The organism is Devosia ginsengisoli, from assembly GCF_024707105.1.
In the GTDB taxonomy this organism is placed as follows: Bacteria; Pseudomonadota; Alphaproteobacteria; order Rhizobiales; family Devosiaceae; genus Devosia; species Devosia ginsengisoli_A.
Map to the genome: position 1 here is coordinate 1 of NZ_JANQAJ010000004.1, position 57,671 is coordinate 57,671.

The 57,671-nt window shown below is 63.7% G+C and carries 43 protein-coding genes, 1 tRNA gene and 1 pseudogene (1 of these 45 running past the window's edge); 21 read left to right on the top strand and 24 right to left on the bottom strand.

Annotated elements, in window-relative coordinates; all coding sequences use genetic code 11:
* The 5 genes from glgC to NVV79_RS00960 all read right to left on the bottom strand — a co-directional run.
* The coding region (glgC, locus tag NVV79_RS00940) for a glucose-1-phosphate adenylyltransferase (RefSeq protein ID WP_303985335.1) at window positions 1–1,077 on the bottom strand (1,077 nt) is incomplete at its 3' end.
* Window positions 1,078–1,132: 55 nt separating this feature from the next.
* Window positions 1,133–3,328 carry a 1,4-alpha-glucan branching protein GlgB gene (gene glgB, locus NVV79_RS00945; protein WP_303985337.1) on the bottom strand — a complete coding sequence of 732 codons (2,196 nt, stop codon included), beginning with the start codon at window positions 3,326–3,328 and terminating at the stop codon, window positions 1,133–1,135.
* A gap of 106 nt (window positions 3,329–3,434) precedes the next feature.
* On the bottom strand, window positions 3,435–5,903 hold the full coding sequence (locus tag NVV79_RS00950) for a glycogen/starch/alpha-glucan phosphorylase (protein ID WP_303985339.1): 2,469 nt from the start codon (window positions 5,901–5,903) through the stop codon (window positions 3,435–3,437).
* Window positions 5,904–6,000: 97 nt separating this feature from the next.
* Window positions 6,001–7,863, bottom strand: a complete 1,863-nt coding sequence (locus NVV79_RS00955) for a monovalent cation:proton antiporter-2 (CPA2) family protein (RefSeq protein WP_303985341.1) — start codon at window positions 7,861–7,863, stop codon at window positions 6,001–6,003.
* A 79-nt stretch (window positions 7,864–7,942) separates the two neighbouring features.
* Entirely contained in the window at window positions 7,943–9,199 is a 1,257-nt protein-coding gene (locus NVV79_RS00960) for an AI-2E family transporter (RefSeq protein WP_303985343.1), read from the bottom strand.
* A gap of 143 nt (window positions 9,200–9,342) precedes the next feature.
* Here NVV79_RS00960 and NVV79_RS00965 point away from each other — a divergent pair, with 143 nt between their 5' ends.
* Together NVV79_RS00965 and NVV79_RS00970 are read left to right on the top strand one after the other, a co-directional pair.
* A complete protein-coding gene (locus NVV79_RS00965) occupies window positions 9,343–10,284 on the top strand; it encodes a nucleoside hydrolase (protein WP_303985344.1) in 942 nt (313 codons plus the stop codon).
* 253 nt (window positions 10,285–10,537) lie between these two features.
* Window positions 10,538–11,149 (top strand): LysE family translocator, encoded by a 612-nt coding sequence (locus NVV79_RS00970; RefSeq protein WP_303985346.1) that lies wholly within the window; start codon window positions 10,538–10,540, stop codon window positions 11,147–11,149.
* Between the two features lie 83 nt (window positions 11,150–11,232).
* Here the strand turns inward: NVV79_RS00970 and NVV79_RS00975 are convergent, their stop codons facing one another.
* Window positions 11,233–11,586 carry a YciI family protein gene (locus NVV79_RS00975; protein ID WP_303985348.1) on the bottom strand — a complete coding sequence of 118 codons (354 nt, stop codon included), beginning with the start codon at window positions 11,584–11,586 and terminating at the stop codon, window positions 11,233–11,235.
* A 429-nt stretch (window positions 11,587–12,015) separates the two neighbouring features.
* Between NVV79_RS00975 and nirB the strand changes: the two genes are divergently transcribed.
* The 5 genes from nirB to NVV79_RS01000 all read left to right on the top strand — a co-directional run bounded on the left by nirB (window position 12,016) and on the right by NVV79_RS01000 (window position 19,098).
* Window positions 12,016–14,463: a nitrite reductase large subunit NirB gene (nirB, locus tag NVV79_RS00980; protein ID WP_303985350.1), complete on the top strand. Its 2,448-nt coding sequence runs from the start codon at window positions 12,016–12,018 to the stop codon at window positions 14,461–14,463.
* An 11-nt stretch (window positions 14,464–14,474) separates the two neighbouring features.
* Window positions 14,475–14,807, top strand: a complete 333-nt coding sequence (nirD, locus tag NVV79_RS00985; protein ID WP_303985352.1) for a nitrite reductase small subunit NirD — start codon at window positions 14,475–14,477, stop codon at window positions 14,805–14,807.
* Window positions 14,808–14,847: 40 nt separating this feature from the next.
* On the top strand, window positions 14,848–15,681 hold the full coding sequence (locus NVV79_RS00990; RefSeq protein WP_303985354.1) for a formate/nitrite transporter family protein: 834 nt from the start codon (window positions 14,848–14,850) through the stop codon (window positions 15,679–15,681).
* Between the two features lie 50 nt (window positions 15,682–15,731).
* On the top strand, window positions 15,732–17,459 hold the full coding sequence (locus NVV79_RS00995; RefSeq protein ID WP_303985356.1) for a bifunctional protein-serine/threonine kinase/phosphatase: 1,728 nt from the start codon (window positions 15,732–15,734) through the stop codon (window positions 17,457–17,459).
* Between the two features lie 136 nt (window positions 17,460–17,595).
* Window positions 17,596–19,098: an FAD-dependent monooxygenase gene (locus NVV79_RS01000; protein ID WP_303985358.1), complete on the top strand. Its 1,503-nt coding sequence runs from the start codon at window positions 17,596–17,598 to the stop codon at window positions 19,096–19,098.
* Between the two features lie 33 nt (window positions 19,099–19,131).
* Here the strand turns inward: NVV79_RS01000 and NVV79_RS01005 are convergent, their stop codons facing one another.
* From NVV79_RS01005 to NVV79_RS01030, 6 genes and pseudogenes are all read right to left on the bottom strand, one after another.
* Entirely contained in the window at window positions 19,132–19,794 is a 663-nt protein-coding gene (locus NVV79_RS01005; RefSeq protein ID WP_303985360.1) for a response regulator transcription factor, read from the bottom strand.
* A 129-nt stretch (window positions 19,795–19,923) separates the two neighbouring features.
* The gene (locus NVV79_RS01010) at window positions 19,924–21,267 is read right to left on the bottom strand and encodes an HlyD family type I secretion periplasmic adaptor subunit (protein ID WP_303985362.1); all 1,344 of its coding nucleotides are present in this window, start codon (window positions 21,265–21,267) and stop codon (window positions 19,924–19,926) included.
* 17 nt (window positions 21,268–21,284) lie between these two features.
* The gene (locus NVV79_RS01015; protein WP_303985364.1) at window positions 21,285–23,051 is read right to left on the bottom strand and encodes a calcium-binding protein; all 1,767 of its coding nucleotides are present in this window, start codon (window positions 23,049–23,051) and stop codon (window positions 21,285–21,287) included.
* Between the two features lie 63 nt (window positions 23,052–23,114).
* Window positions 23,115–23,285, bottom strand: a complete 171-nt coding sequence (locus NVV79_RS01020) for a hypothetical protein (protein WP_303985366.1) — start codon at window positions 23,283–23,285, stop codon at window positions 23,115–23,117.
* Window positions 23,282–25,011: pseudogene (locus tag NVV79_RS01025) on the bottom strand (type I secretion system permease/ATPase). The gene NVV79_RS01020 and the pseudogene NVV79_RS01025 overlap by 4 nt, the downstream one beginning before the upstream one ends.
* A 93-nt stretch (window positions 25,012–25,104) precedes the next feature.
* On the bottom strand, window positions 25,105–31,473 hold the full coding sequence (locus NVV79_RS01030; RefSeq protein WP_303985368.1) for a peroxidase family protein: 6,369 nt from the start codon (window positions 31,471–31,473) through the stop codon (window positions 25,105–25,107).
* Window positions 31,474–31,849: 376 nt separating this feature from the next.
* Here NVV79_RS01030 and NVV79_RS01035 point away from each other — a divergent pair, with 376 nt between their 5' ends.
* Window positions 31,850–33,241 carry a sensor histidine kinase gene (locus tag NVV79_RS01035; protein ID WP_303985370.1) on the top strand — a complete coding sequence of 464 codons (1,392 nt, stop codon included), beginning with the start codon at window positions 31,850–31,852 and terminating at the stop codon, window positions 33,239–33,241.
* A complete protein-coding gene (locus tag NVV79_RS01040; protein WP_303985372.1) occupies window positions 33,234–33,911 on the top strand; it encodes a response regulator transcription factor in 678 nt (225 codons plus the stop codon). Before NVV79_RS01035 ends, NVV79_RS01040 begins: the two co-directional genes overlap by 8 nt.
* Before the next feature lie 17 nt (window positions 33,912–33,928).
* On the opposite strand, the gene NVV79_RS01045 is transcribed toward NVV79_RS01040, so the two are convergent.
* A tRNA-Ile gene (locus tag NVV79_RS01045) sits at window positions 33,929–34,004 on the bottom strand.
* Between the two features lie 355 nt (window positions 34,005–34,359).
* Between NVV79_RS01045 and NVV79_RS01050 the strand changes: the two genes are divergently transcribed.
* The 7 genes from NVV79_RS01050 (at window position 34,360) to phoB (ending at window position 41,670) form a co-directional block, all read left to right on the top strand.
* Entirely contained in the window at window positions 34,360–35,115 is a 756-nt protein-coding gene (locus tag NVV79_RS01050; protein WP_303985373.1) for an IclR family transcriptional regulator C-terminal domain-containing protein, read from the top strand.
* Window positions 35,116–35,427: 312 nt separating this feature from the next.
* Window positions 35,428–36,435 carry a substrate-binding domain-containing protein gene (locus NVV79_RS01055; RefSeq protein WP_303985375.1) on the top strand — a complete coding sequence of 336 codons (1,008 nt, stop codon included), beginning with the start codon at window positions 35,428–35,430 and terminating at the stop codon, window positions 36,433–36,435.
* 62 nt (window positions 36,436–36,497) lie between these two features.
* The gene (gene pstC, locus NVV79_RS01060; protein WP_303985377.1) at window positions 36,498–37,874 is read left to right on the top strand and encodes a phosphate ABC transporter permease subunit PstC; all 1,377 of its coding nucleotides are present in this window, start codon (window positions 36,498–36,500) and stop codon (window positions 37,872–37,874) included.
* 2 nt (window positions 37,875–37,876) lie between these two features.
* Window positions 37,877–39,241: a phosphate ABC transporter permease PstA gene (gene pstA / locus NVV79_RS01065; protein WP_303985379.1), complete on the top strand. Its 1,365-nt coding sequence runs from the start codon at window positions 37,877–37,879 to the stop codon at window positions 39,239–39,241.
* 70 nt (window positions 39,242–39,311) lie between these two features.
* Window positions 39,312–40,094, top strand: a complete 783-nt coding sequence (pstB, locus tag NVV79_RS01070; RefSeq protein WP_303985504.1) for a phosphate ABC transporter ATP-binding protein PstB — start codon at window positions 39,312–39,314, stop codon at window positions 40,092–40,094.
* Window positions 40,095–40,123: 29 nt separating this feature from the next.
* Window positions 40,124–40,831, top strand: a complete 708-nt coding sequence (gene phoU, locus NVV79_RS01075) for a phosphate signaling complex protein PhoU (RefSeq protein ID WP_303985382.1) — start codon at window positions 40,124–40,126, stop codon at window positions 40,829–40,831.
* A 137-nt stretch (window positions 40,832–40,968) separates the two neighbouring features.
* Window positions 40,969–41,670, top strand: a complete 702-nt coding sequence (phoB, locus tag NVV79_RS01080; RefSeq protein WP_146289809.1) for a phosphate regulon transcriptional regulator PhoB — start codon at window positions 40,969–40,971, stop codon at window positions 41,668–41,670.
* A gap of 261 nt (window positions 41,671–41,931) precedes the next feature.
* Here phoB and NVV79_RS01085 read toward each other — a convergent pair whose 3' ends face one another.
* The 3 genes from NVV79_RS01085 to NVV79_RS01095 all read right to left on the bottom strand — a co-directional run bounded on the left by NVV79_RS01085 (window position 41,932) and on the right by NVV79_RS01095 (window position 46,450).
* Complete coding sequence (locus NVV79_RS01085) at window positions 41,932–43,557, bottom strand: MFS transporter (protein WP_303985386.1); 1,626 nt, start codon at window positions 43,555–43,557, stop codon at window positions 41,932–41,934.
* 278 nt (window positions 43,558–43,835) lie between these two features.
* The gene (locus NVV79_RS01090; RefSeq protein ID WP_303985388.1) at window positions 43,836–45,275 is read right to left on the bottom strand and encodes an aldehyde dehydrogenase family protein; all 1,440 of its coding nucleotides are present in this window, start codon (window positions 45,273–45,275) and stop codon (window positions 43,836–43,838) included.
* Window positions 45,276–45,298: 23 nt separating this feature from the next.
* Complete coding sequence (locus tag NVV79_RS01095) at window positions 45,299–46,450, bottom strand: fumarylacetoacetate hydrolase family protein (RefSeq protein ID WP_303985390.1); 1,152 nt, start codon at window positions 46,448–46,450, stop codon at window positions 45,299–45,301.
* A gap of 182 nt (window positions 46,451–46,632) precedes the next feature.
* Between NVV79_RS01095 and NVV79_RS01100 the strand changes: the two genes are divergently transcribed.
* Window positions 46,633–47,346 (top strand): SIMPL domain-containing protein, encoded by a 714-nt coding sequence (locus NVV79_RS01100; protein WP_303985392.1) that lies wholly within the window; start codon window positions 46,633–46,635, stop codon window positions 47,344–47,346.
* Between the two features lie 175 nt (window positions 47,347–47,521).
* On the opposite strand, the gene NVV79_RS01105 is transcribed toward NVV79_RS01100, so the two are convergent.
* Window positions 47,522–48,352 (bottom strand): sulfite exporter TauE/SafE family protein, encoded by an 831-nt coding sequence (locus NVV79_RS01105; protein ID WP_303985394.1) that lies wholly within the window; start codon window positions 48,350–48,352, stop codon window positions 47,522–47,524.
* Window positions 48,352–48,774 carry a secondary thiamine-phosphate synthase enzyme YjbQ gene (locus tag NVV79_RS01110; RefSeq protein ID WP_303985396.1) on the bottom strand — a complete coding sequence of 141 codons (423 nt, stop codon included), beginning with the start codon at window positions 48,772–48,774 and terminating at the stop codon, window positions 48,352–48,354. Before NVV79_RS01110 ends, NVV79_RS01105 begins: the two co-directional genes overlap by 1 nt.
* 242 nt (window positions 48,775–49,016) lie before the next feature.
* Between NVV79_RS01110 and NVV79_RS01115 the strand changes: the two genes are divergently transcribed.
* From NVV79_RS01115 to NVV79_RS01130, 4 genes are all read left to right on the top strand, one after another.
* Window positions 49,017–51,227: an OmpA family protein gene (locus tag NVV79_RS01115; RefSeq protein ID WP_303985398.1), complete on the top strand. Its 2,211-nt coding sequence runs from the start codon at window positions 49,017–49,019 to the stop codon at window positions 51,225–51,227.
* 286 nt (window positions 51,228–51,513) lie between these two features.
* Window positions 51,514–51,909 carry a hypothetical protein gene (locus tag NVV79_RS01120; protein WP_303985400.1) on the top strand — a complete coding sequence of 132 codons (396 nt, stop codon included), beginning with the start codon at window positions 51,514–51,516 and terminating at the stop codon, window positions 51,907–51,909.
* A gap of 176 nt (window positions 51,910–52,085) precedes the next feature.
* Window positions 52,086–52,769 carry a tellurite resistance TerB family protein gene (locus tag NVV79_RS01125; RefSeq protein ID WP_303985402.1) on the top strand — a complete coding sequence of 228 codons (684 nt, stop codon included), beginning with the start codon at window positions 52,086–52,088 and terminating at the stop codon, window positions 52,767–52,769.
* A gap of 98 nt (window positions 52,770–52,867) precedes the next feature.
* Window positions 52,868–53,905, top strand: coding sequence for an LLM class flavin-dependent oxidoreductase (locus NVV79_RS01130; RefSeq protein ID WP_303985404.1), 1,038 nt, complete (start codon window positions 52,868–52,870; stop codon window positions 53,903–53,905).
* 8 nt (window positions 53,906–53,913) lie between these two features.
* Here the strand turns inward: NVV79_RS01130 and NVV79_RS01135 are convergent, their stop codons facing one another.
* From NVV79_RS01135 to dnaG, 6 genes are all read right to left on the bottom strand, one after another.
* The gene (locus tag NVV79_RS01135) at window positions 53,914–54,420 is read right to left on the bottom strand and encodes a hypothetical protein (protein ID WP_303985406.1); all 507 of its coding nucleotides are present in this window, start codon (window positions 54,418–54,420) and stop codon (window positions 53,914–53,916) included.
* Window positions 54,417–54,638, bottom strand: coding sequence for a hypothetical protein (locus NVV79_RS01140; RefSeq protein ID WP_303985408.1), 222 nt, complete (start codon window positions 54,636–54,638; stop codon window positions 54,417–54,419). Before NVV79_RS01140 ends, NVV79_RS01135 begins: the two co-directional genes overlap by 4 nt.
* A gap of 83 nt (window positions 54,639–54,721) precedes the next feature.
* Window positions 54,722–55,012 carry an HlyU family transcriptional regulator gene (locus NVV79_RS01145; RefSeq protein WP_303985410.1) on the bottom strand — a complete coding sequence of 97 codons (291 nt, stop codon included), beginning with the start codon at window positions 55,010–55,012 and terminating at the stop codon, window positions 54,722–54,724.
* Between the two features lie 21 nt (window positions 55,013–55,033).
* A complete protein-coding gene (locus NVV79_RS01150; RefSeq protein ID WP_303985412.1) occupies window positions 55,034–55,324 on the bottom strand; it encodes a DUF2442 domain-containing protein in 291 nt (96 codons plus the stop codon).
* Between the two features lie 12 nt (window positions 55,325–55,336).
* Window positions 55,337–57,406: an RNA polymerase sigma factor RpoD gene (gene rpoD, locus NVV79_RS01155; RefSeq protein WP_303985414.1), complete on the bottom strand. Its 2,070-nt coding sequence runs from the start codon at window positions 57,404–57,406 to the stop codon at window positions 55,337–55,339.
* A 189-nt stretch (window positions 57,407–57,595) separates the two neighbouring features.
* Window positions 57,596–57,671: the final stretch of a DNA primase gene (gene dnaG, locus NVV79_RS01160; RefSeq protein WP_303985416.1), read on the bottom strand. 1,859 nt of this gene lie beyond the right edge of the window; the window shows 76 of its 1,935 coding nt (coding positions 1,860–1,935); the start codon falls outside the window, past its right edge; the stop codon is at window positions 57,596–57,598.

Consider the following 57,671-nt stretch of genomic DNA (forward strand, 5'->3'; position numbering starts at 1 on the left):
CGCCTCTTCGAGCACCGAATAGGAATGCACCCGCGAGCCGGTCGAGAGCAGCGTGCGCTGCAAATGCCCGCCCGAGATGATGCAGTCGCCCGAAACCAGCGAGTTCACCGCCGAACCGCGCCGCCCGTCGAAGTCATGCACGAACTTGGCAGGCGGGGTGATTTCCGCATAGGTCCAGATCGGCCAGTCACGGTCATAGAGATCGAGCTGCGGCTCGATATCGGTCAGGTCGATCGAGGCCTTCCAATAGGCGTCGATCGTGCCCACGTCGCGCCAATAGGCCACGTCTTCCTTGGACGAGCGCACGCAGCTCCGCGTGAAGCGATGCGCCCAGGCCGTGCCATTCTTGACGATATAGGGAATGATGTCCTTGCCGAAATCGCGGCTCGAGCCTTCCGTCGCCGCGTCGCGCCGCAACTGCTCCATCAGGAACCGCGTCTCGAACACGTAGATGCCCATGCTGGCCAAGGCCGTGTCCGGCTTGTCCGGAATGGCCGGCGGATCCTTGGGCTTCTCGACGAAGTCGATCACCCGGTCGCGCCCGTCCACATGCATCACGCCAAAGCCCGTGGCTTCCATGCGCGGCACTTCCAGGCACCCGATGGTCACGTCCGCGCCCGTATCGACGTGCTGGCGCAGCATGATTTCGTAGTCCATCTTGTAGATGTGGTCGCCGGCCAGGATGACGATATAGCGCGCGCCGTAATCCTCGATGATGTCCATGTTCTGGAACACGGCATCGGCGGTCCCGGCATACCACATGTCCTCGGCCACCCGCTGGCTCGCAGGCAGCACGTCGAAGCTCTCGTTGCGTTCGGGCCGCAGGAAATTCCACCCACGCGACAAATGCCGGATCAGGCTATGCGCCTGATATTGCGTCGCCACCGAAATGCGGCGGATGCCCGAATTGATCGCATTGGAGAGCGCGAAGTCGATGATGCGCGACTTGCCCCCGAAATAGACGGCCGGCTTGGCGCGCCGGTCGGTCAGTTCCATCAGGCGCGTGCCGCGTCCTCCCGCCAGCACATAGGCCATGGCCTCGCGGGCCAGCGGCGATGGTGTTCTGTAGTCTGCCATTCTTCTAACCCTCCACTACTGCCCGTTTTCCGGGACGTATCTCACTCCATCCGGGTCACGCCGGCTCGTATTTCAGGAACAGTGTCGAGAGCGGCGGCAGGTAAACTTCTGCTTCCGCCGGCCAGTGCTTGCCCTCCACGGCATAGGCCTCGACCGCTCCCTGGTTTCCGGTATTGGACCCCGAATACCATCCCGCATCGGTATTGATGCGCTCCACCCATTTGCCGGCCACCGGCATGGGAATCTTGTAGCCACTGCGCGGCACCGGCGTGAAATTGGACACCACCAGCACGGGGTCGCTCCCTGGCGCCTTGCGCAACCAGGCAAACACCGAATTGGCGTGATCGTTGCCGATCACCCATTCGAACCCGTCCGGCTCGCAATCGCGCTCATGCAGGGCCGGCAATTCCCGATAGGCCAGGTTGAGGTCGGCGATCAGCCGCCGCATCCCCTCATGCATGCCCGCATCGAGCAGATACCAGTCCAGCGACTTGCCATCGGCCCATTCCTCGCGCTGCGCGAATTCCTGCCCCATGAACAGGAGCTTCTTGCCCGGATGCCCCCACATGAAGGCGTAATAGGCCCGCAGATTGGCGAATTGCTGCCAGTCGTCGCCCGGCATCTTGGTCAGCAGCGAGCCCTTGCCATGCACCACTTCGTCATGGCTCAGCGGCAGCACGAAATTCTCGCTGAAGGCATAGACCGTGCCGAAGGTCATGTCGTTGTGGTGGTATTTGCGGTGCACCGCCTCGCGGCTCATGAAGCGCAGCGTGTCGTTCATGAAGCCCATATTCCACTTGAAGCCGAAGCCCAGCCCGCCCGTATAGGCCGGATGGCTGACGCCGGGCCATGACGTGGATTCCTCGGCGATCATGAACGTGCCGGGATGCAGCCGATAGGCTTCCGAATTCACCCGGCGCAGGAATTCCACGGCCTCCAGGTTCTGGTTGCCGCCGAACTTGTTGGGCACCCACTGCCCCTGCTGGCGCGAATAATCGAGATAGAGCATCGACGCCACGGCATCGACGCGCAGCCCGTCGATATGGAATTTCTCCAGCCAGTAGAGCGCATTGTTGACGAGGAAGCTCACCACCTCGCGCCGGCCGAAATTGTAGATCGCCGTGTTCCAGTCGGGGTGATAGCCCTGCCGCGGATCGGCATGCTCGTAAAGCGCCGTGCCGTCAAAACGGGCCAACCCATGCGCATCGGTCGGGAAATGCGCCGGTACCCAGTCGAGGATCACGCCAAGCCCCGCCTCATGCGCCGCATTGACGAAGCGGGCAAACGCCGCCGGATCGCCATGGCGCGAAGTCGGCGCGTACATGCCCGTGGGCTGGTAACCCCAGCTCGGATCGAACGGATGCTCGGTGATCGGCAGCAGCTCGATATGGGTGTAGCCCATATCCGCCGCATAGGGCACGAGCTGCTCGGCCAGTTGGTCATAGCTCAAAAACCCGCCATCGGGCCGCCGCCGCCAGCTGCCCAGATGCACCTCGTAGATCGACATCGGCACCCGTCGCCAGTCGCGCATGGCGCGCTCTTCGATATATTTGGCGTCGGTCCAGGCGAATTCGGTCGGGTCGGGCACCACCGAGGCCGTGCGCGGCCGCAATTCCGATTGCCGGGCAAACGGGTCAGCCTTGAGCGGCTGCACCACGCCATCCGGCCCGACGATCTCGTATTTGTAGAGCGTGCCGGTGCCCAGCACGGGAATGAACACTTCCCAGATGCCGGTTTCCAGGCGGTTGCGCATCGGATTGCGCCGTCCGTCCCATTCGTTGAACGGGCCGACCACGCTCACGCGCTGCGCATTGGGAGCCCACACGGCAAAATGGGTGCCGTGAATGCCCTCGAATTCCATCTCATGGCTGCCGAGCTTGTCGAACAGCCGCAGGTGATTGCCTTCGCCGATATAGTAATCGTCCATCGGCCCCAGCACCGGCCCGAAGGAATAGGGGTCATAGACATCCCATTCCCCGCCGGCGTTTTTGGCGTGATAGCGGATCGGCTGGCGCCCGCTGATGCTGATCTTGCCCTCGAAAAAGCCCCCGCCGTGGCGCGGAATGAGCGGACCGAGCGCCACCCCGTCCAGCGCATAGGCCGATACGGTCTCGGCATGCGGGATGAAGGCCCGCAACACCCATTGCCCGCCAATCTCGTGCAGCCCCAGAAACGCGAACGGATTGGGATGCCGACCATTGACGATCGCCTCCACCTCCCGTGCATCGGCCTGCCAGTCTTCCTTGCTCACGCGCGCGCTCCTCCGACGGCGGTGCAAGCCATCCGGCCCTGCCCCCCGAACCATTCATTGGCAACAGGTCCGGTCCGCATTTCCGCTTGCCGCCCCCTGCCCATGCTCATGCCGGCACGCCCCAGATATCCTCGGCATATTGCCGTATCGTCCGATCCGACGAGAAGAAGCCGACATGGGCGGTGTTGCGGATCGCCATGGCGTTCCAGCGCCTCTTGTCCTGCCAGATTTCGTTCACCTTGGTCTGCGCTGCGGCATAGGCATCAAAATCGCGCGCCACCATGAACCAGTCATGGTCATAAATTCCGCCGATCAGGTCGCGATAGCGATGCGGATCGTCAGGCGAAAACACGCCCGAAGCGATCGTATCCAGCGCTTCCTTGAGCCGGGGCGAGGCATCGATCGCCCCACGCGGCACTTCGCTCTTGGCGCGCTTCTCGTTCACCTCCTGGGTGCTCAGCCCGAAGATGACGATATTGTCCGGCCCCACTTCCTTGTGCATCTCGACATTGGCGCCGTCCATCGTGCCGATGGTGATGGCGCCATTGGCCATGAACTTCATGTTGCCGGTGCCCGAGGCCTCCATGCCGGCCGTCGAAATCTGCTCGGAAAGGTCGGCCGCCGGCACGATCACCTCGGCAAGGCTCACATTGTAGTTCGGCAGAAACACCACCTTCAGCAGGCCGCGCACGGCCGGATCATTGTTGATGACCTTGGCGACATCGTTGATCAGCTTGATGATGAGTTTGGCATTCCAGTAGCCTGGCGCCGCCTTGCCCGCGAATATCTTGACGCGCGGCACCCAGTTCCGTTCCGGATGCGCCCTTATATCGTCATACAGTGCCACCGCCTGGATGATGTTGAGCAACTGCCTTTTGTATTCGTGGATGCGCTTGATCTGCACGTCGAACATGGCATCCGGCGACACCGTGATCCCCAGCCGGTCCTTGATCAGCTTGGCCAGCTTCTGCTTGTTGGCCTGCTTCACTGCGGCGAACTGCCCCTGGAAGGTCGGATCGTCCGCATGGGCGTCGAGCCCCCTAAGCAGGTCGATATCGTCGAGGAATTCCGGCCCGATCCGCTCGCTGATCAGCTTGGTCAGGCCAGGATTGCACTGCATCAGCCAGCGCCGCGGCGTGATGCCGTTGGTCTTGTTGTTGATGCGATCGGGATAGAGCTTGTGCAGGTCCGAAAACACCGTCTGCTTCATCAGCTCGGTATGCAGCGCCGAAACGCCGTTGATCGAATGCGATCCGACGAAGGCCAACTGCCCCATGCGCACGCGACGGCCACCGGCCTCGTCGATCAGCGACACATTGGCGATCTGCGCATCATTGAACTTGGCCCGCGTCCGCGCATCGGCCAGCACGTCGGCATTGATCTGGTAGATGATCTGCATATGCCGCGGCAGCAGCCGCTCCAGCAGCGCCACCGGCCAGCTTTCCAGCGCCTCGGGCAGTAGCGTGTGGTTGGTATAGCCGAACGTACCCTTGGTCAGCGTCCAGGCATCGGCCCATTTGACCCCGTTGTCGTCGACCAGGATGCGCATCAGTTCGGCAATGGAAATCGCCGGATGGGTGTCGTTGAGCTGGATCGCCACCTTGTCGGGCAGTGAGCCCAGGTCACCATATTGCTGCAGATGCCGCCGCACGATGTCCTGCAGCGAGGCCGACGAGAAGAAGAATTCCTGCCGCAGCCGCAATTCCTGCCCGGCTGCCGTCGAATCCGCCGGATAGAGCACGCGGGTAATGGCTTCCGCCCGCGCGCTTTCCTCGAGCGCGCCGATATGGTCGCCCGAATTGAACTTGTCGAGCAGGATCGGGTCGATCGGCTGCGCGCTCCACAGCCGCAGCGTATTCACCCGCGCCCCGCGCCAGCCCACGATCGGCGTATCATAGGCCACGGCCAGGACATGGTCGTTCGGCCGCCATTCCTGCCGCTCGGTGCCATCGGGGTCGGTGACCTTCTCGACATGCCCGCCAAAGCCGATCTCATAGGCGCTCTCGCGCCGCTCGAATTCCCAGGGATTGCCGTGCGCCAGCCATTCCTCGGGCAGCTCGACCTGCCAGCCCTCGCTCATTTCCTGGCGGAACAGGCCATGCACATAGCGGATGCCATAGCCATAGGCGGGAATTTTGATCGTCGACATGGATTCGAGAAAACACGCCGCCAGTCGCCCCAGCCCACCATTGCCCAGGGCCGCATCGGGCTCGAGATTGATCAGGTCGCCCAGGTCGACATTGAGATTGCTGAGTGCGTCGCGCACCGGTTCGATGAGCCCCACATTGCTCATCGCGTCGCGCATCAGCCGGCCGATCAGGAATTCGAGGCTGAGATAGTAGACCCGCTTGCGCGAGGTGCGCCACGTTTCGCGTGACGACTCCATCCAGCGGTCCATCACCCGGTCGCGTACCGCCAGGATCGTCGCCGCCAGCCAGTCATGCGGCCGGGCGACAATCGGGTCCTTGCCGACCGAATAGATCAATCTTTCGAGGATTTCGGCCTGGATGGCCTCAACGGTCTTGGCACGGGGCTCCGGCGTAGGGGCGTCGTAAACGATCGGCTGTTGCGGCATATCGCAATCCAGGTTTCATGACGATGTATTCCCCTCTAGAGACTTTAGTCTTGCACTTAATTTGGGCAGGCGGAAGCCCCCACGCGATACACCTGGATCAGACGGGTTGTTTCGGATGCGTGCTTTTGGCCACCGCATCCTCGGCCGCTTCCTCGGCTACGGTGACGCCGCCCTCGCGCGCCTGCTCCTGCGCATTGCTGAGCAGCAGGCGCCCCAGGCCCCGCCAGTCCTCGCCCGCCAGTTGCAGCTCGAACCGCTGGCGGTCGCGGTCGCGCACGCCTTCGACCACCTCGGCAGCCTCCTCCTCAGTCGCCCCCAGCGCCCTGACCGCCGCGCCACCGAATTCCAGCGCCGACTCGAACATCTCGCGCAACTGGTATTCCACCCCGGCCTTGACCAGTTCGATTGCATGACCACGGTCGAAGGCCCGCGCCATCACCCGCACCAGCGGAAACTCGTCGCGCATCAGTTCGGCGATACGCGTCGTCTGCTCCTTCCGGTCGGTACAGATCAGGATAAGGTCGGCCGTATCGGCGCCCGCCGCATGCAGGATATCGAGCCGCGTGCCATCGCCGTAATAGACCTTGAAGCCGATCTGCGCCGCCGCCCGTATCATCTCGGTGTCGTTGTCGATGATCGACACCGAGTGCCGCATCGCCAGCAGGGGCTGGCTGGCGATCTGGCCGAAACGCCCGAAGCCGATGATGAGAATGCGCCCGGACAGGCCATCGGCCGCCTCCACGCCCTCCATCGACTGCTCCGCCGCCTTGGGCGTCACGAAGCGCAGGCCGATGATGAAGAACGGCGTCAGCACCATCGAGACGATGACAGTCGCCGTGAAGATCGCATTGGTCGGCCCGTCGATGATCCCCGCCGAAACCGCTGTCGTATAGAGCACGAAGGCGAATTCACCGCCCTGCCCCATCAACACCGCCCGCTCCAGCGCCACGGCATGGCTTGCCTTGAGCAGCCGGGCAATGACGTAGATGCCGGCCGCCTTGACCGCCATATAGGCCACCACGCTAAGGGCGATGATCTGCCAGTTGTCGCCGACAATGCCGAGGTCGAGCGACATGCCCACGGCCAGGAAGAACAGGCCGAGCAGGATGCCGCGGAACGGTTCGACATCGGCTTCGAGTTGGTGCCGGAATGTCGAGGTCGACAGCAGCACCCCGGCCAGGAACGCCCCCATGGCCATGGACAGACCGCTCGCCTGGAACAGCAATGCGGCGCCGAAAATCACCAGCAGCGCGGCCGCCGTCATCACCTCGCGCAGCTTGCTGGAGGCCAATAGCGCGAAGAACGGATTCATGATGCGCTGGCCGATAAAGATCAGCAGCAGCACCGCCCCGATCGGCGCGGCGATGCTCAGGAGCCGCGTGACCATGTCGACCTCTTCGCCGCCGCCCGGCGCAAGGATGGCCACGATGGCCAGCAGCGGCACGATGGCCAGGTCCTCCAGCAGCAGGATCGACACCATGCGCTGGCCGCTATCGCTCGACAGTTCCCCGCGTTCTCCCAGGATCTGCATGACGATGGCCGTCGAGGTCATCACGAAGCCCATGCCGAAGATGAAGGCTACCACCGGCGCAAAGCCCAGCAGCACGCCCACCCCGGTCAACAGCGCCCCGCAACCGGCCACCTGGATCACGCCCAGCCCGAAGATCTGCTTGCGCAGCGCCCATAGCTTGGACGGCTCCATTTCGAGCCCGATGATGAAAAGAAACATCACCACGCCCAGTTCGGCCGTGGTCAAAATCGATTCCGGATCGTGGATCAGCCCGATCCCCGATGGTCCGAGCAGCAGCCCCGCCGCCAGATAGCCGAGCACCGAACCCAGCCCGATCCGCTTGAACAGCGGTACGGCGATGACCGCCGCGCCCAGCAGCGCCACCACTGGAATGAGGTCCACGCCATGCGCCGCGGCTTCCGCCGCATGTCCAACAACCTCACTCGCCACCGCAGACTCCGCACTTGGTCAGGAGCGGAGTTTTTCTGCCCCGCGCTATCGCGTCAAGCTTAACCGTCGCATGGCACGTCTACGTTGCCGGTTCTGCGCCGCTCGGCGCTGTGCCCTCGGGCGGCTGCAGCCGCTCTTCCTTGCGCTTTTCCGCCGGCTCCTGCTCCAGTTCGGCCTGTTCGCGAATGGCCTTGGCCGTATTGGCCAGCAATTCGTCGCGGTCGGTCATCCTGGCCGTGCGGCGCACCGGCCGGCTCGGTACCAGCGGCTTGCTCGGCAGCATATGCGCCAGCACCGATGTCGCGATCAGCAGCGTCGGCACCGCCACCAATCCGCCGACCGGCCCCCAGGCCCACAGCCAGAAGGTGATGGAGAGGAAGATCAGGAACGGATTGAGCGTCATCGTCCGCCCGATGAAATGCGGCGTCACGATCTGTCCCTCGACGAAATTGATGCCCACGTAACAGGCCACCGGCAGCAGGATCGCCGTCGGTTCCGTCTGCGTGCCCAGCCCCACGGCCAGCAGCACCAGGACCATCACGCCCTGCCCCACATAGGGAATGTAGTTGAGCACCGCCGCCAGAGCGCCCCACAGAACAGGCGAGGGCATGCCGATCGCCCACATGGCCAGCGACACCGCGCAACCGACGCAGAAATTGATGAAGGTGATCGACAGCAGAAACCGGCTGACCTTCTGCTCCACATCGCGGAACACATGCGCCGTGCGCCAGCGCATCCGCCGGCTGACGCAGAGCGACAGTACCGAGATGCGGATATGGTCGCGCGTCGCCACGAAGAAATAGAGGCTGGCAAGGAAGATCAGCATCTGCGCCAGGATGGCCGGGGCAAGCATGGCGACGCTGATCATCTGCCCGCCATCCTCCACCGTCACCGCCATGGCGCTGTCGCTGCCGAAGATAGACGAGATTTGCGCCTGGAACGCGCTCACCGCCTCCAGCGGCCCTTCGAGGCTCGCCAATTGCTGCTGCAGCTTGTTCCAGATCATCGGCGCCCGCGCCACCCATTCGGACAGCGGCACCGCAAACAGCGTCACCCCCGCCGCGATGACCCCGATCAGCATCAGCACCACGACACCGGCCGACAGCGCCGGCGGCACGCCGAAGCGCTCGACCCGGTCGGCCACCGGCCCGAACATCAGTCCGATCACGATGGCCAGCGTCACCGGCGCCAGAAACACCTGGCCCACCTGCAACGCGAACAGCAGGGCAAGAAATCCGACGAACATGATGGCAATGCGCGCGGCATTGGCAATGACGCGCTCGAACTGGCTTTCGCTCATGTCTTGTGGTGTCGCCGGCTTTGCTGCGCGTGCCATGTCTTTTTCCCGAAACCCCTCGCGGATCGGTAACGCCGCCCCGGTACAAACGTTCCGTGCGAAGGCCTGCGCAGGGCAGTCGACCCCGGCCCCATCAATCGCTAGTGTGCCGGCCGGATTCTCTCTCCTGCCAAGGCCCTGTCATGCCCCGCAAGATCATCATCGATACCGACCCCGGCCAGGACGATGCCGTTGCCATATTGCTGGCACTGGCCTCCCCCGAAGAGCTTGACGTGCTGGGCGTGGTCGCCGTGGCGGGTAATGTGGGCCTGCATCACAACGCCAACAATGCCCGCAAGGTGGTCGAATTGTCAGGCCGCCGCGAGGTGCCCGTCTATGCCGGCTGCGCCCGCCCCATGCGCCGGCATCTGGTGACCGCCGAGCATGTGCATGGCGAAACCGGCCTCAATGGCCCCGACCTGCCCGAGCCCACCATTCCGCTGCAGGCCCAGCACGGCGTCGACTATATCATCGACACGCTGATGGCTTCAGAGCCCGGTACCATCACCCTCTGCACCCTCGGCCCGCTGACCAATATCGCCATGGCCCTGGTCAAGCAGCCGGCCATTGCCGAACGCATCGCCGAAATCGTCATGATGGGCGGCGCCTATTTCGAGGTCGGCAACATCACCCCGGCGGCCGAGTTCAACATCTATGTCGATCCCGAAGCCGCCGATGTCGTGCTGCGCTGCGGCGCGCCCATCACCATGCTGCCGCTCGACGTCACCCACCAGATCCAGTCCACTCCGGAACGCCTCGCCGCCATTGCCGGCCTGGGCAACAAATCCGGCAAGGCCGTCTACGATATGCTGACCTTCTCGGAGAGTTTCGACCTCAAGAAATACGGCTGGTCCGGCGCTCCCCTGCACGACCCCACCGTCATCGCCTGGCTCCTCCGCCCCGACCTGTTCGCGGGCCGCCACTGCAATGTCACCATCGAAACCGCGAGCGACCTCACCGTCGGCATGACCGTCACCGACTACTGGCACGTCACTGGCAAGGTCCGGAACGTCAACTACCTCAGAACCGGCAATGCCGAAGGCTTTTACCAACTCCTGACCGAACGGCTCGCGCGGCTGCCTTAGCGCCGTCGCGCCATTCCCACCGGACCCACCCTCCCCCTTGTGGGGAGGGAAGCGAGATAGGACTTAGCTTCAGCTAAGTCCGTTGAATCGAGCAGGGTGGGGGTGTCGAACTCTCCAGGAACTCGGCACTTGCGGAACCCTCGATACCCCCACCCTCGATCCCTCCCCACAAGAGGGAGGGAGACGACTGCCACGGTCATTGGCAAATGACTGCAGGCGGCATAATCTCCGCCTCCCAACCGAGACCGCCCCCATGGACCTCTTCACCCTCACCGCCTTCACCATCGCTTATGCCATCGCCGTCCTGGTCCCCGGCCCCGGCGTCGCGGCCGTGGTGGCGCGCGCTCTGGGCGGCGGCTTCAGGGGCGCCTTTCCCATGGTACTGGGCATCCTGGCCGGCGATCTGGTCTATTTCGTCTTCGCCGTCTTCGGCCTTGCCGCCATCGCCACCTGGTTCGGTCCCATCTTCGTCATCGTCCGCTGGGCCGGCGCGGCCTATCTGCTCTATGTCGCCTACAAGTTCTGGACCGCCCGCCCCGGCTCCGAGCAGATGAAGCCGAAAAACGAAGACGGCTGGAAAACTTTCCTCGCCGGCTTCTCGCTGACCATGGGCAATCCCAAGACCATCGTCTTCTATCTCGCCATCCTGCCCACGGTGATCCCGCTCGACCAGATGACGCCCCTGGCCTTCGCCGAACTCACCGCCATCGTGGTCGTTGTCCTCCTCATCATCGGCTGTGGCTATGCCTGGCTGGCCTCAGCCGCCCGCGAAATGTTCAAGAGCCCGCGCGCCCTTGGCCGCCTCAACAAGACCGCCGGTGTCATGATGGCCACCGCCGCCGGCCTCGTCGTCTGGCAGCACTAGCTCCTCAGAGGCACATCCCACCCACGTCACGTCAGGGCTTGACCCGAGGGCACTGTACTTGGGGAGCCATTTGCAGCCCGGCCTCAGCCGAAAATGGGACGAACCTCGATTTCGCCCTCCCAGCCAGGCCAATGCTCGGTATGCAGGTTCGCGAACCGCACCGCCCAGTCCATCGCCGCTTCCATATCAGGCACCTCATAGACGGCATAGCCGCCCACCAGTTCCTTGCTCTCGGCAAACGGCCCGTCGGTGACGATCACCTTGCCACTGCGAATATTGATGAAGGCGCTCTGCTCCTTGCCCATCAGCCCGCCCTGCGTCACCAGCACCCCGGCCGCCTCGGCATCCACGCCCAGTTGCCCGATCGCCTGCATCAGTGCCATCGGTGGCGCACCGGCCCCGGCCTTGGTCGTCTTGACCAGCGTCATGACCTGCATCGTCTTTCTCCTTCTCTTCCAGGCCCATCCGGCCCTGCCTCCGCGACGAAGCACACTGTGCGGATTCGACAACGACACAAGATAACGCAACTGCGCAATTGGTGACCGAAAGCGCATACACGCCTATTTTTTGCGCAGTTTGACAATCGATTGAGCGCCCACCCCGCCTGCACGTCACCGGTTCGGTCGGCGAGGCACCCCCGTAAACCATTGCCCTATAAGCCTAATTCTTCCGTCCCTCGTTTTGGCACGCTTCCTGCTTTGTAGGATTTGCGGCACTCCGGTGCCATCGCATTCGGTGTCCAATGTCGGGCACCACACAGGCAAAGCTGCCAACTGACAAACGCTTCGGTCTTCGGACCAGGCGTGTCGGTTGGCAGCTTTTTTGTTTTCACGGCTGCCCGGCAGCGGAGTGGGAGAAATACATCGATGACCGAACGCCTCGTCATCATTGGTGCCGGCATGGCCTCTGGCCGCGCGCTCGAACATATCTTCGAAGACGCCCCCGGCCGGTTCGACGTCACCCTGTTCGGCGCCGAACCGCGCGGCAATTACAACCGGTTGATGCTCTCCCCGGTCCTGGCAGGCGAGAAGGACTACGAGCAGATCATCACCCACGATGCCGCCTGGTACGCGGAGCATGGTGTTCACACCCGCTTTGGCGAAACCGTCACCGCCATCGACCGCGAGCGCAAGCTGGTCATCTCCAGAAGCGGCGAAACGCCCTATGACAAGCTGATCGTCGCCACCGGCTCGGCCCCCTTCATCATCCCCCTGCCCGGCAAGGACCTGCCCGGCGTCATGGCCTTCCGCGACCTCGACGACGTGAACCGCATGGTCGATGTCTCCCGGCGTACCGGCGCGAAGGCCGTGGTCATCGGCGGAGGCCTGCTTGGCCTCGAAGCCGCCGCGGCCCTGCGCGCCCGCGGCATGGATGTGGTCGTGCTCCATCTCATGGGCCATGTCATGGAGCGCCAGCTCGATCCGGCTGCCGGCTACCTGCTGCAGCGCGACCTCGAAGCCCGCGGCATCAAGGTTCACTGCAAGGCGCAGACCAAGGCCATTCTCGGCGAGACCAGCGTCGAGGCCGTCGCCCTCGAGGACGGCACCGTCTACGGCGCCGATATCGTGGTCATGGCCGTGGGCATCCGCCCCGAAGTCCGCATCGCCGTGGATGCCGGCCTGCATGTCGAGCGCGGCATCGTGGTCAACGACCAGATGGTCACCTCCGACCCGGACATCCTGGCGCTGGGCGAATGCGTCGAGCATGAGCGCATTGTCTACGGCCTCGTCGCCCCGCTCTACGATCAGGCCAAGGTACTGGCCAAGACCCTGGCCAAGGTGGACGCCGCCTTCCGCCCGGTCCAGACCGCCACCCAGCTCAAGGTCACCGGCGTCTCCGTCTATTCGGCCGGCGATTTCGCCGAGGCCGAAGACCGCAACGAGATCGTGCTGCGCGACGCCACTTCGGGCGTCTACAAGCGCCTCGTGCTCAAGCAGGACAAGGTCATCGGCGCCGTCCTCTATGGCGAAACCGGCGACGGCCCGTGGTTCTTCGACATGATCCGCAAGGGCACCGACACCAGCGAAATGCGCGACACGCTGATCTTCGGCCAGGCCTATCAGGGCGGCTCTCCCCTCGACCCGATGGCTGCCATCGCCGCCCTGCCCGACGATGCCGAAATCTGCGGCTGCAATGGCGTCTGCAAGGGCACGATATCAGGCGCGATAGCGTCCAAGGGCCTCACCACGCTCGATGGCGTCCGCGCCCATACCAAGGCCTCCGCCTCCTGCGGCTCCTGCACCCATCTGGTCGAACAGCTCCTCCACGCCACCCTGGGCGACGCCTACAACCCCGCCGCCGTGCAGCCCATCTGCCCCTGCACCGAATATGGTCACGACGACGTCCGCCGCCTCATCATCGCCAAGGGCCTCAAATCCATTCCATCGGTCATGCAGGAACTGGAGTGGAAAACCTCCTGCGGCTGCGCCAAGTGCCGTCCGGCCCTCAATTACTACCTCGTCTCCGATTGGCCGGGCGAATACGAGGACGATGGCCAGTCCCGTTTCATCAACGAGCGCGTCCACGCCAATATCCAGAAGGACGGCACCTATTCCGTCGTGCCCCGCATGTGGGGCGGCATGACCAACCCCAAGGAATTGCGCGCCATCGCCGATGTCGCCGACAAGTTCCAGATTCCCGCCGTCAAGGTCACCGGCGGCCAGCGCATCGACCTGCTCGGCGTGAAAAAGGAAGACCTCCCCGCCGTCTGGGCCGATCTCAATGCCGCCGGCATGGTCTCGGGCGCCGCCTATGCCAAGGGCCTGCGCACGGTCAAGACCTGCGTCGGCTCCGACTGGTGTCGCTTCGGCACCCAGGATTCCACCGGCCTCGGCATCCGCCTCGAAAAATTCATGTGGGGTGCCTGGACTCCGGCCAAGGTCAAGCTCGCCGTCTCCGGCTGCCCGCGCAACTGCGCCGAAGCCACCTGCAAGGATATCGGCGTCGTCTGCGTGGATTCCGGCTACGACATCCATTTCGCCGGCGCCGCCGGCCTCGACATCAAACCCACCGAGCTCCTTTGCCACGCCGATACCGAGGATGAAGCCCTCGAGATCATCGTCGCCCTCACCCAGCTCTACCGCGAGCAGGGCCGCTATCTCGAGCGCATCTACAAATGGGCCAGGCGCGTGGGCAAGGAATCCATAACAGCCAATGTCGTTACCGACCGCGACAAGCGCCGCGCCTATTACGAGCGCTTCGTCTACGCGCAGACCTTCGCCCAGGTCGATCCCTGGCAGGAACGCGTCAACGGCAAGGACGCCCACGAATTCGCCGCCCTGGCCGACTTCGGCATGCCCGTAGCGGCAGAATAGGGAGATCACTCATGAGCGACTGGATCGAGATCGGCACTATTGACGCCATCCCCCGCCGCGGCGCCCGCTGCGTCAACACCCCGGCCGGAAGGATCGCGGTGTTCCGCACCCAGGAAGACCAGGTCTTCGCCATCGAAAACCGTTGCCCGCACAAGCACGGCCCCCTCAGCGAAGGCATCGTCCACGGCGCCTCCGTCACCTGCCCCTTGCATAATTGGGTCTTCGACCTCGCCACCGGCCAGGCGCTCGGCGCCGACGAAGGCCAGGTCCGGACTTACCCGATCGACCTCGTCGATGGCCGCATTTTCATGGCGTTCGAAAACGCCCTGGTCGCCGCCGAATAGTACCTCAACCCAGCAAGCCCCCTGCTCCCAAGGAGACGAAATGGCCTACGTCATACCAACCGAATTTGTGACCAAGATGATCGACGCCGGCGAGGCCAAGGTCTTCATGTCCACCCGCGACACACTGATCCGCGCCTATATGGCCGGCGCCATCCTGACATTGGCCGCAGCATTCGCCGTCACCGTCAACGTGCAGACCGGCCAGCCGCTCGCCGGCGCCATCCTCTTCCCGGTCGGCTTCTGCCTGCTCTATCTCATGGGCTTTGACCTGCTGACCGGCGTCATGACGCTGGTCCCCCTCGCTCTCATCGACAAGCGCCCCGGTGTCACCCTGGCCGGCCTGTTCCGCAATTGGGGCCTGGTCTTTCTGGGCAATTTCGGTGGTGCCTTCACCGTCGCGGTGCTGATGGCGATCACCTTCACCTTCGGCTTCAGCCAGGAGCCCAACGCCGTGGGCCAGGCCATCGGCCATATCGGCGAAGGCCGCACCGTCGGCTATGCCGAGCACGGCGCCGCCGGCATGCTGACCCTGTTCGTCCGTGGCGTGCTCTGCAACTGGATGGTCTCGACCGGTGTCGTCGCCGCCATGATGTCCACCTCGGTTTCCGGCAAGGTGATCGGCATGTGGATGCCCATCATGCTGTTCTTCTACATGGGCTTCGAGCATTCCATCGTGAACATGTACCTGTTCCCCTCGGGCCTCATGCTGGGCGGCCAGTTCTCCATCATGGACTACCTGATCTGGAACGAAATCCCCACCATCCTTGGCAACCTGGTCGGCGGTCTGGCCTTCGTTGGCCTGGCCCTCTATGCCACCCACAGCACCAGGGCCACTCAGCGGGCGGCCTCGCATAAGTTTGTCCCTGCCGAATAATACACATCGGGCGCTCCGCAATCGCGGGGCGCCTTCTTACCGGATCGTCCATGAGCGCCAGCCTCGCCATTTCCCTCGGCCAGCATTCCGACAAGGGTCTGAAGCCCACCAATCAGGATTTCCATGGTGCACTGATCCCCAGCCAGCCGGCGCTCGACCTCAAAGGCATCGCCATCGCTTTGGCCGATGGCATTTCCACCAGCGCCGTCGGCTCCATCGCCGCCCAGACGGCCATCAAGAGCTTCCTCACCGACTATTACGGCACCTCGGATACCTGGCCGGTCAAGACATCAGCCCATCGCGTCATCTCGGCCACCAATGCCTGGCTCCACGCCCAGACCCGCGCGCAAGGCGCCGACGACGTCGATAGCGGCTATGTCTGCACGCTCAGCATCCTCGTGCTCAAGTCACGCGCCGCGCATATCTTCCATATCGGGGATTCCCGCATCTATCGCTTGGCCGGCCGCTCTCTGGAGCAACTTACCACCGACCACCACGTCCCAGCCGCCCCCAACCGCTTCTATCTCGGCCGCGCTCTGGGCATCGGCAGCAATATTGAAGTGGACTACCGCAGCGTACCGGTCGGCGTGGGCGATGTCTTCGTGCTCACCACCGACGGCGTCCACGAATATGTCAATGGCGCCACCATCGCCAACGCTATCCAAGCCAGTCCCGACGATCTCGACGCCGCCGCCCGCCACATCGTCACCAGCGCTTTGCACAATGGCAGCCCTGACAATCTCACCATCCAGATCGCCCGCATCGATGCCCTGCCCGGCGGCGAACCCGCCGATTTCCTCGGCCAGTCCGCCGACCTGCCTCTGCCGCCACCCATCGAGCCGGGCATGGATTTCGACTTCTACCGCATCCTGCGCCCGCTCCATGCCAATGCCCGCAGCCAGGTCTTTCTCGCCCAGGACCATGCCGATGGCCGCCTCGCCGTCATCAAGGTCCCCGGGTTGGACATGCGCGACGACCCGGCCTTCCTCCGCCGCTTCATGATGGAAGAATGGATCGCCAGCCGCCTCAACAGCGCCCACACACTCCGCATCCACCGGCAGGACCGCAAGCGCCACTACCTCTATCTCGCCACCGAATATGTCGATGGCCAGACCCTGACCCAGTGGATGGCCGACAATCCCCGGCCCGATCTCAATACCGTCCGCGACCTCATCGAACAGATTGCCCGCGGCCTCAACGCCTTCCACCGCCAGGAAATGGTCCATCAGGACCTGCGTCCCGACAACATCATGATCGACAAAACAGGCACGGTGAAGATCATCGATTTCGGCTCCACCAAGGTCGCCGGCGTCATCGAGGCCCAGCCCATGGGCGACGATGCCGAGCTCGGAACCGTGCAATATGCCGCGCCCGAATATCGTATCGGCGATACCGGCACCGATCGGTCCGACCAGTTCTCCCTCGGCGTCATCGCCTACCAGATGCTGACCGGCCGGCTGCCCTACGGAGCCCACGCCGCCATGCTGCGTAGCCGCGCCGATCTCGCCCGCCTGCTCTACCACCCCGCCGCCACGCCGGATTTCGACATCCCCGACTGGGTCGACCGCGCCCTCGAAAAAGCCGTCCAGCCGGACCCCGTCAAGCGCTACGAAGCCCTCTCCGAATTCACCTACGACCTCCGCCACCCCAACCCGGAATTCGCCACGCTGCCACCGCGGCCGCTGCTGACGCGCAACCCGGTTCGCTTCTGGCAAATGCTGTCGCTAACCCTGGCCGGCACGGTCCTCGTGCTGCTGGGCTTGCTGATCGGGGGATAAGGGAAGAAGGTGGGGAGGCTCTGAGGCGCAGCCATACGCTCCCCTCCCATACTGATATGTAGCGCATAAGGGGCTTGCTTCAAGCCCCCGGTCATCCCGTAAAACACCGGCCCAGCCAGAGGATACGGAGCGACAGATGCGCAAATCCGAACATGCCGTGATCATTGCCGGTGGCGGCCCTGTCGGGCTGATGCTGGCCGGCGAACTCGCTTTGGCGGGCGTCGACGTCGCCATTGTCGAACGCCGCCCCAATCAGGACATCAACGGCTCGCGCGCCGGCGGCCTCCATGCCCGCACTATCGAAATCCTCGATCAGCGTGGCATTGCCGACCGCTTCATTGCCGAGGGACAGAAGGTCCAGACCACCGGCTTTGCCGGCGTCACCTTCGACATCAGCGCCTTTCCCACGCGCCACCCCTATACGCTCGGCCTGTGGCAGAAGCATATCGAGCGCATCATGGCGGCCTGGGTCGAGGAGCTCAGCGTGCCGACCTATCGCGGTCTCGCGGTGACCGACCTTACCCAGGACGTATCAGGCGTCACCGTCACGCTCGGCGACGGCCAGTCGCTGCACGCGCAATATCTCGTCGGCTGCGATGGCGGCCGCAGCCTCGTGCGCAAGGCGGCCGGCATTGATTTCCCCGGCGCCGAGCCGACGACCAGCAACATCATCGCCACAGCCGAACTGGCCGAGCTGCCGCCCGAATGGGGCATCCGCCGCGACGCCATCGGCATCCACTCTCTCGGCCGGGTGGACTACGAAATCCGCGACGGCAAGATCGTCTACGCCGATACCGGCCCGGTCGGCATCCTCGTCACCGAGCAAAACCCCGACGCCACCACCGAACCCACCCTGGACGATCTCCGCGCCGCCATGGTCGCCGCCTTCGGCACCGACTACGGCGTCCACTCCCCCAGTTCGATCGCCCGCTTCACCGATGCCGCCCGCCAGGCCGCCACTTATCGCAAGGACCGGGTCATGCTGGCCGGCGATGCCGCCCATACCCATCCGCCCGACGGCGGCCAGGGCCTGCAGACCGGGATGCAGGATGCGGTCAATCTCGGCTGGAAACTGGCACAGGTGGTCAAGGGCATTTCACCGCAAAGCCTGCTCGATACCTACCACGCCGAGCGTCATCCGGTGGGCGCCCGTGTGCTGCGCAACACGCTCGCCGCCAGCACCCTGCGCCGCGATGACGAGCGCACCAGGGCTCTGCGCGATACCGTGGCCGAACTTCTCGCCATGGACGAGCCGCGCACCCATTTCGCCGCCATGATGACGGGCCTCGACATCCACTACGATCTCGGCGAGGGCCACGCCCTGCTCGGTCGCCGCATGCCCGATCTCGACCTGCAAACCGCCAATGGCCCGCTGCGCCTCTTCACCCTGCTGCACGACGCAAACCCGGTCCTGCTCAATCTCGGCCGGCCCGGCGCCATCGACATCGCGCCCTGGGCCAACAGGGTGAAGCTGATCGACGCCGAATATGCCGGCCCCTGGACCCTCCCGGCTCTCGGCTCGGTCCCGGCACCCTCTGCCGTGCTGATCCGCCCGGACGGCTACGTTGCCTGGACGGACACCCAGCCAACCCTCGCCGACGCCCTGACCACATGGTTCGGGCCGCCAACCAGCGCTTGAGACGAGAAGGTGAGTCGAAGAACCGGCGCGGCCCTACCGGTGCAGGGCGCTTTCCTGATCCTGGCTCAACCGGGAGGCAATGACCACTTCCACCCGGTTGCGCGCCTTGAGCTTGAGCATCAGGCCGGTCATGTAGTGCTTGACCGTTTTCTCGCTGATATGCAGTGCCGCGGCGATCTCCCGATTGGTCCGGGCCTGCATGAGATGGCCGACGATCTGCTTCTCGCGCACATTGAGCTTGATCGCGTCATCGAGCGCCTGTCGCCGTGCGCGGTCCCGCAGCCCGTTCATCACCTGGCTGGCATATTGCCTGGTCACGAACATCTGGCCGGCCATGACCGTATCGATGGCTTCCAGCAGTTCCGATGATGGGCTGCCCTTGAGGGCGAAGCCGGTTGCCCCGGCATCCAGCGCCTTGAGCGCCGATTCGATGCTGCAAAAGGCGGTGAAAACCACCACTTTGGTCTCGGGCGCGGTGGCCACGATCTGGGCAATGGTCCGGAACACGTCTCCCGGCATGCTCAGGTCCATGATGATGACGTCGGGGCTGACCGCTTTCACCACCTCTAGGCTGGAATCGGCGCAAACGGCTTGTCCGACAATTTGGTGCCTGTCGCTGCCGGCAAACAAAGACACCATTCCAGCAAGCAAAACCGGGTGATCATCCGCGATAGCGACTGTCGTCAGTTTTCTCATGGTACGCCAACGGTACTAACCTGCCGCCCCAATAGTCTGTGGACGCCAATTGTACGACTAAATTAACGGTCGGTAAATTCCCTTTCGGCAAGCCATGGAATATTTAATTAACGCAAGCGTCAGCATTACTTACTCTTCCCGGAACGCTCGCACGATCTGGTCGGTGAAGGGTTTGACGAAATAAGCGATCGCCACCTGCTCATCGGTCTGGACGAAAACATCCACCGGCATGCCGGGAATAAGCCCGCGCTCGCCCAGTTGGGACAGGTCTCCCTTCACTTCGGCCTCGGCGAGATAATAGCTCTGCCCGCTCTGCGGGTCGCTGGTCGGGGCCGCCGATACCCGCGATACGATTGCCGGGATTTCCGGGGTCGTTCGCTGGTTGAACGCGCTGAAGCGAAGCTTGACCTCCTGCCCCAGCAGGATCTGGTCGATGTCATGCACCGCGACCTGGAACTCGATCTTGAGCTCCGCGTCTGCGGGAACGATAGTGAGCAGGCGTTCCGCCGGGCTGATGACCCCGCCTAGCGTGGTCACCGACAATTCGTTCACCGTCCCCGTCACCGGCGCACGGATGAGCGTCCGGTCCAGCCGGTCTTCAACCTCGGCCAGGCGATCGCGCAATTCCGTGATATTGGCGGCGACGGCACGCAATTCCCGCTGGGCATCGGTATAGGCCATGTCGTCGATGGCCAGGATTTGCAGCTTGACCTCACTGATCCGGGCATTGGACCGCGCGATATTGGCGGTCAGCTCGCCCTGCGAGCCGAGCATGCGTGCCAATTCGCGGTCCGCCACGTTGAGCCGGGTCGTTTCGATCAGCGCCTTCTCCGACAGGGCGCCAATGCGAACCCGCTCGTCGCGCGCCAGCGCCAGTTCATCGGCCAGTGCCGCGGCCTGGAATTGCAGTCCGCCCACCTCCTCCTCCAGTTGGGCCACCTGAAGCTCCAACTGTTCGCGTCGCGACTGCCGGTTGCGCGCCGTGCTGTCGAACAATTGCTGCTCGCCCTGCCGGATGAGATCGGCATTGGGATAGGCGGTCAGGAAATCGTCGGGAAACGCAATCGTCCCCGCCGCATCGCGCTCGGCGATCAGCCGCGCCTGGCGCGCCACCAGTTCGGCCAGTTGCCCCATCAGGATCGAGCGCTCCGTTCTGATGGGAATGTCTTCGAGCCGCAGCAGCACATCGCCGGCGACCACGTTCTGCCCCTTTTGCACATCGATCGCGGCAATCACCCCGCCATCCAGATGCTGCACGACCTTGACATTCTCCGCCACCAGCACCGTTCCGCTGGAAATGACGGCGCCGGACAGCTTGGCCGTCGCGGCCCATCCGCCTATGCCGCCCAGCAGCAGGATAGCGGCAATACTGCCCGTGACCACCCGGCCACGCAGCGAAAAATCCGACATCTTGACCTTGCTGCGCGAGCGCTCGGCGCGCGGATAGGGTGCCGTCATGTCCATGATACTCATCACCGTCTCCCCGCGCGTCAGGCCACCTGATGATCGATCATCATGGGCAACTGGACGCCCCTCAGCGTTATGGAAATCTCGTAGAAATCGTTGCGGTCGACATCCGCCTCGATGACGGTGTGGTCGGCATCGTCGTAATAGGCGTGGATGACGCGGACCGGCAGGTTGGCCTCGAAGCCCGCTTCCAGCTCGTCATAGATTTTGCCGAACCGCTCCTCTTCCAGTTGTTCGGCGCGCGACGAGAGTTGGTATTCGGCGACATGAACGCGGTCGCCCACCACGAAATCCAGTATCTCGAACATCAACTGCCGGCTGAGGAGCGGGGTTTCCTGGCTCACCGTGAAGATGAAGAGATCGTCGCCCGGCCCGCCCGTGATAATCGCCGTCGTGTCGCTGAATATGAGCGTATCGTTGCCCGACCCGCCGATCACCGCCTCGACATTTTCGTAGAGATCCTCGCCGATTTCCTCGCTCCAGGCCACGCCCGCTTCGAAGTCGAGATGGATGTCGGCCGAGAATTCCGAATAATCGAGCGTATCGTGGCCATCTCCGCCATCGATACGGTCATTGCCCGCATCGCCGGTAATCGTGTCGTCCCCGGCGCCGCCATTGAGCAGGTCGTCGCCCTCCGCTCCCGACAGGGTATCGTTGCCCGACCCGCCATCCACGGCATCATCGCCCGGCCCGCCTGCCAATTGATCGTCGCCGTCACCGCCCTCGATGACATCGTCACCCTCATCGCCGCTGATACTGTCATTGCCGGCGCCGCCAATGAGCACGTCATCGCCCTCATTGCCTTCGAGCACATCGTCGCCGTCCCCGCCATAGAGCGTGTCATTGCCCGCCTCGCCAAAAAGACGGTCATTGCCGGCACCGCCGCCGATCACATCATTGCCGCGCCCACCGAAGATCACATCGTCGCCCAGACCGCCGAACAGTTGGTCATTGCCATCGCCGCCGCGGATATGGTCGTCGCCATCGCCGCCGGTGACGATATCGTTGCCGGCACGGGCATCGATGATGTCGTCGCCTTCAAGCCCGTCGATATTGTCGTCCCAGGGCGTACCGACAAAGGCATCGTCCGATGGCGTCAGCAGCACGCTGTTCTGCACCACGTCCAGCATGGCCGTCTGCACGGCCGCAAGCAGGCCGTCGCTGATCGCGTAGCTGAAGGTGATGACCCCGAACATGCCGGGAAGCGTCACGAAGGACCAGCCGGCGCTGACCTGCACCAATGTGCCACCCGTGGCCGTGATGTTGTTGATGGTGAGGCTGTCGCCATCTGGATCGGAGGCACCCAGCAGCAGGTCGGAAAGCCCGATCAGCACCACCTGCCCCGCAAACACCTCGCGCAGCCGCACCGGCCCGACCGTGACCGGAACACGATTCCCTGGCGCGGTCTCGTCGTCATCATCGTCGTCCCCGTCCGGCGGCGCCGGCTCTTCCCCCTCGTCATCGCCGTCAGGCCCGGTTTCCGCGTCGACCACCGGCTGGGCGGATGCGACAATGGCCGGGCTGGACGACCCGGGCGCCCGGAAACCCGCGCCGCGCGGTAGCGGGACATTGTCGTTCTGCGGCTGATAGTTGAAGGCTGCGGGAAAGAAGGCCGCCACCTGCGGCCCCAGATAGTCGAAATGGGTCGCCGCATAGTGGAAGGACATCGGGTCGGTCAGCGACAATCCGCTGCTCCAGCCGGAGCGCGCACCGCCGGCCGCGGCATCACTCCCCTCATCGCCCATACCGCCCGCCATGGCCTCATCGATATCGGCTTCCCCGAGCTCCACGATGACGCCGGACGGCGCACCACCATCCTCGGCAGCTTCATCGCCCCCGGCGGGGGTGACCTGTCATGCGCCTGCGCCGTGAAGGCGCTTTTGAGAAAAAAACGCGATCCCGGTGACGATAAGCGCGAAATAAACCGGGAGGCGCGACGTCTTTTCCGGCGTGTTGAACTCCAGCCGCTTGCGGGAGTCTTCCGGTTCGGGCTGCTGACGATTGGCCTTGCCTTCGATGATCATGCCAATTCTCCCGTTTCGGCCAGAGGCTCCACCACCTTTGGCACGTTGGCATTGGCTTGCCGCTGGCCCGCAACGATTTCCTCTTTGGGCCCGAAGGCGGTCATGCGGCCATTCTGGATGACAGCCACCATATCCACCTCGGCCAGGATCGAAGGCCGGTGCGCCACGATCACCGCAATACCGCCGCGGGCGCGGATCTGCCTTATCGCCAGGTTCAGGGCCTGTTCGCCCTCGGCATCGAGAAAGGCATTGGGCTCATCCATGATGACCATGAACGGGTCGCCATAAAGCGCCCGCGCCAGGCCGATGCGTTGCCTTTGCCCCGCCGACAATGCCGTCCCCATCGGCCCAAGCTGGGTGTCGTAGCCATCAGGCAGCCGCACGATCATCTCATGCACCCCCGCCGCCTTGGTCGCGGCGACGATCGCCCGCGCATCGCGCTGCGGCGCCAGGCGGGTAATATTCTCCACGATCGTGCCGTCGAGCAGCGCCACGTCCTGCGGCAGGTAGCCGACATATTCGCCGATCTTTTCCTCGTCCCACTGCGTCAGGTCGGCGTCATCCAGCCTTATGGCGCCGCGCAGCGCCGGCCAGATACCGGTCAGTGCCCGCACCAGCGTCGTCTTGCCACCGCCGCTCGGCCCGATCACGCCAAGCCCCTGGCCCGCTTTGAGCTCGAATGCGACCTCGGTCAGCAGCACCCGTCCCGATGCGGGGGCCGCGACGGTGACCTTGTCGACCTTGAGCGAGTTGGTCGGCGCCGGCAAATCCAGCGGTTTGGTCATGCCGGCCAGGGCGACCATCGTATCGCGCAGGCGCTTGAACGCCTGCCGCGCCGCGACCACGCCCTTCCAGTTGCCGATGGCCATGTCGATGGGCGCCAGCGCGCGCGACGCCGCGACGGACACCGCGATAATGGCGCCCGCCGACATCTGCCCCTGAATGGTCAGGTAGGCCCCCGTCCCCAGCAGCGCCGATTGCAGCACCATGCGCAGCACGCGCGAAAAGGCGCCGAACGTGCCCACCACATCGCTGGCGCGCGTTTGCAGCGTCAGGTGATCCTGGTTTGCAGTGTTGAAGCGCGCCACGGCGCGCCCGGCAAAACCCATAGCCTTGAGAACATCGGCGTTGCGGGCATTGGAATCGGCAATGGCATTGCGGGTCAGGTGCGCCTGCTGCGCCGCCGAAGCCAGCTTGCGCGACTTGAGCTCGGTCCAGACCGTCAGCAGCGTGAGCACGATCGCCCCGCCCAGCGTCATCGCGCCCAGTACCGGATGCAAGAAATAGACGAAGAGGATATAGAGCGGCACCCAGGGCAGGTCGAACAGGGCCACCGGCCCCTGGCTGCCCATGAATGAGCGGATGGTATCGACATCGCGACCGCGTTCGAGGGCCTCCCCGTCGAAAAGCCGAAGCGGGGCATGTCGACGCTGACCCGATGGGCAATGGGCGCCAGCAGCCGGTCGAACCGGGCGCCGATGCGCACCAGCAACTGGCTGCGAATGATGTCGAACACGCCCTGGAACAGATAGAGCCCGATCACCAGAACGGAAAGAGCGGCCAGCGTTGGTACGCTGCCGCTGGTCAGGGCTCGATCGTAGATCTGCAGCATGTAGAAGGAGCCGGTCAGCGCCAGCACGTTGATGATGCCGGAAATCCAGAACAGGAAAACGGCAATGGCCTTGAATTCCTTGCGCAGCATCTCGTTGCCGCGGTGTTCGGCCATCGCCTTTGCGGTCAATGCCATGATGTCAGCCCCTCGTTGGATCGATAATGGGCACGAGACCCGGCTGGCAGGGCCAGCCGGGTCGGCTCGAGGCTAGAGAACGAAGTTGCTCTCGGTCAGCGCATGGTTGCCGGCGATGCTGATGCGGAATTCAGGGACGTTGTTTCCCGCCGTGTCGCCCGAGATGACGGTATATTCGCCGTCCTCGCGTGTTTCATGCGTCACCACGATCTGGCCGGGGGCCGTCGTCGCCTGGCCGCTTTCCAGGGTGAACGTGTCATTCCCTGCGCTTTCGCCATTGGCATCGATGCCGGACAGGTCGATCTTGTCACCCGGTTCGAACCCCCGGATCGTATCGCCATTCGCCGCCGCCGCCGATCCGAAGACGAACACATCCTCGCCCTGGCCGCCGTCCACCACGTTGACGGCATTGCTCATGGTGATCGTGTCGTTCCCCGCGCCCGTCGTGACGTTTTCAATGCCCCAGAGCGTGTCGGCGCCACTCTGGCTGCTGACCGCGCTACCGCGGCCGCCGACACCGGTTCCCAGGTCGACCGTGGCATCGACCGTCAGAAACCCCATATCGAGCACGTCGATGCCGTCATCGGCGGAGACGTCACCACCATAATAGGTGTCGTCGCCATCATTGAGCGAAGCCACGATCGTGTCATTGCCGGTGCCGCCGAAGACCAGGTCATTGCCTTCCCCGCCTTCGAGCAGGTCATTGCCATGCTGGCCGAACAGCCGATCCTCACCGGCGCCACCATCCAGCATGTCGTGATTGCCACCGCCGAACAGGTCATCATCGCCGTCTTCACCCAGCAGGATATCCCGCCCGGCCTGGCCATCGACCAGGTCGTCCCCGGCGCCGGCCCGGACCACGTCGGCCCCGGCACCCGTTACGATGAAGTCGGTCCCGGCATAGCCGAACACCAGATCCCCGGCCGACGTCCCGACCAGGACATCATGCTGCGGCGTGCCGACGATCTGGCCCAGCGCAGCCGGGGCATCGTCGTCATCGTCATCATCATAGTCGTGGTCGTCATCATCATCTTCTTCCTCGTCGTCATCATGGGCGAGGTAGCTGACGCTGCTGGCTCCCAGGGTGCGGGTGGTAACGCCATCGTCGCCGGTGGTCTCGGTATAGTCCGAGCCATCGGGCATTTCGATCACGTCCTGCGGCCGCAGGGTCCCGATAATGGTGTCATTGCCGCCATTGGACTTGAAGACGATCCGATGCGCCGATGACAGCGAGGATATGTCGACAATGTCGTCACCCGCGGTGCCCTCGATGGTGATGGTGTTGAAGTCCAGGCTCGTCGCGGTGAAGTCGCCGATCACGATGATCTGGTCGCCCCCACTATTCCCGCCGCCGGCGCCGCCGGGCGTGGTCACATCAAGGGCATTGACGCCGATCTCCTCGATATTGTCGAGTTCGGCAATGACCGACGCCAGGTTGGTGCCGTTCCGCGTGATCACGATCTCGGTATTGGCATTGAGGGCGGCGCCATTATTGCCGGCCACCGCATCCCAGGCAGCCCGCGTATAGATGCGGAAGACCTCGGCCTCAGCCACACCATTGAGCTGGTAAGTGTCAGTGTCGGCACCGCCATCAACGAAGTCGCGGCCACCGGAATCGCTTGTGTGATTGATCACATCATTGCCGGCCCCGCCATTGATGAAGTCGCGGTTTGCGCCACCATCGATTGTGTCGTCGCCAAGCCCACCATCCAGCGTGTCTCCACCGACATCACCATTCATGGTGTCGTTGCCGGCCCCACCGAGAATTTGGTCAGCCGCACCACCACCATTCAGCACGTCATCGCCGTCACCACCGTCGAGCGTATCGGCCCCGCCGCCGCCCGATAGCGTGTCCGCTCCGTCGTTGCCGTAGAGCTGATCCGATCCGTTGTTGCCCGCGCCGATATCGTCACCATCAGTGCCATTGAGGATGTTGTTGGCAGCATTGCCGACCCAGTTGACGCCGGTCGGTCCGGTCGCTCCGGACGTCACGGTTTCCACATTCCCGGCGCCGTCGGTGAAGGTCACCACCACCCGGAGCTGCAACCCGGCCTGGGCGCCGAAGAGCTGCCCGCCCGGGTTGGCCGGCGTGAACGTCGCCGCCGTTGCCCCGGCAATATTCGCCCATGTCGTGCCATCGGGCGATGACTGCCATTGATAGGAAAATGCACCCAGTCCGTTGCCATCGCCTATGGAACTGGTATCGGCGCTAAGTTGCTGGCCCTCGGTTGGAGTCAGATCGCTGACGACAGGGGCTCCCGTCGCGGCCACATTGCCGCCCAAGGTCACATCAGCGAACTTCAGCGCCTCGATATTCCACAGCGTATCGACGCCGTCGGATTCAAGACCGTCAGAGACATTCGTGTGGGCGACCGTTACCGAGCCATCGTCATTGTTGGTGATCGTGTACGCGGCCAGGACATCGGCGAATACCGCCGTATCGACATCGTCGCTCCCGTCAGCCGTCCGGATCGTCCGGACGATGCTCAACTGGCCGGGATTGATCGTGCCGGCAAACATGGCTGAGGCGAGCTCGGTCATGCTCTTGTGCAGGGAGATGGGCGTGCCCTGGTGATTGGTGTCGCCGGGCGCAAAGACGCCGATCTGCACGTCGAGCCACTTGTCGCCGTCGATGATGTCGTCGCCCATCTGGCCGGTAATCATATCGCTCCCGTCGCCACCCAGGATGATGTCACCGGCCGAGAAGGAGGTCACGCCGGCCCCGAGCAATTCCTGCAGCCCGTCGATAAGGGCGATGCCCTCCGCATTGAGCGCGCTGCCCTGATAGCCTTCCAGCGGCGTCACATTGTTGACCGGATGGAACGGCAGCCGTTCCTCGGCAAGGATATTGGAGCCCTTGAGGATATCGTTGCCGGCCGAGCCCGACAGCCCCTCTATTGACTGGTACTCATCCAGCGCCGCGTTCTCGGGGATGATCGGCGCTTCGTCGAACACGATCGGGATCGACAGGTCGGCATTGACGCCGGTAGTGCCGATCGCGCTGTCCTTGTAGGTCGCCCAGTCGAAGCCCGACATGCCCACCATCTTGCCGCGGCCGGGGCTGCCGACCATGATGTCATCACCGCCCTCGCCGATGAACTCGTCGAACCCGCCGTCGCCGATGAACACGTCGTGCCCGTTGATGCTGTCATGGGCGAAGATTTCATCGAAATTGTCGCCGGGGGCGCCGTCGAAGGTACCGGTTTCGATCCAGTCATTGCCTTCATTACCGAGGATGCGCTCGGCATTGCGGTTGCCGAAGATGAAGTCGTTGCCCTCGCCGGCAAACACTTCGGATCCTTCGTCAGTGCCCAGGAAGATAAAGTCCTGTCCCGCGCCACCCATCACCAGGTCGAGGCCCGGACCGGCATGGACGACGTCATTGCCGTCGCCGGCCTTGATATTGTCGTCGCCGCCTGCATCGACGATGATGTCGTCACCATCCCCGCCATTCAGGATATCGTTGCCGAAACCGCCATCGAGCCGGTCATTGCCGGCATCGCCGAACAGCGTATCGTCGCCGATACCGCCGGTCAGCACATTGTCCGCGGCCGTACCGCCCAGAACAACGTGCTCGTCGCCATTGTAGCGCAGGTTGTTGGGTCCGCTGCGCACGACCAGTTGCGTCAGGATGCCCGAACCCACCGGGTCGAGGCTGTCGAGCAGGCCATCGCCATCCGTATCGTTGAACTGCTTGGTCTGGTCGACTTCCAGGATCAGCCCGGGCGTCGAGAACACGTCCGACGGCAGATGCGTCGCATCGGTATTGCGCATGGCCATGGCGGCGAAGGAGTTGTTCTCCATCTCGCCGAACAGGTGCAGCCCGTCGAGCCGCTGCAGATAGTAGAAGCGGTCACCGCTCTGCAGCTTCTCCATCTGGATTTCGAAGACGAAGTTGAAGGTCGAGCCCAGCATGCCGCCGAACGGCATGGTTTCCTCGGCCAGGCCGCCGATCCACAGGTCGACAGTCTCGAGCCCGCCGAGGCTGTTCGCGACCCCACCGGCATAAGGCCCGCTCGCATTCAGGAACGCCAGCCGGTCGGCCGGAACCACCAGCCCGCCGACCGAAACGCCGGTAATGATGGTCAGGGCCGCGTCGCGCTTGCCGTCGATCGTGGTCTGCGACGTGATCAGCTCATGGTCGCCATAGGCCGCGATGAAGTTGATGATCGAGGCCTCGTTCTTCAGATGGCTCGCGAAATCCACCCAGCTCTCATAGGGCTTGAGCAGGATATTCTGCTGCGTCGCCTCGTAGAATTCGCGGCGCGCCTCGTTGAGCGAAGGCACGCCCGTATCACGGCCGCGGGCGAGATTGATGGTCGCGAGATCGAGCGGCAGGCCCAGCAGGTTGTTGCGGAGCGCGCTGGTGACGAATTCGTCGATCTGGTTGCCTGCCTGGCGCGTCATGCCGCGGATGATGGCCCCGGCCGCGATATCGGCATCGACGGTCGAAGCGCCACCATTGTTCTGGAATTCCAGCGGATTGAGGAAACCTTCGATCAGGCTGATCTGGTCGGACGTCATCGTCGGATCGAACCGGTCGATCGTCTCGGTCAGCATCGAGTGGCCGAAGCGATAGACGACATGGGCGAACTCGGCCACGATCGAGGGGTCGATGGTGACGTCATAGCCGTCAGGCACCAGGAAGGCATTGATCGCCGGCTGGACCTTGCGGGCGAATTCCTCGAAGACGAGGTGCTGATACTGCATCTCGGTGCCGAACTTGGCCGCCTGGAACAGGCGCGCGCCATCCCACACCAGCCCGGCCGTGCTGGCCGGCACGGTGGCCACATCGGCGATGAGCCACTCATTGAGGAACGCCACGGCCTCGGCCTGGCTGGCGCCATTGGCCAGCATCGCCTGGGCGTCGGCAAGGGTCACCGCCTTGGTATGCTCGACCAGCCGGTTGTGCTCGGAATGGAATACGTGGTGGACCGCTGTCAGCCCGATATTCTCGTTCACCCTGCCGTCGCCGGCCATGAAATGGGCGTCGAGCAGTTCATTGTCATAAAAGCCGTCGGTCGCCGAGCCGTCCCCATTGCCGAGGCCGATCTCGATATCGCCATCCTCAAGCCCGTCAGGCACGGCGCTATGGGCAATATCGGCAAGGAAGGCGTGCCCGGTCTGGATGGCGCCCACGATCGAGATACCCAGTCCGCCATTGGCAGCCGGATTGCCCTCCACCAGCACCGGCGGATCGCTCGGCGTGGGGCCGGGGAAGACCACTTGCGGGAAGCCGTTCGGTCCGGGAATGAAATTGCCGTATTCATCCGTGGCCAGCAGCGGGACATTGCCCACGTCCTGGTCGCGCAGCCAGATGCCCAGCAGGTCGCTGGCCTGTTCCTTGAGATCGGCCCAGGTGGCCATGCCGCTATTGCTGCCCTCGATCAGATGACCGGTATTGACCGGGTCGCCGGCCCCGTTGAACTCATATTGCCGCAGGAAGACCTGGTGCGAGGCGTGCGAGGCATAGGTCTGGTTCTGGTCGACAAACGCGGTCGTGGTGTTGAGCGCCTCCCCGTTCTCGTCCAGCGTCGCCCGGGTCAGCACCATGAAATTGGTGCTGCTGCCGGGCACGTAAAGCGGGTCATCCGGCATCAGCGGGATGAACACCGTGCCGGCGCCTCCTTTGGCGACCAGGTCGAGGCCATGGTCGAAGAACTGGCCGAATAGCGTGAACCACGAGTTGAACGGCGCTGACAGGCCCTCGTCGGGCGCGACATTCTTGATCTGCACATTGTCGCCTTCCAGCACGATGCCATTTTCCGTCAGCAAGGCATCGAGCGGTCCGCGCACGGCCGTCAGTGCGGCGGTGGCGTCGTTGAATGCCGCAAGCGCGTCGGCCGCCGCCTGCTGGGCCGCCGGATCGCCGGGATTGGCCGCCGCAGTGGTCGCCGCATTGAAATAGGCGACCTTTGTCTGGCTGACGGCCAGGAATTCGGCCTCGATCAGTTCATAGGCGGCCGTAATGGTCCCCAGCGCCGTCATTTCGTCGGCCGGAGCAACCATCCCGCCACGCTGCAACCCGGTCAGGATGGCCGAAGGATTGCCCAGCGTCTGGTCGACGATCAGGTTGCTGATCGTGCGGACATAGGGATCGAACACGTCGCTGGGGCCGGCCGTTCCGGGGCCGTCATTATCGACACCCGGCTGGTAGCTGACCGGCATCGGCGCCATGCCGCCGGGGCCGTCGGGATCGACCATGATCGTCCGGTATTCCGGGGTCAGCAATGTCGGGAACGGGTTGTCCGAGGCGCCGTCTTCGGACCGCCCCGGCAGCAGGTTGTTATAAGTACCATCGACCGTACGCAGGCCCCAGGACAGGTTGTAGCTGGGGATCAGCCCGCCAGGCCCATAGAGCGGCTGGCCGCTGGCATGCGCCTCGGAGATCTTGATCTGCTTCAGGATGAATTCGAGGTCGCTCTTGATATAGGTAACCATTTTCAATCCCCTCTGACGCGCGGCGCGGCTCTGCATGGGCAGGCACGTCGGCTTGTTTCGCCACGGCAGATGCCATGGCTCTCGACACTGGAGGGGATACTGCCCAACTGCGCGGCGGAGCGTCAGGTCAGAACGTCGGGTCAATCAGCGGCATGAAGGTCTGATGAAAAACAAGACCTCCGGGCACACCAACCCTGTACTTTAGGTCAGTATGGCACCGGCCCACTCATATCTATTGCCGCATGCCTTCGCGTTGCGCCGGATATTCTCGGGGCTATTTCGCCAATCCGGCCAATCTGGATAATCAACGCAAATTTTAGTATAAGTACTTGGATGCAGACCGTGAAACAATCACTGCTGCGGCGTGGGGTAGGTGATGATCGACCCGGGCGATCGTCTGAAACGTCTGAGGGACAGGTGGAACAGGTTCCCGCTCGCCCATAAGTTCGCGATATCAGGGGCCCTCGTCACCCTCGCCGCCATGCTGCTGTCGGGCATATTGACCACCACCGTCATGACGGAAATCGTTCTGGCGCGTCGCGGTGAGGTGGTTTTCGCGGCCGCCCAGCGCGTCCTCTCGCCCACCATCCAGGATTTGGACCCGGATGGGTCGATCACCCGTCGGGGGCTGGACCAGCTCGATGCGATCATGAGCGACGAGACCTTCGCCGCCGAGTTTCCCTATCTCGACCTGTGGCGCCCCGACGGCACCATCCTCTATTCCAACGCGCCGGGCCTGACGGTGCGCCGGCTGGACCCACCGCCCGAAGTTCGGCGCGCCTTTGGCGGCCAGGTCGCCGTCGGCTTCACCGACATTGCTTCTGCCGACTATCGCGAGCACCAGCTTTCGACCGACTATATCGAAATCTCCCTGCCCCTGCGCGACATGGGCACCGGCGAAATCGTCGCCGTGGCCCAGTTGCGCGAGGTGACCACTTCCCTCGAAAGCGACCTGTGGTCGCTGACCATAGCAAGCTGGGTAACCGCGATGGTCGTCACCTCGGTCATGGTGGTCATCCTGTTCAGCATCGTGCTCGAGGGGAGCCGCAAGATCGAGCGGCAGGGCCGCATCCTCTCCAAGCGGCTGGCCCAGTCCCACGCCCGCGCTGCCCGCCACCGGGAGCTGAAGGCCGAGGCGCAGCAGGCATCGCGCAGCGTCACCGAACTGACCGACAAGCATTTGCGCACCATCGGCACCGATCTGCATGATGGCCCCGCGCAGTCGATCAGCTTTGCCGTGCTGCGACTGGACCAGATACGGCGCCTGTCGCGGGCGGCCGAGCGCAATGCCGTCGTGTCTGATATCGAGGATATTCTCCGCGATGCCCTGTTCGAGATCCGCTCCATTGCGATCGCCGTGGTCCTGCCGGATATCGAGGATCTCGACCTGGCCCAGGTGATCGACCGGGCCATCCAGCAACATGTGCAGCGGACCGAGAGCGTCATTGCCGTGGACAGCACGGTGGAACCGGTTCATGTTCCGCCAGAGGTCGCAGTCTGCGTATTCCGCTTCATCCAGGAAGGCCTCAATAATGCGTTCCACCACGGCCTGCCCGAGGGGCAGGCTTTGTCTGCCATGTTGCAGCGCGGAGTGCTGAAATTGTCGATTACCAACAACTATGTCGAGAGCGAGCGCGCCGAGCGCTCCGACCATCTTGGCATCGGCCTTTATGGCCTGCGCGCCCGCGTCCAGAGCATCGGCGGCAACTTCGCCTTCGTACAGAACGATGGTCATACCCGCCTCGAAATGTGGCTGCGAGATGTGTGACTGCGCGCTTCAGACCTCCGCCGCCACGATCAGGATCGTCGTCGTCGATGACCACCCCATGTTCCGCACCGGCCTGATCCAGGCGGTCGCGGCCGATGGCGACATCACGGTCATCGGCGAGGGCGGCAGCGCTGCCGAAGCGGTGGACCTGGTGGGGGCGCTGCAGCCGGACATATTGCTGCTCGACGCGCGGATGCAGGACAATGGCCTGGACCGCGTCGGCGATGTCCTGCTGGCCTACCCCCAGGTGCGGATCATCATGGTGACCGCCTCCGAGGACGAGGCCGACATCGCCCGGGCACTCGAAGCCGGCGTGTCGGGCTATGTGCTCAAGGGCACGACGGGACCGGATATGCGCAGCATCGTCAGGCTGGTGAATACCGGCGAGACCTTCATTCCCAAGGACGTGGTCGGGCGGCTGCTCAACATTTTGAGGGATAATTGGGGCAACGCCTGGCAGGAGCGGCCGAACGCCCTCTCCGGCCAGGAAAGCCAGGTCCTGCAGGCCCTGGCGACCGGCCTCAACAATCGCGAAATCGGCGCGCGGCTCGGCGTCACCGAGCGTACCGTCAAGTTCCACCTGTCAAACGCGTTCGCCAAGCTGCGGGTCCGCAACCGCGTCGAAGCCAGCATCATCGCCCGCCGCATGTGGCCCGACCTCGAAAAATAGGCATCTGCGCTGGGAAATGGTGGGCCCGGCTGGATTCGAACCAGCGACCAATCCGTTATGAGCGGACGGCTCTAACCGCTGAGCTACAGGCCCCCGCCCCGCGTCTTAGCAGGGTCACGCTCGCTGGCAAGAGGGAAGTCGCCGCGATACCCCATTCGCCACCCTTCATCACCCATCCGCACCCACCGCCACAGCGCCCAATCCTTCCCATCATATCATTTACCCGCCACGTCAGTTTCCACCCACAGCATCAACTTCCACCACCGGGTCACTTGCACCCACAGGGTCATTCCACCACCGGATCATCCCCATCCACCAGGTCATTCCCGCGAAAGCGCGAACCTCCGATTCCTGCCATTCCGGACGCGTTTCCTGCCCACTCCGACACCTCTGTGCGACAACCGATCTTTGTGCGACAGTCGCTCCACCAAATCCTCCGGAGCCCCCCATGCGCGAAGGCGATATCATCAATGGCCTGGTCAAGGGCCTCTCGGTCATCGAGTGTTTCGACGAGGAACATGCCAGCCAGTCGATCACCGATGTCGCCAATCGCACCGGGCTCGAGCGCGCCACCGCCCGCCGCTGCCTGCTCACCCTCGTCCATCTCGGCTACGCCACCTATGACGGCAAGTTCTTCCGCCTCACCCCGCGCGTGCTCAATCTGGGCCATTCCTACCTCGCCGCCACGCCCCTGCCGCGGCTGATCCAGCCCTTCCTCGAGGAGCTTTCCGGCCAGATCAACGAAAGCTCCTCGGCCGCCGTGCTCGACAATACCGAAATCCTCTACATTGCCCGCGCCTCCTACCGCCGGGTCATGTCGATCAATCTCGGCGCCGGCGCGCGCCTGCCGGCCTATTGCACCTCCATGGGCCGCATTCTGCTCGCCGCCCTGCCGCCCGCGACGGCACGCGCCGTGCTCGATCGGTCCGATCTCGTCGCCTACACCGCGAAAACCAAGGCCGACCTGCCCTCGATCACCACCGAGCTGGCCGTCGTCGCTGCCCAGGGCTTTGCCGTGATTGACGAGGAACTCGAGCTCGGCCTCTGCTCCATCGCCGTGCCCCTGTTCAATGCCAGCGGCCACATTGTCGCCGCCCTCAATATCGGCGCCCAGTCGGCCCGCGCCTCCACCTCGCACATGATCGCCAATTTCCTGCCTCTGATGCGCAAGGTGCAGGCCGAGGTGCGCCCCCTGCTGCGCTGAGCTGCGCGGGCATCCCCGATAGCAAGACTGTCACAATCGTCCGTTAGCTTCGGTTCAATATGGCCGGACCGAGACTCGGCCCCGCCTGTCGCAATCTGTCACATTCGCAAGCCATCGCGGAATGCGGCCAACGACTTTCTCCCGACATTGCCATGATTTTTCAGCGCCTTAGCCTGTCACAAACGCGTCATGCAACCGCAATAAAACTGTCGCGCAGCACCCATATGGTCCCCCTCGTCAAGGGCGGCGCCGGGGAATGAACTGCCGGATCGGCCAGCCAGGTTTGAACTGAATTCCGAAAGGGAACTCCCCATGAAGATCGCACTCTACACCAGTGCCGCCGTGCTCGCGCTTGCCGCCTTCGGCACGCCCGCTTTCGCCCAGTCGCGCGACACCATCCAGGTTGCCGGTTCCTCCACCGTGCTGCCCTTCGCCTCGATCGTGGCCGAGGAATTCGGCGCCGCTTTCCCCGAATTCAAGACCCCCGTCGTTGGTTCGGGCGGCACCGGCGGCGGCTTCAGCCAGTTCTGCGCCGGCGTGGGCGACAATACCATCGACATCGCCAATGCCTCCCGCCCGATCAAGGAAGGCGAAACCGAAGCCTGCACCACCGCCGGCGTCACCGATATCCGTGAAGTCCAGTTCGGCTATGACGGCATCGTCTTCGCCTCGGCCGCTTCGGGTCCCGATTTCGCCCTGACCCCGCTCCAGGTCTACAAGGCCATTGCCGCCAATGTCGTTGTCGATGGCGCCCTGGTTCCGAACCCTTATACCAGCTGGGCCCAGGTTGACGCCGCCCTGCCCGACCAGCCGATCGCCCTGGCCGTTCCGGCCTCCAACCACGGCACCCGTGAAGTCTTCCAGGAACGCGTCGTGACCGCCGGTTGCGAAGAAGCCGGCCTGCCTGAAGGCGCTCCGGAAGATGCTTGCACCGCCTTCCGTCAGGATGTCGTCACCGAAATCTCCGGCGACTATACCGAAACCCTGGCTCGCCTGAATTCCGATCCCAACACGGTCGGCGTGTTCGGCCTCTCCTTCTACGAGCAGAACACCGACACCCTGAAGGTCGCGACCGTCAGCGGCGTCGTCCCGTCCAAGGCATCGGTCATTGCCGGTGAATACCCGGTCAGCCGCCCGCTGTTCTTCTACGTCAAAGGCCAGCACATCGGCACCGTCCCCGGCATCGAGGAATATGTTCAGTTCTTCCTCTCCGAGCAGATCGCCGGCGACGGTGGCATCCTGGAAGCTGCCGGCCTGATCCCGCAGCCGGCCGAAAAGACCGCTGAAGTACTCGCCGCTTTCGAAGCCGGCGCTCAGTAAATCGACCCTGGGCCGCGCCACCACGGCGCGGCCCGCTTCATTCCGTCCGGGGAGCCCGTCCCATGAATGCCTTGATCGTTGCCGGCCTGCTGCTGGTCCTGCTGGGCGTAGCCTACCAGTCCGGCTGGTCCCGTAGCCGGGGCCTCGTCACTGCTGATGGCGTCAAGATCCATTCCCGCCCGCAATATCACGGCTCGTTCGTGGCCATCTGGGCCATGGTGCCCACCCTCGTCATCCTCGGCCTCTGGGCCTGGTTCGGCGGTGGCATCACTCGGGACTACACGGTTTCGCTGATCCCCACCGACATCATGATGTCGCTCGATCAGGTCGGCCTCAATGCCGCCATCGCCCGCATCGGCGCCCTGGCCTCCGGCTATGGCGTCACCGGCGAAAGCCCCGCCTGGGAACAGGCGGCCGGCGATGCCCTGCGCTCCTTCCAGATGCTGACCTTTGTCGGCGTGCTGGTCCTGGCCCTCGTGGCCGGCGGCGCGGCCCTCGTCTATGCCCGCAGCCGCATCAATGCCCGCCTGCGGGCCCGCAACGCCGTCGAGCGCGTCGTCAATCTCGCACTGCTCGCCTGCTCCGCCGTTGCCATCCTCACCACTGTGGGCATCGTCGCCTCGCTGGTATCGGAAGCCTTCCGCTTCTTCACCTTCATCCACCCGTTCGATTTCTTCTTCGGCACGGTCTGGAATCCCAACAATGCCGGCTCCGCTGGCAATTGGGGCAGCTACGGCCTGCTGCCGCTGCTGTCGGGCACGCTGATGATCACGGCCATCGCCATGCTGGTGGCCGTGCCCGTCGGCCTCATGGCCGCGATCTATCTCAGCCAGTATGCCCCGGCCCAGTTGCGCGCCGTCGCCAAGCCGATGATCGAAATCCTCGCCGGCATTCCCACCATCGTCTTCGGCTTCTTCGCCCTGGTCACGGTCGGCCCCTTCCTGCGCGATCTCGGCAATCTGGTCGGCCTGTCCATCAATGCCACCAGCGCCCTCACCGCCGGCATCGTCATGGGCATCATGATCATCCCCTTCGTGTCGTCCCTGTCCGACGACATTCTCAACCAGGTTCCGCGCACCCTGCGTGATGGTGCCTATGGCCTGGGCGCCACCCAGTCCGAAACCATCCGCAATGTGCTGCTGCCCGCCGCCCTGCCCGGCATTGTCGGCGCCTTCCTGCTCGCCGTCAGCCGCGCCATCGGCGAAACCATGATCGTGGTGCTCGCCGCCGGCAATGCCCCCGTCCTGCGCGGCAATCCCTTCGAGCCGGTCGCCACCATCACCGTTTCCATCGTCAACCAGCTCACCGGCGATACCGATTTCACCGGGCCGCAATCGCTGGTCGGCTTCGCGCTGGGCCTCACGCTCTTCGTCATCACGCTCGGCCTCAACATAGTCGCCCTCTACATCGTCCGCCGCTTCCGGGAGCAGTACGAATAATCATGACCGATACGCTCTCCACCACCCGCCAGGCTTCCATCGAGCGCACGCAGCGCATCCGCGCCGGCCTGCGCCGCCGCCACATGGGCGAAACCATCTTCCGCGGCCTCGGCCTCGCCGCCATCGTGTTAGCCTTGGGCTTCGTCGCCCTGCTCTTCGTCGATGTGGTGCGCAAGGGCATCCCGGCCTTCACCCAGTCCAATCTGCACCTGGCGGTCAATTTCGATCCCGAACTGCTCCAGGTCGATCCGGCCCCGACCCGTACCGCCTTCGCCTCGCAGGCCGAATACAACGCCGCCAGCCTCAAATGGCAGCGCGACGTCGCCATGCTCAACTGGAACAAGGTGGTCGAAGCCTCGCTCCGCACTGCCGCCCCCGCCGATATCGAGATCGACAGCCGCCAGATCCTCTCCATCGCCGAAACCGACGCGCGCCACGATATCCGTGAAATGTTCGTCGCCGATCCGTCCCTGCTCGGCCGGACGGTCGAGGTCGAGGTGCTCGCCTCGGCCAATGCCGCCAACTGGATCAAGGGCAATATCAATCGCTCCCTGGGCGATGCCCAGCAGCAGCTCTCGGCTCCGGCCCGCGCCCTTATCGATACCTTCGTGGAAGACGGCACCATTTCCAACGGCTTTGCCTGGTCCATCTTCACCAATGTCGATAGCCGCGCCGCCCCGGCTTCCGCCGGCCTGCTCGGCGCCTTTGTCGGCACCCTCTGGATGATGCTGATCGTCATCATCCTCGCCGTGCCGATCGGCGTGGCCGCGGCCGTCTATCTCGAGGAATTCGCCCCCCGCTCGCGCTTGACCGATCTCATCGAGGTCAACATCAACAATCTCGCCGCCGTGCCCTCCATCGTCTTCGGCCTGCTCGGCGCCGCCGTCTTCATCAACTACATGCACCTGCCCATTTCCGCCCCGCTCGTCGGCGGCCTGGTGCTGACCCTGATGACCCTGCCCACCATCATCATCGCTACCCGCGGTGCCTTGCAGGGCGTCTCTCCCGCTTTGCGCCAGGCCGCCCTGGGCATGGGCGCTTCGCGCACCCAGATGGTGTTCCACCACGTCCTGCCGGTGACCTTCCCGTCCATCCTCACCGCCACTATCATCGGCGTGGCGCAGGCTCTGGGCGAAACCGCGCCCCTCCTGCTCATCGGCATGAAAGCCTTCGTCGCCTCGGTCCCCCTGACCCCGCTCGATCAGGCCACCGCCCTGCCCGTCCAGATCTATCTCTGGCAGGGCAATGAAAACCGCAATTTCTTCGAACCGCGCACCGCCGCCGCCATCATGGTCCTGCTTGCTGTGATGATCCTGCTCAACGGCGTCGCCATCTACCTGCGCTCGCGCCTCGAAAAGCGCGCCTAGCTAAAGGACACGTCAAATGGATATGGTCGCCGGCAAGGTTAAGATGACCCAGCAATCAGTGAAATCAGCCATGAACCCGACCGACATGCTCGAACGCCCGATCCGGCTTACCGCCCGTGACGTCACCGTCCATTACGGCGCCAAGCAGGCCCTGCACGGCATTTCGATCGACATTCCCGATCGCGCCGTCACCTCCTTCATCGGACCTTCGGGCTGCGGCAAGTCCACCTTCCTGCGCTGCATCAACCGCATGAACGACACGATCGAGGGCGCCAAGGTCGGCGGCACGATCAAGCTCGACGGCGAAGATATCTACGATCCTTCCCTCGACGTGGTCGAATTGCGCGCCCGCATCGGCATGGTGTTCCAGAAGCCCAATCCCTTCCCCAAGTCGATCTACGAAAACGTCGCCTATGGCCCGCGCATCCATGGCCTGGCCCGTAACAAGACCGATATGGACGAGATCGTCGTTTCCTCATTGCGCAAGGCGGGCCTCTTCGAAGAGGTCAAGGATCGCCTCAACGAGCCCGGCACCGGCCTCTCCGGCGGCCAGCAGCAGCGCCTCTGCATCGCCCGTGCCATCGCCGTCGGCCCCGAAGTCATCCTGATGGACGAGCCCTGCTCGGCCCTGGACCCCATCGCCACCGCCATCATCGAAGAGCTGATCGACGAGTTGCGCGAGAACTATACCATCGTCATCGTCACCCACTCGATGCAGCAGGCCGCCCGCGTCAGCCAGAAGACGGCCTTCTTCCACCTGGGCAACCTGATCGAGGAAGGCGTCACCGAAGACATCTTCACCAACCCGGTCAACAAGCAGACCCAGGACTATATCATGGGCCGCATCGGCTGATCCGCCTGCGGTTTGAAGAGGATTTCACCATGCCCACCGGCACCGAACATATCGTTACCGCCTATTCGGACGAGTTGACCGGCCTTGCCCAGTTGATCGCCGAAATGGGCGGTCAGGTCGAAGTCGCCATCGAGAATGGCACCAAGGCCCTGCTCAAGCTCGACCGCGAACTGGCCGATCTCACCATCATCGCCGACCAGCGCATCGATGACATGCAGCGCCGCATCGACGATATGGCTGTCTCCATGATTGCCCGCCGCCAGCCCATGGCCTCGGACCTGCGCGCCATCATCACCGCCATCCACGTCGCCTCCGACCTCGAACGCGTCGGCGACATGGCCAAGCAACTGGCCCGCCGCTCGCTCAAGCTCGAAGGCATGAACCTGCAGCCCACCTTCTATAACGGGGTCAAGAACATGACGGCCCTGGTGCTGCGCCAGATCAAGGAAGCGCTGGACGCCTATTCCAACCGCGATTCCGCCCGCGCCATCGAGGTCTGCAACCGCGATGACGAGGTCGATGCCATGCACACCTCGCTGTTCCGCGAACTCCTCACCTACATGATGGAAGATCCGCGCAACATCACGCCCTGCACCCATCTGCTGTTCTGCGCCAAGAACCTCGAACGCATCGGCGACCACGCCACCAACATCGCCGAGCGCGCCTATTACCTGCAGACCGGCAAGCAGCTCACCAGCGAAGTCCAGGAACTCCAGCGCACCCAGATCAAGGCGTAGGAGCAGGCCTGCTCCTGCTCTGCTCGAATGCAGCCACACCCACCGCCCGGTTCCTCCCCCTGCCAGGGGGAGGCCAGGAGGGGGTACAGCCACAAGCACCCCATGTGGTGCAGACAAAACCGATGGGAGCCACCCCCATGCCTGCCACCATTCTCGTGGTCGAAGACGAAGGCGATATCGCCATCCTGCTGCGCTACAATCTCGAAGCCGAGGGCTTCCGCGTCGTCACCGCCGAATCCGGTGACGAGGCCCAGCATGCCATCCAGGAAAAGCTGCCCGACCTGATCCTGCTCGATTGGATGCTGCCCGAAATATCAGGCATCGAACTCTGCCGGCGCCTGCGCGCCCGCGAGGAAACCGCCCGCGTGCCGATCATCATGCTCACCGCCCGCGGCGAGGAAGAAGAACGCGTCCGGGGTCTGGCCACCGGGGCCGACGACTATGTCGTCAAACCCTTCTCGGTTCCCGAACTGGTCGCCCGCATCCATGCTCTGCTGCGCCGCGCCAATCCCAATCTCGTCACCGCCGCCCTCAAGGTCGGCGATCTCGAACTCGACCGCACCACCCACCGCGTCCGCCGCGCCAACCGCGACGTCCATCTCGGCCCCACAGAATACCGCCTGCTCGAATACCTGATGCGCCATCCCGGCCGCGTCTATTCGCGCGAGCAACTGCTCGACGGCGTCTGGGGCAATGACGTCTATGTCGATGAGCGCACCGTCGACGTCCATATCGGCCGCCTCCGCCGCGCCATCAACCGCGGCCGCGAAACCGACCCCATCCGCACCGTCCGCGGCGCCGGCTACGCGTTTGATGAGCGCTTCGCACAGGTCGCCTGAGGGGATACGCACGACTAGACTCGATCGTCACCCTTGGGTTTGACCCGAGGTTTCTATACTTGCGGATGCCTCGCCGCCGTCGGGAATGCTCCTCATCCATCAGAATGGCACCAAGGACCGGTCGAGATTCAGCTCAGGCTGAGTCGAAAATGCTGGTTTGCGAGAACCGGACCGGAGCGTACTCCAGTACGTGAGGACCGGAAGCGCAGCACACCGGCATTTGCAGGCCAGCATGGGCTGAATCTCGGCCGGTCCTCGGTCCTAAACCTCCGGCCCCTCCCGTAGCGGGGTATCATCCCGCAGCGGCACGGTCTGCCGCTCGATCATCCGCCGTACCTTCGGCAGTCCCTCGCCCCGATGCATCGCGCGGATCAAATCGGTATTCTCCGAATCCGCCTTGGTCCGCCGCAGATTGTGCCGCAGGTAGTCGATCCAGGTCGGCACATGGTAGGATTCGGTCCAGGTCTCGGGGTGCTCCAGATCGCGCAGCAGCCCCCATTGGCGCGCCCCGTCGCGGATGCGGATTTGCCGCCGCTCGGCCATCAGCGCCAGGAATTGGGGAATGTCCTCCTGGGCGATCACATAGTCGATCATCACCATGATCGGCCCGCTGCGTGGCCGCAGATCCAGCCTGAGGATGGGTTCGTTGAACGTATCGAGCGGATTGAGGTCGCGCGCATTAAATTGCGGCAGCGGCAAGCGGAATCCCACCAGCGCACAGACCAGCAATATCCATCCGGCCAGCGTCAGCGCCCAGCCCGGTCCCACCGCGTCGGCCGAAAGGCCCCAGATCCAGCTCCCTGCCGCCATGCCGCCAAACGTCGCCGTCTGGTAGAGCGACAGTGCCCGCCCCACCACCCAGCGGGGTGACGAAAGCTGGATCGACACGTTGAACAGCGACAACGACAACACCCAGCACGCCCCGGCGGGCAGCAGCGCGAGATGGCTCAGCACGGGGTCGCGGCTGAACCCCACCACGGCGCAGCTCACCGCGAAGCCCACACAGGCCAGCCGCACGATCACTTCATTGCTGTAGCGCTCGCGCACCTGCCCATTGAGAAAGGCGCCCCCGATCGCCCCCAGCCCAAAGCAGCCCAGCAGCGTGCCATAGACCAGCGCCCCGCCGCCCACATATTCGCTCGCCACCGATGGCAGCAGCGCCAGCACGGAAATGGCGCCGAACCCGAACAGGAACGCGCGCAGCAACACCGTCATCAGGTTGGGCGACAGCGACACGTAGCGGATGCCGGCCCACATGGCGCTGCCGAAATTCTCGCGCGGCAACCGGTTGGCCGTCCGCTCGGGCTTCCACCGCCCCAGCGCGAAGATCAACGGCACATAGGATATCGCATTGACCGTAAAGGCGGCCCCGGCCCCGGCCAGCGCCACGATCAACCCGCCCACGGCCGGGCCGACGCTGCGCATCATGTTGAAGCCCATGGAATTGAGCGTCACCGCACCGGCCAGTTCCTGCCGCGGCACGATATCGCCCATCGAGGCCTGCCAGGACGGGTTGAACAAAGCCGTGCCGCAGCCGATCAGGAAGGTGAAGCCCAGCAGCAGCCACGGGCTGAGCATTCCCAGGAAGGCCAGCACGGCCAGCGCCACCGACACCACCATCATCCCGCCCTGCGCGATCAGCATGATGGTGCGGCGATCGAAATTGTCGGCCAATGCCCCCGAAGCCAGCGAGAACACCATGATCGGCAGCGTGGTCGACGCCTGCACCAGCGCAATCATGTTGTGCGAGTCCGTCAGCGTGGTCATCATCCAGCCGGCGCCCACCGACTGCACCAGTCCGCCCAGATTGGATACCAGCGTCGCCAGCCACAGCAGCCGGAAGGTTTCATGCCGAAACGGCGCCAACACGGACATTCGCTCAGCCATAACGCCTTCTCTTGCCTCCAATACCGCACTGGCCACGCTTGCTTTGGCAAACGCGGCATCGACCGAACCACAATGGGGGAGAATTACCCGTTGCGCCAGCCGTCAGCAGGCGCGGAACACAAGCCCACCGCCGACGACGCGGCTTTCACCACTCGCCGCGCTCGATGCTAACAGTGTGCTAACCAATTCGAGGGGAATGCGGTCCATTTTCGGCGCGCCGCAAAAACTTATCCCCGCCAATCGCCACCCCGGCCGGGGTGGCGATCCCACCGGCAATCCTAGCCGGCCGCGGTATAGGCAGTCTTCACCACGGTGAAGAATTCGGCCGCATATTTGCCCTGCTCGCGCGGGCCATAGCTCGAGCCCTTGCGCCCACCAAACGGCACGTGGAAATCCACACCGGCCGTCGGCACATTGACCATCACCATGCCGGCTTCGGCATTGCGCTTGAAATGCGTCGCATATTTCAGCGACGTCGTAACGATGCCGGCCGACAGCCCGAATTCGGTGTCATTCGCCGTCGCCAGCGCCTCGTCATAATCCTTGACGCGGATGACCGATGCCACCGGCCCGAAGATTTCCTCGCGCGAAATCCGCATGGAATTGGTCGCTTCGGTAAACAGCGTGGGCTGCAGGAAATAGCCCTCGGTCGAAGCCTTCACCAGCTCGCCGCCGGCCGCCAGCTTGGCGCCTTCGGCCTTGCCGATGGCGATATAGTCGGTGTCCTGCTTGAGCTGGCTGGGGTCCACCACCGGCCCGATTTCCGTGTCCTTGGCGAGGGCATCGCCCACCCGCAGGTTGCGTGTCCGCTCGGCTAGGGCCTCGACGAACTTGTCGTGGATGCCCTCGGTCACGATGACGCGCGAGCTGGCCGTGCAGCGCTGCCCGGTCGAGAAGAAGGCCGACTGCGCCACGCTTTCCACCGCCACCTTGAGGTCGGCATCGTCAAGCACCACGGTCGGGTTCTTGCCGCCCATTTCCAACTGGAACTTGCGGCCCACCTCGATGGATGCCGCCGCCACCTTCTTGCCCGTCCCCACCGAGCCGGTGAAGCTGATGGCATTGACATCTTTGCTTTCCAGCAGCGTCTGGCCGACGACGGAGCCGCGGCCCATCACTAGGTTCAGCACGCCCTTGGGCAGGCCGGCACGCACCAGGATATCGACAATCGCCCAGGTCGAGCCTGGCACCAGGTCGGCCGGCTTGATCACCACCGTATTGCCATAGGCCAGGGCCGGCGCGATCTTCCAGGTCGGAATGGCGATGGGGAAATTCCATGGCGTGATGATGCCGATCACCCCGATCGGCTCGCGGGTGATTTCCACGCCCACGCCCGGCCGCACGCTCGGCAGCACTTCGCCGGCCAGCCGCAGCACTTCACCGGCAAAGAAGTCGAAAATCTGCGCTGCGCGCGTCACTTCGCCAATGCCCTCGGGCAATGTCTTGCCCTCTTCGCGGCTCAGCAATTCACCCAATTCGGCCTTGCGCGCCAGGATTTCCTGGCTGGTCTTGGAGAGGATCGCATGACGTTCCAGGATGCCCGAGCGCGACCACGCGGGAAATGCCGCCTTGGCGGCGGCGATAGCCTGCTTGGTTTCCTCAGCGGTAGCCCGGGCATAGACGCCCACCACTTCTGATGTGTTGGACGGGTTGATATTCTCGACCCCATCCGAGCCAACCCATTCCCCGTTGATGAGGTTCTTGTGCAATTCAGCCATTCTGGGATGCCTTTCGGATAGAGCTAAAGAAGGTCGGCCTGGGCGAGGTCACGCAGCAGGTTGCTGGTACCATAGGTCCAGGGCGGACATTTGGTGGAGAGGTTCACCCTGTTAGATAGAGTACCCAGCTCGGATGTCGATATCGAGACCACGTCGCCGAGCTTGTGGGTAAAGCCCTTGCCGATGCCGTCGCGGTCCTTCACCGGCGCGAACATGGTGCCGAGATAAAGCACCAGCCCGTCAGGATATTGATGATGCTCGCCGATCGTCGCCGCCACCAGCGATTCCGGCGTCCGCGAAATCTGGCTCATCGATGAATGGCCTTCCAGCACGAAGCCGTCCTCGCCCTCGACCAGCAGCGCCAGCTCCGATTGCTTGACCGTTTCCAGCGAAAACTCGCCGTCGAACAGCCGGATGAACGGCCCCAGCGAGGCCGAGGCATTATTGTCCTTGGCCTTGCCCAGCAGCAGTGCCGAACGGCCTTCGACGTCGCGCAGGTTCACGTCATTGCCCAGCGTCGCGCCGATGATCTCACCCTTGCTGGTCACCACCAGCGCCACTTCCGGCTCGGGATTGTTCCAGCTCGACACCGGATGCAGCCCCACTTCGGCGCCATAGCCCACCGAACTCATCGGCTGGCTCTTGGTGAAGATTTCGGCATCCGGTCCGATGCCCACTTCCAGATATTGGCTCCACACGCCCTTGGCGATCAGCGCCGCCTTGACCTTCATGGCCGTTTCCGACCCCGGCACCAGCGCACTGAGATCGGTCCCGATCAGCTCGAGAATTTCCCCGCGCAGCGAATCGGCGCGAGACTTATCCCCACGGGCCTGTTCTTCGATTACTCTTTCCAGCAGCGAAACGACGAAAGTGACGCCCGAGGCCTTGATGGCCTGCAGATCGATGGGGGATAACAGGCTCGGCAGGTCGGCATTACCCTGCCCCGCGATGGAATTGGCCAGGATTGCATCCACGCTGCCGAGCGACCGGCCGGCGGCCATACGCACATGCTCGGCCGCGCGGCCGCTTTCGGCAATATCGCGCACCGTGGCGAAGCCCTTGGTCGTGATATCGATCAGCTCATCGTTACGGACCGTAACGATACGGGGATGCATATGCCCCGGAACGCGGGCCCGGCCCAGCAATGTGCCATCGGGATAGTGCCTGTCGCCCATGTCATGCCCCTGAAATATCAGCGCAGTCAGTACCCCACCGGTACCCCGGCACGCAACCGTTTAAAGTCATACTTTTGTCGATGAACCGATCTCCACAACCGCGTTCAACTCCGGTTCATCTATGCCGCAATACTGACGCAATGGATGGGGAGTAGTCCCCCGATACCTGTTTGGAGTGTCTCATGGCCCGCTTTGCCGCCCTCGCCCCTTTCGCCCTGCTCGCCGGTCTCTCGCTGCCGGCCTATGCCGGTACCGTCACCATTGAAGGTCACGGTGAAATCATGGCGGCGCCCGACATGGCGCAGATCAATTCCGGCGTGACCACCCAGGGCGCTACCGCCCGCGAGGCGCTCGACGCCAACACGGCTGCCATGGCCGAACTGATCGCCGAGCTCAAGACCGCTGGCATCGAAGCCCGCGACATCCAGACCTCGGGCTTCTCGGTCAATCCCAACTACGTCTATACCGACGAGCGCGATGCCAACGGCTATACCCTCCCGCCCAAGATCAACGGCTACCAGGTCAGCAACACGGTCACCGTCACCGTGCGCAAGCTCGATACGCTGGGCTCCATTCTCGACAAGTCGGTGACTGTCGGCGCCAACACCATCAACGGCGTCAGCTTCTCGGTGGCCGATCCGTCCGAACTCTATAACGAAGCCCGCAAGGCCGCCTTCACCGATGCCCGCGCCAAGGCCGAGCTCTACGCCACCGCTGCCGGCGGCTCACTGGGCGAAATCGAGTCGATTTCCGAGACGCAGGGCTTCAACAACCCGCAGCCCTACCCCATGTATGCCAGGGCCGAAATGGCGGCCAGCGCCCCGGTTCCTGTCGAAGCGGGCGAACTGGCCTTTGCCATCAACGTCAACGTCCAGTGGGAACTGGATACCAAGTAAGCGCTTCAGGACAAGTGGATACCGGTTTTCCAGTTCGAAAGCGCGACCCATGAAGCCATCAATTTCCATCCCCTCCCATCGGGGCTTGGGCGGTGGGAACGGTTCGGAAATACCGTAGTCACCCGTTCCCACCAACCTCATCCGGCAAAGCCCTCGCGCAAGCGGGGGCTTTGTCTTATCCGAACACGACCTTCCACAGCATGTTGAGCCCCACCACGACCAGGAAGATCGCGAAGACATATTTGAGCGTTTTCTGGTCCAGCCGATGCGCCAGCGCCGCGCCGAGTGGCGCGAACACAGCCGCCAGCACCGCCACCAGCACCAGCGCCACCAGGTTGATATAGCCCAGGCTGAGCGGCGGCAGGTCCGCCGCGCCCCAGCCCGAAATGATGAAGCCCAGCGTTCCCGACAGGGCGATTGCCACCCCGACCCCCGCCGACGTGCCCACGGCAGCATGCATGGTGGCGCCAAACGCCACCAGTGTCGGCACAGTCAGCGACCCGCCGCCGATCCCCATCAGCGAGGAGATATAGCCCACGACGAAAGCCGAGACCCGGTGCGTTGTGGACGATCCATTCAGGTGCCCCATCAGCTTGGTCTGGAAGGCGAAGATGATATTGGCCGCAATCACGAAAGCCATCACCGCAAAGACCACGCGCAGCACGTCGCCCGAGAACAGCCCGGCCATCAGCCCGCCGATGAACGTGCCGGCCACGATGAACGGCGCCCATAGCTTGAGCACCTTGAGATCCAGCGCCCCCCGCTTGTAATGCGCCCGCGCGCTCATGATCCCGGTGGGAATGATGATGGCGAGCGACGTGCCGACCGCCACATGCTGCACTACATCGGCATCATAGCCGAGCAGCAGTAGCGCATTGCTCAAGGCTGGCACGATGATGGCCCCGCCGCCAATACCCAGCAGACCTGCTGCCACCCCCGAGACCACACCGGTCACCATCAGCCCAAGTACAAAGGGCCAGTAGCCGGCCAGTGTCGCCCAGTCCATCAACGATCTCCAATCAGATGCAGCACCACCTGCCGCCGATGCGGGCGACGTCGATGCTCGAACAGATAAATCCCCTGCCAGGTGCCGAATACCGGCTGCCCCTCGACCACCGGTATGCCGATGGAGGTTTGCGTCAGCGCCGCCTTGATATGCGCCGGCATGTCATCCGGTCCCTCGGTGGTGTGGACCAGCCAGTCCATGCCCTCGGGCACCAGCCGCCGGAAGAAGCCATCGAGGTCGGTCTTCACGTCGGAATCGGCATTTTCCTGGATCAGTAGCGAGCACGACGTATGCTGCACGAAGGCTGTCAACAGCCCCGTCGCGACATCGGCATTGGTCACGAATTCCCGCAGCGACCGCGTGAATTCGTAGAGGCCGGGCCCCTGTGTCGGAATGGTGAGCGTATCGACGGCCTGCTGCATGGAACCGGCCTATCATGATCGTTGCATCCCGGCCAAGCGCATCGCAGCCGAAAGCGTCCACCCGCCGCATTGGCGCCATCTTCCGCTGGCCACCGTCTGCGGGGAACCAACGCAGAATCCAGGCGTTGCGGGTCTTGCGGGGAGAAAGCATCGCCTATCCGGCTGACAATCCATTCAGTCTGCGTTCAGAATGGCACCACGATGCTTGGCTCAAGTGTCAACCGACATAAAGGAAAAGAACAATGCGCCTTAGAAATTGGCTCCTGACCGGCACCAGCATCGGCCTCATGGCCCTGCTGCCGCTGACTGTGCGCGCGCAGGACGGTGATCTCGTCGCTGCGTACCAGGCCTATGCCGCCGCTCAGGCATCCGGTGACGCCGCCGCGCTCGAAGCAGCGCAAGCCAACCTGACCGAGCTCTGCATCGTGGCTGGCTATGCCAGCATCGACGAATGCATCGCCGCCGTATCCGCCGGCCCGGCGCCGGCCGAGGCCGCCCCGGCGCCTGAGCCCGTACCCAAAGCCGCGCCCGTGGAAGAGGCGCCTGTCGTCGAGGAAGCGCCGCCTGAGCCTGCTCCCGTCGAAGCGGCGCCCGAGCCCGCTCCCCAGCCGGAGCCCGCGCCTGCCCCCGAACCGGCTCCCCAGCCTGAACCGGCCCCTGCGCCTGAGCCAGCCCCTGCGCCTGAGCCAGCCCCTGCGCCGGCACCGGCTCCCGAGCCTGCCCCGGAGCCTGCGCCTCCCGTGGAAGCCGCTCCGGTTGAAGCCCAGCCCGCGCCCGTAGCAGAGGAACCCGCCCCGGCCGCCGAACCGGCTCCGGTTGAGGAGCCTGCCCCGGTCGAAGCACCCGCCCCTGCCCCGGCCGTCGATATCTCGGCTGACCTGCAGGTCCAGGTCGACCTCTACAATGCCGCCGTCGCCGACCTGATGTCCGGTGGCGACGCCACCGCTGCGCAGGCCCAGATTGCCGCGGCACAGGCCGAAATCGCGACGCTCTGCGCCGAGGTCGGCATTACCGACGTCAATGCATGCCTCGCCCAGTATGGCCTCGCGCTGCCGGCCGTGCCCAATCTGCCGGCTCCCGCCGAGCAGCCTGCTGCCGAACCGGCCCCTGCCGAAGAAACTCCTGCTGCAGAACCGGAGCAGCCTGCCGCGGAAGCGCCGGTTGACCCGACGACCCTGCCGGCAGAGCCCGTCGAGATCGTCGAGGACCTGCCCGAAGGCGTGACCCAGGAACAGCTCGCGCCCGTGCTCGACAGCGCCAAGGACGTCGAGGCCGATCCGGCAGCCGAGGTCGAGATGGAAGCCGAAGTAGCCGCCGAGCCGGTTGCCCCGCCGCCGGAAAGCGACGCTGCAGCACAGTCGGAAGCCATTCGTGAGTTTGCCGCCGAACCGGTTGCCGCCGAGCAAGGCACCGAAATCACGGCAACCGAGAACACAACGGTTAACCAGACGGTGGTGAACAACTACATCAACAACATCACGAACATCACCAACAACACGACGAACACCAACGTCACCAATAACGTGACCAACAACACGCAGAACAATATCGGCCAGCAGAACAACATCACCGTTGTCGAGCAGACCGCCGTTCAGCCTGTCAGCACCGGCGATATCATCACCCAGGTCATCCTGCAGGTCGGCACCCAGCTCGTGGTCAATTCCATCGGCCAGGATACCGATCGCTTCTACGATCCCCAGCAGGACGAGATCTTCTACGAAAACCTGAGCAACGGCCGCGTGCGTGAAGTCATCACCCGCCCGGACGGCAGCCAGATCGTGACGGTGCGCAACCGCAATGGCGACATTGTCCGCCGCTCGCGCATCACCCCGGATGGCCGCGAATACGTGCTGGCCTACTTCGATGACCGCTACAGCGAAGACCTGGTCGAATGGCGCGATCCGGGTCGGGACCTGCCCCCGCTGCGTCTCAACATCCCGGTTCAGGACTATGTGCTGGATGCCCGCTATGCCGACGAGAACGAAGTGGTGGACTTCTTCGCCCAGCCGCCGGTCGAGCAGGTCGCGCGCCTCTACTCGATCGACGAGGTCAAGCGTTCGGCCCGTATCCGCGACAGCGTGCGTCGGCTTGAAGTCGGCGGGCTGACCTTCGACACCGGTGCGGCCACCATCGGCCGCGACCAGGTCGGCGCCCTCTCGGCCACCGCCAATGCGATGCTGACACTGTTGCAGAACAATCCGGGCGAGACCTTCCTCATCGAAGGCCACACCGACGCGGTGGGTTCGGATATCTCCAACCTGCGCCTGTCGGACCTGCGTGCTGCCACCGTGGCTCGCATCCTGACCGACTTCTACGGCGTGCCGCCGGAAAACCTGGCTACCCAGGGCTATGGCGAACGCTACCTCAAGATCCGCACCGAAGCGGCCGAGCGCGAAAACCGTCGCGTCACCATCCGCCGCATCACGCCGCTGATCACCGTCGCCAGCAACTGACGCTGCCGAGCCGACACCGAACATGGGAAAGGCCGGGCCCAGCGCCCGGTCTTTTCTTTGGGCCCATCTGGCCACTCAGGGCCAAAAAAATCGGCCGCAGCGATAAAGTTTTTTGTCGCGCCGCCCCTTCGCGCGGATTTCAGTACGCCGCGTGGGGTCACCAACCAACTGAATCAAAAGCGCTATTTTTGCTGCGACAATCCGCGCACAGCGTGATCACGCTTTCGGGAACGAAAACAAAAAGCCCGCGTTTCTTTGCCATACGGTGAAACAAAGGAGCGAACTCATGGCTATCCCTGAACGCGATACCGTTTATACCAACGACGGCAACCGGACCGTCTACACCCGCGAAAGCAGTGGTACCGGCTGGTTCGTCGGCATCATTGTTGCCCTGGCCCTGCTGGCCATCGGCTACCTGGTGTTCTCTGCCAATTCGGGCCCGTCGACTTCGGTCGATGTGAACGGCGCCCCGGTGACTGAAGCCCCGGTCGATCCGACCCTGGCCCCGGCTCCGATGACTGAAGCCCCTGCGGCTCCGGCCACTGACGCCGCCCCCATGACTGAGGCCCCGGCCGCTCCGGCGACCGATGCGGCTCCCATGACCGAGGCTCCGGCTCCTGATGCCGCCCCGGCTACGGAGGCCCCCGCTACCGAGGCCCCGGCCGCTGAACCTGCCGTCTAACAACGGCAACAACTAGCCTCCCCCGATATTGCCAGCCCTCCCTCTGGCAATATCGAAAAGGAGACCCCGGCCGCCCCGCCGGGGTCTTGCTTTTTGGGCTCGGCAATACGGCTCCCGCGCCTTGCGCAGGACCATTTGCATCCCCATTTGCAGGGGCAACAAAGAAGGGAGCCCCCATGTTCAATATCGACCAGATCGTCAAAGCCCTCCAGACCGACCCCAATGCCCAGCGCACCGCCATGACCGGTGCCGCGGGCCTCGCCGCCGGCATGCTGCTGAGCGGTGGCGGCTTGGGCAAGCTTGCCGGCAATGCCGTCAAGATCGGCGCCGTCGCGGCCGTTGGCGGCCTCGCCTACAACGCCTGGCAGAACTACCAGAAGAACCAGCAGGGCACCCCCGTACCAACCCAGGATGCCTTCATTCCATCCGCCGGCGATATCAACGCCCAGGAAGAACTCGGCAAGTCGCTGGTCCGCGCCATGATCGCTGCCGCCAAGGCCGATGGCCGCATCGACGCTGACGAGAAGGAAGCCATCTTTTCCAAGCTCGAGAGCATGAACCTGTCTGCCGAGGAAAAAGCCTGGGTCTTCGACGAGCTCTCCAGCCCGCTGGACATCAACGCTGTCGTTGCTCGCGCCGACACGCCCGAGCACGCCACCGAAATCTATGCGGCCTCACTGGTCGCTATCACAGCCGACACGGCCTCGGAACGCGCCTATCTCGACGCGCTGGCCTCCAAGCTGACACTGGCTCCCGCCCTCGTGGCGGAAATCCACAAGGCCGCCGGCGAAAAGGCGCCCGAACCGGCAACGGCTCCCGCCGCGCCCTTTGCCTATACGCCTTCCGGCAGCAACGTCTGATTCCAGCCGCGCGCTCATGGGCGCGCGGTTACATCGCTGTGCGTTCTTGATCGCGCTTGGCCGGCAAGCCATCTGTCACTCAACCAGGAGTCACCCAGATGGAACTCGGACTTTATTCCTTCGCCGAAAACACGCCCGACCCGCTCAACGGCGATGCGCTGCAAAGCCCCGCCGAGCGGCTGAGCGACCTGCTCGAAGAAATCGAGCTGGCTGATCAACTAGGCCTCAGCTTTTATGGTCTCGGCGAACATCATCGCCCCGATTTCGTGGCCTCTGCCCCCGTGACCATTCTTGCCGCAGCCGCTGCGCGCACGAAATCCATCCGCCTCTCCACGGCGGTCACCGTGCTGAGTTCGGAAGACCCGATCCGTGTCTGGCAGCAATTCGCCACGCTCGACCTGCTGAGCGATGGCCGCGCCGAAATCATGGCCGGACGGGGCTCCTTCGTCGAAAGCTTCCCGCTCTTCGGCCTAGACCTCAACGATTATGACAGCCTGTTCGAGGAAAAGCTCGAACTGCTGCTCAAGATACGCGAAGGCGGCAAGGTCGCCTGGCCGGGTAGTCAGCACACCAAGCCCATTCCCGGCCTCGACATCTATCCCAAGCCGGTACAGGATCCGCTGCCGGTCTGGATCGCCGTTGGCGGCACACCCAATTCGGTGGCCCGCGCCGCCTATTACGGCCTGCCGCTGATGATCGCCATCATCGGCGGCCAACCGCAGCAATTCGCACCATTGGTGCAATTCTATCGCGACACCGCCGAGAAGGTCGGCCGCGAGCCCAAAACCCTGCCGGTCGGCATTTCTTCGCACGGCTTCATCGCTGTCGACGGCCAGGACGCCCGCGACATCGCCTTCCCGGCTCACAGCGCCGCCATGAGCCGCATTGGCAAGGAACGCGGCTGGCCTCCGACCACCCGCGCCCAGTTCGACGCTGGGGCTACCCCGCAAGGCGCTTATTTCATGGGCTCACCGCAGGAGATCATCGACAAGATCCTGATGCAGCACGAATGGTTCAAGCATGACCGCTTCGGCCTGCAATTGAGCGTCGGCACCCTGCCTCACGACAAGGTCATGAAGGCCATCGAACTCTATGGAACCGTGGTGAAACCGGCGGTGGACAAGGCGTTAAGCTGATATCTGCGCTAGTTGCGCAGGTCCACAGCGAGGTCGCGGACCCGCTGGCTGACATCGCGGCCAGCGGGATAACTGCACCGCAATCCCTCGACTGCGGCCATTTTGGTCCAAAGCAGCAATTCTATGGAAAATGCCTCGACGCCGGACTGAAACGCATAGCTGGCCGTGACCCAGTCCAGCCCTGAAAATGAAACCAGCTCGGGCCCTGACAAACGATCCCCACCCAACATGTCGCCGGGGTCGAGATCGTCGCGATCACTCATGGTTGCGGCGACCATGGCATAGTCCATCTGGCCCCATGGCAGATGATCTGTTTTCGTCAGGTCTGCTGGCCGTAGGCCCTTGGCCCCGGGATGTGAGAACGTGACACAAACCACCCGGTCCTTGGCGCACTCATCCTCGCAGACATAGCGCTCGGCGCCGACAAAGCCTGTCTCGGTGCGCACCCATCCTTCCTGTGCAAAGACCTCGGTGCTTCCAAGCATCAGGATCAGGACGGCTTGTAGCCGTTTCATTTCCCCGAACGCTTGATCGTCTTGATCTCCAGCGGCGGCAGGCCTGACTTTTCCGAAATCGCACGATCCTGCTCCTCGATAGCAGCCTTGGCCGGCTCATCGCCATCGAGGCCACCGAGCAGGCTGGCATCCACCTTGCGGTTGGAGCGCTGGCTGCCGTCTTCGTAGATCACGTCGAACATCACGAATTCGCTGCGTGCTGTGGGTTTCTTGGCCATTGATATTCTCCTGTGCGAAAAGCCGGCCCCGCAGGACATGTGTCCGCGGGCTCCGGCAATACTGAAATTTGCGATAGTCCGGCTTAGCGGAAGATGCCTTCGCCTTGCTCGTCGATGATCTGCCGACCCTTGCTCAATGCCAGGGCCACCAGGTCGTCGCGGGAACTCATGCGGTCGGCGCGGATGAAACGATAGGTCTTGAGTTCGCCACCGACATCCTTCTCGATCGTGCCGGCCAGTTGCAACTCGCTGCCCGCCTTCATCTCGATCGCCTTGATGAGGAAGCCCTTGTAGCTTTCCTCGCCCAGCGCCTTGTCGCCTTCCGGCTCACTGCTCGACGAACCGCCACCGAACAGGTTCTTCCAAAACGACATGGCTCGTCTCCTTCTCGTTGGTCAGCGCCTGCGGCGGACCGGCAGCGGCAATTGCAACTCGCCGCGTTTTTCCATTTCCTCGCGCAGCCAGTCCGGCGAGATATCGAAGTGGTTCGGCCAGGTCGGCACGCCGTTCTTCAGTTCGACCGTGCCAAAGAACCGCCGATCCCGCAACGGCTCCGTACCCTCGCCCCGCTCCCCGATCATCGGCGCCGCATCGAACGTGCCGTATGATCCATCGGAAAACGCCACCACCAGCCGGAACGGCACGATGGCACGAATGCTGGTGAGCTTGAGGCGCGGAACGGCCATGTGAGCCGTCCCCTAGTTGTCCAGGAAGCTCCGCAGCTTCCGGCTCCGGCTCGGATGCTTGAGCTTGCGCAGGGCCTTGGCCTCGATCTGGCGGATGCGTTCGCGGGTCACCGAGAACTGCTGGCCGACTTCCTCGAGCGTATGATCGGTGTTCATGCCGATGCCGAAGCGCATGCGCAGCACGCGTTCCTCGCGCGGCGTCAGCGACGCCAGCACGCGGGTCGTGGTCTCGCGCAGGTTCGATTGGATGGCCGCATCGATCGGCTGGATCGCATTTACGTCCTGGATGAAATCGCCGAGGTTGGAATCCTCCTCGTCGCCGATCGGCGTTTCGAGCGAGATGGGCTCCTTGGCGATCTTGAGTACCTTGCGGACCTTGTCCAGAGGCATCTGCAGCTTTTCGCTGAGTTCCTCGGGAGTCGGCTCGCGGCCGATTTCATGCAGCATCTGCCGGCTGGTGCGAACGATCTTGTTGATCGTCTCGATCATATGCACCGGAATACGGATGGTGCGGGCCTGGTCGGCGATCGAGCGGGTGATTGCCTGCCGGATCCACCAGGTCGCATAGGTCGAGAACTTGTAGCCGCGGCGATATTCGAACTTATCGACCGCCTTCATCAGGCCGATATTGCCTTCCTGGATCAGGTCGAGGAACTGCAATCCGCGGTTCGTGTACTTCTTGGCGATGGAAATCACGAGGCGCAGATTGGCCTCGACCATTTCCTTCTTGGCAATGGCGGCTTCCCGCTCGCCCTTCTGCACCTTGTGCACGATACGGCGGTATTCGGCGATGTTGAGGCCGGTTTCGCTGGCCAGCGTCGCCACGTCGCCGCGGATTTCGCGGATCGTGTCGGCTTCTCGGCGGGCGAATTCGGCCCAGCCCTTGCCCTCGAAATCGGCAAGGCCGGTTTCCCAGGCGGGGTTCACTTCCTGGCCGTAATAGCTTTCGAGGAACTTCTCGCGCTTGACGCCATAGCTTTCGGCCAGGCGCAGCAGGCGTCCTTCCAGCTTCACCAGGCGCTTGTTGATGTCATAGAGCTGCTCGACCAGGCTTTCGATACGGCTGGCATTGAGCGACAGCGACTTGACGTCGGTGATGACATCGCCGCGCAGCACATCGAGCTTCTTGGTATCGGCATCCGAAACCGAGGCAGACAGGTCCTCGGCGTGGCGATCCTGCATCTCGCGCATCTGCCCATAGGCATTGGCGATGCGGTCGAAGGTTTCCACCACCTGCGGCTTGAGTTCGGCTTCCATCGCCGACAGCGACAGGGCGTTCTCGAATTCGTCGTCGTCGTCATCGGGCGCCGGGTCCTGTGGGGCCTCGGGCTCTTCGGGAACGTAGTCGTCGTCTTCGCCGCCTGATGCCTTCTTGGGCGCCGGGGCCGGCTTGGGCTTCTCGACAACGGTTTCTTGTCTGGGAGCCGCATTGAGGCTCACCATGTCCGGTGCCGGAGCCGCCTGCTTGGCGTCGGGGCCGGCATAGGTGGCTTCAAGGTCGATGATGTCGCGCAACAGGATTTCGCCCTGGGCGAGCTGCTCGCGCCAGATGATGATGGCCTGGAAGGTCAGCGGGCTTTCGCAGAGGCCCTCGATCATGGTCTCGCGACCGGCCTCGATACGCTTGGCGATGGCGATTTCACCCTCGCGGCTCAGCAGTTCCACCGAGCCCATTTCGCGCAGATACATGCGCACCGGATCATCGGTGCGGTCCGATCCGGCCTTGGTATTCGACGTGGTGGAAACGGCGGTGCCGGAAGTCGGGGCCACTTCCTGGCCCTGGTCTTCCTCTTCCTTCTCGACTTCGGTCTCTTCGACCTCGTCTTCATCGACGACATTGATGCCCATGTCGGAGAACATGGACATGAAATCTTCGATCTGCTCGGACGACACTTCGTCCGAAGGCATCACGGCATTGAGCTCTTCATAGGTCACATAGCCACGCTTCTTGGCGACCTTGATGAGCTTTTTTACCGCGGCGTCGGAAAGGTCGAGCAGCGGGGAATCGTTCGTCGCCTCGGGGGCGCCGGTTTCCGGCTTCTCGGTATCCTTGGTGGTCTTGGGTGCTGCCTTGGTGGCCATCTGGTACTCCGTCGGAACCCGCGATCGCACGGGTCCGGGTAAGGCTTAAGTGGTGACACCTCAAGGCAAGGTAAAGGTTTGGTCACTCAGGCGTTAACGTCCTGGCTGCGACCAAGGTTCGCCTCGGATGACTTCACATATCGCCATATGCAAAATCGCGCGTACCCGCGGGCTTTTTCGGGTCATCCCCTAAAAGCTGCGTGTCGCGCGTCCCGATAACGAACCGAATCCTTCGATCAATGCCTCTGTGCCATCGACAGTGGTA

Excerpts from the sequence above, each read along its gene's own strand:
- NVV79_RS00950 (WP_303985339.1), bottom strand. The coding sequence starts at position 5,903 with ATGCCGCAACAGCCGATCGTTTACGACGCCCCTACGCCGGAGCCCCGT.
- NVV79_RS00960 (WP_303985343.1), bottom strand. The coding sequence starts at position 9,199 with ATGGCACGCGCAGCAAAGCCGGCGACACCACAAGACATGAGCGAAAGC.
- NVV79_RS00965 (WP_303985344.1), top strand. The coding sequence starts at position 9,343 with ATGCCCCGCAAGATCATCATCGATACCGACCCCGGCCAGGACGATGCC.
- NVV79_RS00970 (WP_303985346.1), top strand. The coding sequence starts at position 10,538 with ATGGACCTCTTCACCCTCACCGCCTTCACCATCGCTTATGCCATCGCC.
- NVV79_RS00975 (WP_303985348.1), bottom strand. The coding sequence starts at position 11,586 with ATGCAGGTCATGACGCTGGTCAAGACGACCAAGGCCGGGGCCGGTGCG.
- nirB (WP_303985350.1), top strand. The coding sequence starts at position 12,016 with ATGACCGAACGCCTCGTCATCATTGGTGCCGGCATGGCCTCTGGCCGC.
- nirD (WP_303985352.1), top strand. The coding sequence starts at position 14,475 with ATGAGCGACTGGATCGAGATCGGCACTATTGACGCCATCCCCCGCCGC.
- NVV79_RS00990 (WP_303985354.1), top strand. The coding sequence starts at position 14,848 with ATGGCCTACGTCATACCAACCGAATTTGTGACCAAGATGATCGACGCC.
- NVV79_RS00995 (WP_303985356.1), top strand. The coding sequence starts at position 15,732 with ATGAGCGCCAGCCTCGCCATTTCCCTCGGCCAGCATTCCGACAAGGGT.
- NVV79_RS01000 (WP_303985358.1), top strand. The coding sequence starts at position 17,596 with ATGCGCAAATCCGAACATGCCGTGATCATTGCCGGTGGCGGCCCTGTC.
- NVV79_RS01005 (WP_303985360.1), bottom strand. The coding sequence starts at position 19,794 with ATGAGAAAACTGACGACAGTCGCTATCGCGGATGATCACCCGGTTTTG.
- NVV79_RS01010 (WP_303985362.1), bottom strand. The coding sequence starts at position 21,267 with ATGAGTATCATGGACATGACGGCACCCTATCCGCGCGCCGAGCGCTCG.
- NVV79_RS01020 (WP_303985366.1), bottom strand. The coding sequence starts at position 23,285 with ATGATCATCGAAGGCAAGGCCAATCGTCAGCAGCCCGAACCGGAAGAC.
- NVV79_RS01030 (WP_303985368.1), bottom strand. The coding sequence starts at position 31,473 with ATGGTTACCTATATCAAGAGCGACCTCGAATTCATCCTGAAGCAGATC.
- NVV79_RS01035 (WP_303985370.1), top strand. The coding sequence starts at position 31,850 with ATGATCGACCCGGGCGATCGTCTGAAACGTCTGAGGGACAGGTGGAAC.
- NVV79_RS01040 (WP_303985372.1), top strand. The coding sequence starts at position 33,234 with ATGTGTGACTGCGCGCTTCAGACCTCCGCCGCCACGATCAGGATCGTC.
- NVV79_RS01050 (WP_303985373.1), top strand. The coding sequence starts at position 34,360 with ATGCGCGAAGGCGATATCATCAATGGCCTGGTCAAGGGCCTCTCGGTC.
- NVV79_RS01055 (WP_303985375.1), top strand. The coding sequence starts at position 35,428 with ATGAAGATCGCACTCTACACCAGTGCCGCCGTGCTCGCGCTTGCCGCC.
- pstC (WP_303985377.1), top strand. The coding sequence starts at position 36,498 with ATGAATGCCTTGATCGTTGCCGGCCTGCTGCTGGTCCTGCTGGGCGTA.
- pstA (WP_303985379.1), top strand. The coding sequence starts at position 37,877 with ATGACCGATACGCTCTCCACCACCCGCCAGGCTTCCATCGAGCGCACG.
- pstB (WP_303985504.1), top strand. The coding sequence starts at position 39,312 with ATGAACCCGACCGACATGCTCGAACGCCCGATCCGGCTTACCGCCCGT.
- phoU (WP_303985382.1), top strand. The coding sequence starts at position 40,124 with ATGCCCACCGGCACCGAACATATCGTTACCGCCTATTCGGACGAGTTG.
- phoB (WP_146289809.1), top strand. The coding sequence starts at position 40,969 with ATGCCTGCCACCATTCTCGTGGTCGAAGACGAAGGCGATATCGCCATC.
- NVV79_RS01085 (WP_303985386.1), bottom strand. The coding sequence starts at position 43,557 with ATGGCTGAGCGAATGTCCGTGTTGGCGCCGTTTCGGCATGAAACCTTC.
- NVV79_RS01090 (WP_303985388.1), bottom strand. The coding sequence starts at position 45,275 with ATGGCTGAATTGCACAAGAACCTCATCAACGGGGAATGGGTTGGCTCG.
- NVV79_RS01095 (WP_303985390.1), bottom strand. The coding sequence starts at position 46,450 with ATGGGCGACAGGCACTATCCCGATGGCACATTGCTGGGCCGGGCCCGC.
- NVV79_RS01100 (WP_303985392.1), top strand. The coding sequence starts at position 46,633 with ATGGCCCGCTTTGCCGCCCTCGCCCCTTTCGCCCTGCTCGCCGGTCTC.
- NVV79_RS01105 (WP_303985394.1), bottom strand. The coding sequence starts at position 48,352 with ATGGACTGGGCGACACTGGCCGGCTACTGGCCCTTTGTACTTGGGCTG.
- NVV79_RS01110 (WP_303985396.1), bottom strand. The coding sequence starts at position 48,774 with ATGCAGCAGGCCGTCGATACGCTCACCATTCCGACACAGGGGCCCGGC.
- NVV79_RS01115 (WP_303985398.1), top strand. The coding sequence starts at position 49,017 with ATGCGCCTTAGAAATTGGCTCCTGACCGGCACCAGCATCGGCCTCATG.
- NVV79_RS01120 (WP_303985400.1), top strand. The coding sequence starts at position 51,514 with ATGGCTATCCCTGAACGCGATACCGTTTATACCAACGACGGCAACCGG.
- NVV79_RS01125 (WP_303985402.1), top strand. The coding sequence starts at position 52,086 with ATGTTCAATATCGACCAGATCGTCAAAGCCCTCCAGACCGACCCCAAT.
- NVV79_RS01130 (WP_303985404.1), top strand. The coding sequence starts at position 52,868 with ATGGAACTCGGACTTTATTCCTTCGCCGAAAACACGCCCGACCCGCTC.
- NVV79_RS01135 (WP_303985406.1), bottom strand. The coding sequence starts at position 54,420 with ATGAAACGGCTACAAGCCGTCCTGATCCTGATGCTTGGAAGCACCGAG.
- NVV79_RS01140 (WP_303985408.1), bottom strand. The coding sequence starts at position 54,638 with ATGGCCAAGAAACCCACAGCACGCAGCGAATTCGTGATGTTCGACGTG.
- NVV79_RS01145 (WP_303985410.1), bottom strand. The coding sequence starts at position 55,012 with ATGTCGTTTTGGAAGAACCTGTTCGGTGGCGGTTCGTCGAGCAGTGAG.
- NVV79_RS01150 (WP_303985412.1), bottom strand. The coding sequence starts at position 55,324 with ATGGCCGTTCCGCGCCTCAAGCTCACCAGCATTCGTGCCATCGTGCCG.
- rpoD (WP_303985414.1), bottom strand. The coding sequence starts at position 57,406 with ATGGCCACCAAGGCAGCACCCAAGACCACCAAGGATACCGAGAAGCCG.